At 64.7% G+C, this 55,774-nt stretch carries 55 protein-coding genes (2 of these 55 only partly in view); 20 read left to right on the plus strand and 35 right to left on the minus strand.

Annotated elements, in window-relative coordinates; genetic code table 11:
• The 6 genes from IVB45_RS00570 to sdhC form a co-directional block, all read right to left on the minus strand.
• Window positions 1–1,920, minus strand: the 5' portion of a protein-coding gene (locus IVB45_RS00570) for an ABC transporter ATP-binding protein/permease (RefSeq protein ID WP_247358203.1). 36 nt of this gene lie to the left of the window's left edge; the window shows 1,920 of its 1,956 coding nt (coding positions 1–1,920); its start codon is at window positions 1,918–1,920; its stop codon lies off the left edge, out of view.
• Window positions 1,921–1,973: 53 nt separating this feature from the next.
• Window positions 1,974–4,148 (minus strand): hybrid sensor histidine kinase/response regulator, encoded by a 2,175-nt coding sequence (locus tag IVB45_RS00575; protein WP_247358202.1) that lies wholly within the window; start codon window positions 4,146–4,148, stop codon window positions 1,974–1,976.
• 189 nt (window positions 4,149–4,337) lie between these two features.
• Window positions 4,338–5,120 carry a succinate dehydrogenase iron-sulfur subunit gene (locus IVB45_RS00580; protein ID WP_027566351.1) on the minus strand — a complete coding sequence of 261 codons (783 nt, stop codon included), beginning with the start codon at window positions 5,118–5,120 and terminating at the stop codon, window positions 4,338–4,340.
• A 42-nt stretch (window positions 5,121–5,162) separates the two neighbouring features.
• A complete protein-coding gene (sdhA, locus tag IVB45_RS00585) occupies window positions 5,163–6,998 on the minus strand; it encodes a succinate dehydrogenase flavoprotein subunit (protein ID WP_027566352.1) in 1,836 nt (611 codons plus the stop codon).
• 3 nt (window positions 6,999–7,001) lie between these two features.
• A complete protein-coding gene (sdhD, locus tag IVB45_RS00590; RefSeq protein WP_007598776.1) occupies window positions 7,002–7,418 on the minus strand; it encodes a succinate dehydrogenase, hydrophobic membrane anchor protein in 417 nt (138 codons plus the stop codon).
• Complete coding sequence (sdhC, locus tag IVB45_RS00595) at window positions 7,415–7,813, minus strand: succinate dehydrogenase, cytochrome b556 subunit (RefSeq protein ID WP_027566353.1); 399 nt, start codon at window positions 7,811–7,813, stop codon at window positions 7,415–7,417. The genes sdhD and sdhC overlap by 4 nt, the downstream gene beginning before the upstream one ends.
• 518 nt (window positions 7,814–8,331) lie before the next feature.
• Here sdhC and IVB45_RS00600 point away from each other — a divergent pair.
• Entirely contained in the window at window positions 8,332–9,192 is an 861-nt protein-coding gene (locus tag IVB45_RS00600; protein WP_247358201.1) for a sulfite exporter TauE/SafE family protein, read from the plus strand.
• Between the two features lie 126 nt (window positions 9,193–9,318).
• On the opposite strand, the gene IVB45_RS00605 is transcribed toward IVB45_RS00600, so the two are convergent.
• A complete protein-coding gene (locus IVB45_RS00605; RefSeq protein ID WP_247284954.1) occupies window positions 9,319–10,848 on the minus strand; it encodes a malonyl-CoA synthase in 1,530 nt (509 codons plus the stop codon).
• A 113-nt stretch (window positions 10,849–10,961) separates the two neighbouring features.
• Between IVB45_RS00605 and IVB45_RS00610 the strand changes: the two genes are divergently transcribed.
• The 4 genes from IVB45_RS00610 (at window position 10,962) to IVB45_RS00625 (ending at window position 14,188) form a co-directional block, all read left to right on the plus strand.
• The gene (locus IVB45_RS00610) at window positions 10,962–11,723 is read left to right on the plus strand and encodes an SDR family NAD(P)-dependent oxidoreductase (RefSeq protein ID WP_247358200.1); all 762 of its coding nucleotides are present in this window, start codon (window positions 10,962–10,964) and stop codon (window positions 11,721–11,723) included.
• A gap of 300 nt (window positions 11,724–12,023) precedes the next feature.
• A complete protein-coding gene (locus IVB45_RS00615; RefSeq protein WP_027566357.1) occupies window positions 12,024–12,578 on the plus strand; it encodes a fasciclin domain-containing protein in 555 nt (184 codons plus the stop codon).
• 182 nt (window positions 12,579–12,760) lie between these two features.
• The gene (locus tag IVB45_RS00620) at window positions 12,761–13,390 is read left to right on the plus strand and encodes a cytochrome b/b6 domain-containing protein (RefSeq protein WP_247358199.1); all 630 of its coding nucleotides are present in this window, start codon (window positions 12,761–12,763) and stop codon (window positions 13,388–13,390) included.
• Between the two features lie 15 nt (window positions 13,391–13,405).
• Window positions 13,406–14,188: a molybdopterin-dependent oxidoreductase gene (locus IVB45_RS00625; protein WP_027566359.1), complete on the plus strand. Its 783-nt coding sequence runs from the start codon at window positions 13,406–13,408 to the stop codon at window positions 14,186–14,188.
• Between the two features lie 137 nt (window positions 14,189–14,325).
• Here the strand turns inward: IVB45_RS00625 and IVB45_RS00630 are convergent, their stop codons facing one another.
• Complete coding sequence (locus tag IVB45_RS00630; protein ID WP_247358198.1) at window positions 14,326–15,516, minus strand: YbfB/YjiJ family MFS transporter; 1,191 nt, start codon at window positions 15,514–15,516, stop codon at window positions 14,326–14,328.
• A 131-nt stretch (window positions 15,517–15,647) separates the two neighbouring features.
• On the opposite strand from IVB45_RS00630, the gene leuB reads away from it, so the two are divergent.
• On the plus strand, window positions 15,648–16,760 hold the full coding sequence (gene leuB / locus IVB45_RS00635) for a 3-isopropylmalate dehydrogenase (RefSeq protein ID WP_247358197.1): 1,113 nt from the start codon (window positions 15,648–15,650) through the stop codon (window positions 16,758–16,760).
• 119 nt (window positions 16,761–16,879) lie between these two features.
• Here leuB and IVB45_RS00640 read toward each other — a convergent pair whose 3' ends face one another.
• Together IVB45_RS00640 and IVB45_RS00645 are read right to left on the minus strand one after the other, a co-directional pair.
• The gene (locus IVB45_RS00640) at window positions 16,880–17,266 is read right to left on the minus strand and encodes a hypothetical protein (RefSeq protein WP_027566362.1); all 387 of its coding nucleotides are present in this window, start codon (window positions 17,264–17,266) and stop codon (window positions 16,880–16,882) included.
• A gap of 156 nt (window positions 17,267–17,422) precedes the next feature.
• Window positions 17,423–18,214 carry a hypothetical protein gene (locus IVB45_RS00645; protein WP_247358196.1) on the minus strand — a complete coding sequence of 264 codons (792 nt, stop codon included), beginning with the start codon at window positions 18,212–18,214 and terminating at the stop codon, window positions 17,423–17,425.
• A 116-nt stretch (window positions 18,215–18,330) separates the two neighbouring features.
• Between IVB45_RS00645 and IVB45_RS00650 the strand changes: the two genes are divergently transcribed.
• Window positions 18,331–19,365 (plus strand): aspartate-semialdehyde dehydrogenase, encoded by a 1,035-nt coding sequence (locus IVB45_RS00650; protein ID WP_247284948.1) that lies wholly within the window; start codon window positions 18,331–18,333, stop codon window positions 19,363–19,365.
• Window positions 19,366–19,480: 115 nt separating this feature from the next.
• On the opposite strand, the gene IVB45_RS00655 is transcribed toward IVB45_RS00650, so the two are convergent.
• Entirely contained in the window at window positions 19,481–20,125 is a 645-nt protein-coding gene (locus IVB45_RS00655) for a carbonic anhydrase (protein WP_027566365.1), read from the minus strand.
• Between the two features lie 111 nt (window positions 20,126–20,236).
• Here IVB45_RS00655 and IVB45_RS00660 point away from each other — a divergent pair, with 111 nt between their 5' ends.
• On the plus strand, window positions 20,237–21,118 hold the full coding sequence (locus IVB45_RS00660; RefSeq protein WP_247358195.1) for a CoA ester lyase: 882 nt from the start codon (window positions 20,237–20,239) through the stop codon (window positions 21,116–21,118).
• A gap of 89 nt (window positions 21,119–21,207) precedes the next feature.
• On the opposite strand, the gene IVB45_RS00665 is transcribed toward IVB45_RS00660, so the two are convergent.
• A complete protein-coding gene (locus IVB45_RS00665; protein ID WP_247358194.1) occupies window positions 21,208–22,179 on the minus strand; it encodes an AraC family transcriptional regulator in 972 nt (323 codons plus the stop codon).
• 524 nt (window positions 22,180–22,703) lie between these two features.
• Between IVB45_RS00665 and IVB45_RS00670 the strand changes: the two genes are divergently transcribed.
• Window positions 22,704–24,380 carry a PAS domain-containing methyl-accepting chemotaxis protein gene (locus IVB45_RS00670; protein ID WP_247358193.1) on the plus strand — a complete coding sequence of 559 codons (1,677 nt, stop codon included), beginning with the start codon at window positions 22,704–22,706 and terminating at the stop codon, window positions 24,378–24,380.
• 117 nt (window positions 24,381–24,497) lie between these two features.
• On the opposite strand, the gene IVB45_RS00675 is transcribed toward IVB45_RS00670, so the two are convergent.
• The 4 genes from IVB45_RS00675 to IVB45_RS00690 all read right to left on the minus strand — a co-directional run bounded on the left by IVB45_RS00675 (window position 24,498) and on the right by IVB45_RS00690 (window position 27,074).
• Window positions 24,498–24,917, minus strand: coding sequence for a hypothetical protein (locus tag IVB45_RS00675; RefSeq protein ID WP_247358192.1), 420 nt, complete (start codon window positions 24,915–24,917; stop codon window positions 24,498–24,500).
• A gap of 193 nt (window positions 24,918–25,110) precedes the next feature.
• Window positions 25,111–25,896, minus strand: a complete 786-nt coding sequence (locus tag IVB45_RS00680; RefSeq protein WP_247358191.1) for a hypothetical protein — start codon at window positions 25,894–25,896, stop codon at window positions 25,111–25,113.
• Window positions 25,897–25,977: 81 nt separating this feature from the next.
• Window positions 25,978–26,583 (minus strand): 3-isopropylmalate dehydratase small subunit, encoded by a 606-nt coding sequence (gene leuD, locus IVB45_RS00685; RefSeq protein ID WP_247358190.1) that lies wholly within the window; start codon window positions 26,581–26,583, stop codon window positions 25,978–25,980.
• 89 nt (window positions 26,584–26,672) lie between these two features.
• Window positions 26,673–27,074: a metallopeptidase family protein gene (locus IVB45_RS00690; protein WP_247284941.1), complete on the minus strand. Its 402-nt coding sequence runs from the start codon at window positions 27,072–27,074 to the stop codon at window positions 26,673–26,675.
• A 155-nt stretch (window positions 27,075–27,229) separates the two neighbouring features.
• Between IVB45_RS00690 and IVB45_RS00695 the strand changes: the two genes are divergently transcribed.
• The 3 genes from IVB45_RS00695 (at window position 27,230) to IVB45_RS00705 (ending at window position 28,520) form a co-directional block, all read left to right on the plus strand.
• Entirely contained in the window at window positions 27,230–27,511 is a 282-nt protein-coding gene (locus tag IVB45_RS00695) for a hypothetical protein (protein WP_247358207.1), read from the plus strand.
• Between the two features lie 41 nt (window positions 27,512–27,552).
• A complete protein-coding gene (locus IVB45_RS00700) occupies window positions 27,553–27,810 on the plus strand; it encodes a hypothetical protein (protein ID WP_247358189.1) in 258 nt (85 codons plus the stop codon).
• 155 nt (window positions 27,811–27,965) lie between these two features.
• Window positions 27,966–28,520 (plus strand): hypothetical protein, encoded by a 555-nt coding sequence (locus IVB45_RS00705; protein ID WP_027566373.1) that lies wholly within the window; start codon window positions 27,966–27,968, stop codon window positions 28,518–28,520.
• A 123-nt stretch (window positions 28,521–28,643) separates the two neighbouring features.
• Here the strand turns inward: IVB45_RS00705 and IVB45_RS00710 are convergent, their stop codons facing one another.
• The 7 genes from IVB45_RS00710 to ffh all read right to left on the minus strand — a co-directional run bounded on the left by IVB45_RS00710 (window position 28,644) and on the right by ffh (window position 34,584).
• Entirely contained in the window at window positions 28,644–28,853 is a 210-nt protein-coding gene (locus IVB45_RS00710) for a hypothetical protein (RefSeq protein WP_247358188.1), read from the minus strand.
• Window positions 28,854–28,948: 95 nt separating this feature from the next.
• Window positions 28,949–30,355, minus strand: a complete 1,407-nt coding sequence (gene leuC, locus IVB45_RS00715) for a 3-isopropylmalate dehydratase large subunit (protein WP_027566375.1) — start codon at window positions 30,353–30,355, stop codon at window positions 28,949–28,951.
• A 325-nt stretch (window positions 30,356–30,680) separates the two neighbouring features.
• On the minus strand, window positions 30,681–31,067 hold the full coding sequence (gene rplS / locus IVB45_RS00720) for a 50S ribosomal protein L19 (protein WP_007598824.1): 387 nt from the start codon (window positions 31,065–31,067) through the stop codon (window positions 30,681–30,683).
• Between the two features lie 110 nt (window positions 31,068–31,177).
• Window positions 31,178–31,933 carry a tRNA (guanosine(37)-N1)-methyltransferase TrmD gene (trmD, locus tag IVB45_RS00725; protein WP_247358187.1) on the minus strand — a complete coding sequence of 252 codons (756 nt, stop codon included), beginning with the start codon at window positions 31,931–31,933 and terminating at the stop codon, window positions 31,178–31,180.
• Window positions 31,934–32,050: 117 nt separating this feature from the next.
• Entirely contained in the window at window positions 32,051–32,608 is a 558-nt protein-coding gene (gene rimM, locus IVB45_RS00730; RefSeq protein ID WP_027566377.1) for a ribosome maturation factor RimM, read from the minus strand.
• 9 nt (window positions 32,609–32,617) lie between these two features.
• The gene (rpsP, locus tag IVB45_RS00735; RefSeq protein ID WP_007598827.1) at window positions 32,618–32,950 is read right to left on the minus strand and encodes a 30S ribosomal protein S16; all 333 of its coding nucleotides are present in this window, start codon (window positions 32,948–32,950) and stop codon (window positions 32,618–32,620) included.
• An 86-nt stretch (window positions 32,951–33,036) separates the two neighbouring features.
• Entirely contained in the window at window positions 33,037–34,584 is a 1,548-nt protein-coding gene (gene ffh, locus IVB45_RS00740) for a signal recognition particle protein (protein ID WP_247284936.1), read from the minus strand.
• A gap of 332 nt (window positions 34,585–34,916) precedes the next feature.
• Between ffh and IVB45_RS00745 the strand changes: the two genes are divergently transcribed.
• On the plus strand, window positions 34,917–35,981 hold the full coding sequence (locus tag IVB45_RS00745) for an MBL fold metallo-hydrolase (RefSeq protein ID WP_247358186.1): 1,065 nt from the start codon (window positions 34,917–34,919) through the stop codon (window positions 35,979–35,981).
• A gap of 42 nt (window positions 35,982–36,023) precedes the next feature.
• Here IVB45_RS00745 and IVB45_RS00750 read toward each other — a convergent pair whose 3' ends face one another.
• Window positions 36,024–36,743 carry an SIMPL domain-containing protein gene (locus tag IVB45_RS00750; RefSeq protein ID WP_247358185.1) on the minus strand — a complete coding sequence of 240 codons (720 nt, stop codon included), beginning with the start codon at window positions 36,741–36,743 and terminating at the stop codon, window positions 36,024–36,026.
• A gap of 5 nt (window positions 36,744–36,748) precedes the next feature.
• Window positions 36,749–37,507 carry a GyrI-like domain-containing protein gene (locus IVB45_RS00755; RefSeq protein WP_247358184.1) on the minus strand — a complete coding sequence of 253 codons (759 nt, stop codon included), beginning with the start codon at window positions 37,505–37,507 and terminating at the stop codon, window positions 36,749–36,751.
• 218 nt (window positions 37,508–37,725) lie between these two features.
• Here IVB45_RS00755 and dapF point away from each other — a divergent pair, with 218 nt between their 5' ends.
• Together dapF and mtaB are read left to right on the plus strand one after the other, a co-directional pair.
• Window positions 37,726–38,601: a diaminopimelate epimerase gene (gene dapF / locus IVB45_RS00760; protein ID WP_247358183.1), complete on the plus strand. Its 876-nt coding sequence runs from the start codon at window positions 37,726–37,728 to the stop codon at window positions 38,599–38,601.
• Window positions 38,601–39,854, plus strand: coding sequence for a tRNA (N(6)-L-threonylcarbamoyladenosine(37)-C(2))-methylthiotransferase MtaB (mtaB, locus tag IVB45_RS00765; protein WP_247358182.1), 1,254 nt, complete (start codon window positions 38,601–38,603; stop codon window positions 39,852–39,854). Before dapF ends, mtaB begins: the two co-directional genes overlap by 1 nt.
• A 211-nt stretch (window positions 39,855–40,065) precedes the next feature.
• On the opposite strand, the gene IVB45_RS00770 is transcribed toward mtaB, so the two are convergent.
• Window positions 40,066–41,175, minus strand: coding sequence for a DUF2336 domain-containing protein (locus tag IVB45_RS00770; RefSeq protein WP_247358181.1), 1,110 nt, complete (start codon window positions 41,173–41,175; stop codon window positions 40,066–40,068).
• Window positions 41,176–41,311: 136 nt separating this feature from the next.
• A complete protein-coding gene (locus IVB45_RS00775; protein ID WP_007598835.1) occupies window positions 41,312–42,013 on the minus strand; it encodes an RNA pseudouridine synthase in 702 nt (233 codons plus the stop codon).
• Window positions 42,014–42,073: 60 nt separating this feature from the next.
• Between IVB45_RS00775 and ftsY the strand changes: the two genes are divergently transcribed.
• On the plus strand, window positions 42,074–43,021 hold the full coding sequence (gene ftsY, locus IVB45_RS00780) for a signal recognition particle-docking protein FtsY (RefSeq protein ID WP_247358180.1): 948 nt from the start codon (window positions 42,074–42,076) through the stop codon (window positions 43,019–43,021).
• Between the two features lie 3 nt (window positions 43,022–43,024).
• Window positions 43,025–43,627, plus strand: a complete 603-nt coding sequence (locus tag IVB45_RS00785; RefSeq protein WP_247358179.1) for a septation protein A — start codon at window positions 43,025–43,027, stop codon at window positions 43,625–43,627.
• A gap of 178 nt (window positions 43,628–43,805) precedes the next feature.
• Here IVB45_RS00785 and IVB45_RS00790 read toward each other — a convergent pair whose 3' ends face one another.
• From IVB45_RS00790 to ccmA, 5 genes are all read right to left on the minus strand, one after another.
• Window positions 43,806–44,399, minus strand: a complete 594-nt coding sequence (locus tag IVB45_RS00790) for a DsbE family thiol:disulfide interchange protein (protein WP_247358178.1) — start codon at window positions 44,397–44,399, stop codon at window positions 43,806–43,808.
• Window positions 44,400–44,423: 24 nt separating this feature from the next.
• On the minus strand, window positions 44,424–44,609 hold the full coding sequence (gene ccmD, locus IVB45_RS00795; protein WP_247284927.1) for a heme exporter protein CcmD: 186 nt from the start codon (window positions 44,607–44,609) through the stop codon (window positions 44,424–44,426).
• Window positions 44,606–45,394, minus strand: coding sequence for a heme ABC transporter permease (locus IVB45_RS00800; RefSeq protein ID WP_247358177.1), 789 nt, complete (start codon window positions 45,392–45,394; stop codon window positions 44,606–44,608). Before IVB45_RS00800 ends, ccmD begins: the two co-directional genes overlap by 4 nt.
• An 88-nt stretch (window positions 45,395–45,482) precedes the next feature.
• The gene (ccmB, locus tag IVB45_RS00805; RefSeq protein WP_007598845.1) at window positions 45,483–46,151 is read right to left on the minus strand and encodes a heme exporter protein CcmB; all 669 of its coding nucleotides are present in this window, start codon (window positions 46,149–46,151) and stop codon (window positions 45,483–45,485) included.
• Between the two features lie 232 nt (window positions 46,152–46,383).
• A complete protein-coding gene (gene ccmA, locus IVB45_RS00810; protein ID WP_247358176.1) occupies window positions 46,384–46,986 on the minus strand; it encodes a heme ABC exporter ATP-binding protein CcmA in 603 nt (200 codons plus the stop codon).
• Window positions 46,987–47,228: 242 nt separating this feature from the next.
• Between ccmA and acnA the strand changes: the two genes are divergently transcribed.
• The 3 genes from acnA (at window position 47,229) to IVB45_RS00825 (ending at window position 51,924) form a co-directional block, all read left to right on the plus strand.
• Complete coding sequence (gene acnA / locus IVB45_RS00815; RefSeq protein WP_247358175.1) at window positions 47,229–49,949, plus strand: aconitate hydratase AcnA; 2,721 nt, start codon at window positions 47,229–47,231, stop codon at window positions 49,947–49,949.
• Window positions 49,950–50,182: 233 nt separating this feature from the next.
• Window positions 50,183–50,959 (plus strand): DUF1223 domain-containing protein, encoded by a 777-nt coding sequence (locus IVB45_RS00820; protein ID WP_247284924.1) that lies wholly within the window; start codon window positions 50,183–50,185, stop codon window positions 50,957–50,959.
• A 596-nt stretch (window positions 50,960–51,555) separates the two neighbouring features.
• Window positions 51,556–51,924: a DUF2794 domain-containing protein gene (locus IVB45_RS00825; protein ID WP_027566393.1), complete on the plus strand. Its 369-nt coding sequence runs from the start codon at window positions 51,556–51,558 to the stop codon at window positions 51,922–51,924.
• A gap of 106 nt (window positions 51,925–52,030) precedes the next feature.
• On the opposite strand, the gene IVB45_RS00830 is transcribed toward IVB45_RS00825, so the two are convergent.
• From IVB45_RS00830 to IVB45_RS00840, 3 genes are all read right to left on the minus strand, one after another.
• Entirely contained in the window at window positions 52,031–52,561 is a 531-nt protein-coding gene (locus IVB45_RS00830) for a GNAT family N-acetyltransferase (protein WP_247358174.1), read from the minus strand.
• A 220-nt stretch (window positions 52,562–52,781) separates the two neighbouring features.
• Window positions 52,782–53,573, minus strand: coding sequence for a Bax inhibitor-1/YccA family protein (locus tag IVB45_RS00835; RefSeq protein ID WP_007598855.1), 792 nt, complete (start codon window positions 53,571–53,573; stop codon window positions 52,782–52,784).
• A gap of 270 nt (window positions 53,574–53,843) precedes the next feature.
• Window positions 53,844–55,774, minus strand: the 3' portion of a protein-coding gene (locus IVB45_RS00840; RefSeq protein ID WP_247358173.1) for an FtsX-like permease family protein. 640 nt of this gene lie beyond the right edge of the window; the window shows 1,931 of its 2,571 coding nt (coding positions 641–2,571); its start codon lies off the right edge, out of view; it ends in the stop codon at window positions 53,844–53,846.

Below are 55,774 nucleotides of genomic sequence, written 5' to 3' on the forward strand. Positions count from 1 at the left end.
GAAGCGGCCGAGCAGCTTGCGCTTGCCCTTGCGCGGGATCAGCTCGATGTCGCTGACGAGCTTTGCGCCGCCCTTGCGGCGCTCCAGCACGATCTTGCGGCTGTGGAAGGCTTCCAGCTCGACGCGATGCGCGACGCTGACGATGGTGGCCTTCGGCAGCTCGTCGGTGATCATCTTCATCATCTTGTCCTGGCTCTTCTCGTCGAGCGCCGAGGTCGCCTCGTCGAGCACGACGATGTCAGGGCTGTGCAGCAACAGTCGCGCGAAGGCCAGGCGCTGCTTCTCGCCGCCGGACAGCGTCTGGTCCCACGGTGCGTCTTCCTCGATCTTCTCCTTGAGATGGTCGAGACCGACCTTGTGCAGGGCCTCGCCGATCTCCTCCACGGTCCAGTCGTCTTCCGCGCCGGGATAGGCGACCGCGCGGCGCAAGGAGCCTGACGGCACGTAGGGTCGCTGCGGCAGCATGAACAGCCGCCGGTCGGGATGGAAATTGACGCTGCCGCCGCCCCACGGCCAGAGCCCGGCGATGGCGCGCACCAGCGTGCTCTTGCCGGTGCCGGATTCGCCGGCCACCAGCAGCCGCTCGCCAGCCTCGACCACCACCTCGGTCTCGCCGACCACGGCGGTGCCGTCGTCGAGCGTGACGGAGAGATCGTTCAGCTCCAGCATGGCATCGTTGCTGGTCTCGCCGCGCTTGATGCGGCCGATTCCGTCGCCCTGCTCGGCGCGCTCGAGACCGTCGAGCGACATCATCAGCGATGCGATGCGGCGAGCGCAGGCATTCCAGTCGGCGAGCCGCGGATAATTGTCGACCAGCCAACCGAACGCGCTCTGCACGATGGTAAAGGCGGAAGCCGCCTGCATCACCTGACCCAGCGTCATGCTGCCGTCGAGGAATTTTGGCGCGCAGAGCAGAAGAGGGACCACGGGAGCAACGAGGCTCGATCCCTGCGACACCAGCGTGGTGCGCATGTGCTGACCCGCCAGCCGCGCCCATTGCCGAAGCACGTTGGTGAAATTGCGGTCGATGCCGTCGCGCTCTTCCTCCTCGCCACCGAGCAGCGCGATGCTCTCGCCGTTCTCGCGCACGCGCGTCAGCGTGTAGCGAAAATCGGCCTCGGCCTGGTTCTTGTCCTCGGAGACCTGCACGAATTGGCGGCCGATCACCAGGATCGAGCCCGAGGCGATTCCCGCATAAAGCATCGCGGCGATCACCAGGAAGCCGGGAATGGTGACCGACGATCCCGCAAGCGTGACGGTGAGCGCACCGCCGATGGTCCAGAGCACGACGATGAAGGTCACGGCCGACAGCAGCGCAGACGTCACGCCGGCGAGAAAATCCACCGGCGAATCGGTCGCGACGCGCAGATCCTCCGCGATCCGGTATTCCGGATTCTTATGGTCGCCGCTGACGAGATTGAGCTGGTAATAGCGGCCATTGCCGAGCCAGCGCGTCAGCACGCTTGCCGTCAGCCAGGCTCGCCAGCGCCGCTGGATGCCCATGCGCGCGAACACTTGTGCCACGCCGAGCACGATGCTGCCGATCGCGAGCGGGAAGAACACCGCGGTGAGATGGAAGACGGTGGACGCCTCGCGCTTCTCGATCGCGTCGAAGATCGCCCGATTCCAGACGTTGATGCCGTATTGGAAACCGACGGTCAGGACGATCAGCACGCCGAGGCCGATGGAGTAGAGCCATGCCAGCCGGTCGCCGTTGCGGCCCCAGAAGCCGCGCGCGCTGATCCAGAAGCGGGTGAGGAGATAGTCCTTGCGGGCCTGCTCGGCCTCTTCGGGCGACAGCGCCGGGTCGGGCTCGACCAGCTCGGGCGGCGGCGGAGCCACTTCCTCGCCGGTCTCGCCGACGATTTCGACAATGGGCGGCTTCTTGCCCGATTCGCGCTTTCCGGCCGGCTTTTGCATGGCCGGATAACGCCAGCTAAATCAAAAGGTTCCCGCGAGTTCCAGGTGTCGGTTCATTCGGCGGCGCCGTTGCGGACCCGGCGGCGACGTGCGAGCCGGTGCAGCGCGCGCGATAGCTGATCGATCGCGTAGGGCTTTTGCACGAGTTCGAAATCGACATTGCCATCCTGGGACATCGCCTCGCTGTAGCCGGTGGTCAGCACCACCGGCACGCCGATGCCGCGGTCGCGGACCGCCTGCGCGAGATCGAGCCCGGTCATACCGGGCATCACGATGTCCGAGAAGACGACATCGAAGCGATCGGAATCCATGACCAGCTCGGCGAGTGCGTCGGTTGCATTGTCGACCAGCGTGATGCTGTAGCCGAGCTCGGTGAGGCCGTCGGCCGCGAAATTGGCGAGCTCGATATTGTCCTCGACCAGCAGCACCGATATGCCGCTGCCGGCCACGGCCGGAGCCGTGTTCGGTGCCTGCCGCTGCGGCAGCAAATGCGGCGCCACGCGCGGCAGGTAGAGCGCGAAGGTGCTGCCGTGGCCTACCTCGCTGGTGACTGTCACCTCGCCGCCGGACTGGCGGGCGAAGCCGAACACCTGCGACAGGCCGAGACCGGTGCCGTGGCCGACCTGCTTGGTGGTGAAGAACGGCTCGAAGATGCGCCCGAGCCGCGCAGCCGGAATGCCGATGCCGGTGTCACTGACGGCAATACCGACGAAGCCATGTTTGCCAGGAAGCTCATGGTGACCTGAAAGATCAGGGTTGCCCGAGACGGGAGCCCGCGTGTCCGCAATTGTCGCCGCGGCCTCGACCTCGAAAACGATCCTGCCCTTGCCGTGCATGGCATCGCGCGCATTGGTCGCCATGTTGATCAACGCCGTCTCGAACTGGCTTGCATCGGCATTGACGAGACAGGGCTCGGCCGGCAGCCGCATCGCGATTTCGATCGCGGGCCCGAGCAGCGTCGCGAGCATGTCGTGCAGTGACTGCAGCCGCGCGCCGACGTCGAACACTTCCGGCTTCAAGGTCTGGCGCCGCGCGAAGGCGAGCAGCTGCGAGGTCAGCTTTGCTGCGCGCCCGACCGCGTCCGCGATGGCAGTGATGTAGCGCTGGCGCCGCTCCTCGCTCAGTTGCGGCCGGTTCAGCAGATCGACCGAGGCGCGAATCACGGTCAGGAGGTTGTTGAAGTCGTGCGCGACGCCGCCGGTGAGCTGGCCGAGCGCCTCCAGGCGCTGGCTGTGCTTGAGCGCATCCTCGGCTTCGCGCCGCGCGGCGGCCTCGGCCTGGAGATGCTGGGTGCGCCGGAACGCGAACGCCAGCAGCAGAAACAGCAGCGCGGTGGCGGGAATGCCGAATACCAGATGCTGGCCCATGGTGGCGAACCAGCGTGCGCGGATTGCCGAGGTCTCCAACCCCGCGCTGACATAGATCGGATATTCGGCGATGCGTCGGTAGCCGATGCGCCGCTCGACCTCGTCCGATGGCCAGGCGATGGTGATGAGGCCATGCTCGGGATGAGCTGCGATGCTCCGGCCGACCGGCCCGTTAGGATCGAGCCTGAGGTCGCGGTCCAGCCGTGGAAGATGCGCCAGCACCACGCCGTCGGTGCGTCCCATGGCGACGAAGCTGCCGGCATCGGAGCCGATCCTGGCGTAAAAGCTCTCGAAATATTCCGGCAGGACGGAGGCCTGGATCACGCCGATGAAGCTGCCGTCGTCGGAGCCGCGGCGGCGGCTGACCCCGAAGAAGCGCGCGCCCTGATAGGGCTGACGCGGCGTCAGGGGAACACCGATGTAGCTGCCGATGCTCTGATCGACATGGGCCGCAAAATAGTCACGGTCCGCAAAGCTCTGTGCCGGCGGCGGCGAGGCCAGGCTGTTGACCAGCGACTTTCCGTCCGCATCGAAGATCCATGCCGATTTCAGCTGCGGCAGCGAATCGGTCAGCTGCTTCAGGCGGCGGTGCAGGGCCGGCTCGCGCGCGCGGATGATGTCGTCGGGCATGCCGCGCACCACCTCGTTGATCTCGGCGAGGCTGCGGTCGATGGTCTCGAACACCTTGAGCGCGTGCTCGTGCGCGACATCGAGGGTGCGCTCGATCTCGCGGTCGGCGATGGCTTTGGTCGAGGTGTAGGAGATCGAGGCGGCGATCGCGAACAGTGCAATGGGCAGCGCCAGGGACGCAGCCATCATCCACTGCAGCAATCTCAGCGAGTTGCGTTGTGCGCCCTGCACGGTCGCTCCGGTCCCACACCGGAGAGCTTACTTGAATTTCGCGCCGGGAAGGAAGCGGCTTGTAGCGGGAACCAGAGGTTGCAACCTGCCGGCCTGCTCGTGCAGGGGCGGAGGCAAAATCTGCTCGAATACGCGCCCGCCGTAGAATGCCCCGGCCATTCCGGCCGGGGATCGCAGCATAAGTGACGCCTAGATCTGGCGCTCGACCATCTTGAGCTTGAGCTCTGCGATGGCTTCCGCCGGGTTGAGGCCCTTCGGGCAGGCTTTGGCGCAGTTCATGATGGTGTGGCAGCGATAGAGGCGGAACGGATCCTCGAGATTGTCGAGCCGCTCGCCGGTGGCTTCATCCCGCGAATCCGACACCCAGCGGTTGGCCTGGAGCAGCGCGGCGGGACCGAGATAGCGCTCGCTGTTCCACCAATAGCTCGGGCACGAGGTCGAGCAGCAGGCGCAGAGGATGCACTCGTAGAGCCCGTCGAGCTTCTCGCGGTCCTCGTGGCTCTGCTTCCATTCCTTCTGCGGCGTCGGCGAGGTCGTCTTCAGCCACGGCTCGACCGAAGCGTACTGCGCATAGAAATTGGTGAGGTCGGGGATGAGGTCCTTCACGACAGGCTGGTGCGGCAGCGGATTGATCTTCACCGCGCCGTCCTTCACGTCGTGCATCGAGCGGGTGCAGGCCAGTGTGTTCTGGCCGTCGATGTTCATCGCGCAGGAGCCGCAGACGCCTTCGCGGCAGGAGCGGCGGAAGGTCAGCGACGGGTCGATGTTGTTCTTGATCCAGATCAGGCCGTCCAGCACCATCGGCCCGCAATCATGGGTGTCGACGTAATAGGTGTCGACGCTCGGATTCTTGCCGTCGTCCGGGTTCCAGCGATAGACGCGGAATTCGCGAGTTTCAGTCGCGCCCGCGGGCTTCGGCCAGGTCTTGCCGCCTGAAATCTTGGAGTTCTTCGGAAGTGCGAATTCAACCATTTCGATAAAGCTTTCGCTGTTCGTTCAGTACACGCGCGACGTTTAGTAAACGCGAGCTTTCGGCGGGATGTACTGGACGTCGTTGGTCATGGTGTAGTCGTGAACCGGGCGGTACTCGATCTTGACCTTGCCGGAATCTTCCAGCCAGGCGAGCGTGTGCTTCATCCAGTTCTTGTCGTCGCGCTCGGAGAAGTCCTCGCGGGCATGTGCGCCGCGGCTCTCGGTGCGGTTGGCGGCCGAGTTCATCGTCACCACCGCCTGCGCGATCAGATTGTCGAATTCGAGCGTCTCGATCAGGTCGGAATTCCACACCAGCGAGCGGTCGGACACGGCGATGTCGGTGATGCCGCTGTGGACCTTCTCGATCAAATTCTGGCCTTCGCTCAGGATGTCGCCGGTGCGGAACACCGCGCAATTGTTCTGCATCACGTGCTGCATGCCTTCACGCAGCTTCGCGGTCGGCGTGCCGCCGGAGGCGTAGCGGTAGTGGTCGAGCCGGCCGAGCGCCAGGTCGGACGAGTTCGCCGGCAATTCCGGCTGGCTGGCGTTCGGCGTGAGCTTCTCTGCGAGGCGCAGCGCAGCGGCGCGGCCGAACACGACGAGGTCGATCAGCGAGTTGGAGCCGAGGCGGTTGGCGCCGTGCACGGAGACGCAAGCGGCCTCGCCGATCGCCATCAGGCCCGGGATGATGGCGTTGTCGTCGCCGTCCTTCTTGGTCAGCACCTCGCCGTGATAGTTCGTCGGGATACCGCCCATGTTGTAGTGCACGGTCGGCACGATCGGGATCGGCTCGCGCGTCACGTCGACATTGGCGAAGATCTTTGCGGATTCCGAGATGCCCGGCAGGCGTTCGGCCAGCACCGCGGGATCGAGATGGTCGAGATGAAGGAAGATATGGTCCTTCTTCTTGCCGACGCCGCGCCCCTCCCGGATCTCGATAGTCATTGCGCGCGAGACGACGTCACGCGAAGCCAGATCCTTGGCGGAGGGCGCATAGCGCTCCATGAAGCGCTCGCCCTCGGAGTTGACGAGATAGCCGCCTTCGCCGCGCGCGCCTTCGGTGACGAGACAGCCCGAGCCGTAGATGCCGGTCGGGTGGAATTGCACGAACTCCATGTCCTGCATCGGCAGGCCGGCGCGCAGCACCATGCCGCCGCCATCGCCGGTGCAGGTGTGCGCCGAGGTGCAGGACGCATAGGCGCGGCCATAGCCGCCGGTCGCCAGAATTACGGACTGGGCGCGGAAGCGGTGCAGCGTGCCGTCGTCGAGCTTGAGCGCGATGACGCCGCGGCAGGTGCCCTGGTCGTCCATGATCAGGTCGATGGCAAAGAACTCGATGAAGAACTCGGCCGCGTGGCGCAGCGACTGGCCGTACATCGTGTGCAGCATGGCGTGGCCGGTGCGGTCGGCGGCGGCGCAGGTGCGCTGCGCCTGGCCCTTGCCGTAGTCCATCGTCATGCCGCCGAACGGACGCTGATAGATCTTGCCGTCTTCGGTGCGCGAGAACGGCACGCCCCAGTGCTCGAGCTCGTAGACCGCCTCGGGCGCGTTGCGCACCATGTATTCGATCGCATCCTGGTCGCCCAGCCAATCCGACCCCTTCACGGTGTCGTACATGTGCCAGCGCCAGTCGTCCTTGTGCATGTTGCCGAGCGACGCCGAGATGCCGCCCTGCGCCGCGACGGTGTGCGAGCGGGTCGGAAACACTTTGGTGATGCAGGCGGTCCGAAGACCGGCTTCGCTGCAGCCGACCACGGCGCGCAGGCCCGCGCCGCCGGCGCCGACCACGACGACATCATAGGTGTGGTCTTCGATCGGATAGGCTTTGCCGTTGGTGGCGGGAGCGCCGTTGCCCTTGCCATTGGTCTCTGTGGCCATGGGTTAGACTCCGGAGGAAAGTTTCAGGATCGCGTAGGTCGAGGCGAGCGCCACGGCGAACGAGAAGAAGTTGTTGAGCATGATCGAGATGAGCTTGAGCTTCTCGTTATGGATGTAGTCCTCGATCACGACCTGCATGCCGATCTTCATGTGCCAGGCACTGGCGAAGATGAAGAGCAGCAGGATCACCGCGATCGGCAGCGAGCCGAGGATCTGCGCGGCGCCGGCCTGGTTGCGGCCGAGCAGCATCATCACGATCACGATCACGGGGATCATCAGCAGAGTCATGGCGACGCCGGTGATGCGCTGGCGCCAGAAATCGGACGTGCCCGAATGCGCAGCGCCAAGATTGCGCACGCGGCCGAGCGGGGTGCGCATGGAGGAGCCCTTCGGAGCGCCGTGGGATTCGTCGAAACTCATCGGCCGCCTCCGATCGCGTAGGCGATGATCCAGACGAGGACCGTGAGCACGATGCCGCCGATCAACGCGCCCCAGGTCAACGCTTCGCGCTCATTGGCCTTGAAGCCGTAGCCGAGGTCCCAGACGAAATGCCGGATGCCGCTGAGCATGTGGTGCATCAGCGCCCAAGTGTAGCCGAACACGATCAGCCGGCCGATGATGCTGCCGGTGAAGGCCTGGACGTGGCCATAGGCGGCAGGGCCGGAGGCCGCCGCAATCAGCCACCAGGCCAGCAGCAGCGTTCCGGCGTAGAGGGCAATTCCGGTGGCGCGATGGACGATGGAAAGCGCCATCGTCAGCGTCCAGCGGTAGACTTGCATGTGCGGCGAAAGCGGTCGTTCGATCCGTGCGGTCATGGGCTTCGATTGCTTTATTGCGGCCCAGCATGGGCGCGCGGGGATCGCGAAAGGTCGGCTCTATTTACGGAGTCGATTTCACCTGCGCAATCACCAAATCGCCATAGATCGAACTAGGGTTCAGCTCTAGGCCCTTGATGTAACAAGGCCAATCGGCGGCTTGGTATACCAGGGCCATGGCGCACCGGCTAAAGAACGAACAGAAATTCATGCCTTGCCGCAGAGCTGCGGCGCATTGAAATTACTATTGGAACGGCTCTAAGCCGCCGCAGGCCAACCAGGGTTCGAACCAGTCATCCAAGACGTTCGAACCGGCAGGGATGATCGGCGAGCAATCTTCAATTTCCGCGAAGCGCACCGATTTTTCGCGAGACGGGCGGATATGCGCAGCCTGCATCCCACCCCAGACCGCCGATGCGGCGGTCGACCCGGCAAATCAGATCGCCTAGAGCATTGCGGGCAACTGTCCGAGCGATGCATCGGAGAAGTTGCGACCCACCGCCGGGGGCAGGTCAGGGGTGATTGCAGGACTCGATATCAAGGAGGTCGTCGAGCTCGCGCTGTTGCTGATCGCAACCGGCGCGCTCTCCGGATTTCTGGCCGGCGTGTTCGGCATCGGCGGCGGCGCAATTCTGGTGCCGGTGTTCTACGAGTGCTTCCGCATCGCCGGTGTGCCGCTCGAGGTGCGCATGCCGCTCTGCATCGGCACTTCGCTCGCCGTGATCATCCCGACCTCGATCCGTTCGTTCCAGGCGCACTACAGACGCGGCGCCGTCGATCTTGCGATCCTTCGGGTCTGGTGGCTGCCGATCCTGGTCGGCGTCGTCGCCGGCAGCGTGGTCGCGCGCTACGCACCGGAGCGGCTGTTCAAGATCGTGTTCGTCGCCGTCGCCTGGTCGGCCGCGGTACGGCTGATCTTCGCGCGCGAGAGCTGGAAGCTCGGCGATGATTTGCCGAAGGGGCCGCTGATGCGATTCTACGGCTTCTGCGTCGGCATCTTGTCGACGCTGATGGGCATCGGCGGTGGATTGTTTTCGAATCTGCTGATGACGTTCTACGGCCGCCCGATCCATCAGGCCGTGGCGACATCGTCGGCGCTCGCGGTGCTGATCTCGATCCCCGGCGCGCTCGGCTACATCTATGCCGGCTGGCCTGCGGCCGCGCACTATCCCGGCGTTGCAGCCCTGCAAGTCCCATTCGCGCTTGGCTACGTCTCCCTGATCGGCGCCGTGCTGGTGATGCCGATGAGCCTTGTGACAGCACCGCTCGGTGTGAAGGCTGCGCATGCAATGTCGAAGCGGACGCTGGAGGTCGCGTTCGGGTGCTATCTGTTCATCGTCGGCAGCAGGTTTGTGATGAGTTTGTTAGGCGGACAGTGACCGCCCCAAACTCCGTCATTGCGAGCGAAGCGAAGCAACCCAGGGGTCTTTCCGCGGCGGCACTCTGGATTGCTTCGTCGCAAGAGCTCCTCGCAATGACGACGAGAGTGCTGCGAACCACAGCCCCTATTTCTTCGCGTAAAGATCCTTGTACGTATCGCGCAGCACGTTCTTCTGCACCTTGCCCATGGTGTTGCGCGGCAGCTCGTCGACGACGAAGACGCGCTTGGGCATCTTGAACTTCGCCAGCCGGCCGTCGAGCGCCTTCAGCACCGCGGCCTCGGTCACATCCGCGCCCTTGTTGCAGACCAGCACGGCCGTGACGCCCTCGCCGAAATCGGCGTGGGGCACGCCGATCACGGCGGATTCGATCACGCCGGGCATGGCGTCGATCTCGCTCTCGATTTCCTTCGGGTAGACGTTGAAGCCGCCGGAGATCACGAGATCCTTGCCGCGGCCGAGAATGTGGACGTAACCCTTGGCGTCGATCTTGCCGAGGTCGCCGGTGATGAAGAAGCCGTCGTCGCGGAATTCCGCCTTGGTCTTCTCCGGCATGCGCCAATAGCCCTTGAACACGTTCGGGCCCTTGACCTCGATCATGCCGATTTCATCACGGGGCAGTTCCTTGGCCGTCTCGGGGTCGGTGACGCGCACGGAGACGCCGGGGAGCGGAAAGCCGACTGCGCCGGGCACGCGCTCGCCGTCATAGGGATTCGACGTGTTCATGTTGGTCTCGGTCATGCCGTAGCGCTCGAGCACGGCATGCCCCGTGCGCGCCGACCATTCGCGATGGGTTTCGGCGAGCAGCGGCGCCGAGCCCGAGATGAACAGCCGCATGTGTTGTGTGGTTTCGCGCGACAGCGCGGCGTTCTGGAGCAGGCGGGTGTAGAACGTCGGCACGCCCATCAGCACCGTGGCGCGCGCCATCAGCTTGATGATGAGATCCGGGTCGAGCTTCGGCAGGAAGATCATCGACGCGCGCGCAAACAGCGTCACGTTGGTCGCCACGAACAGGCCGTGGGTGTGGTAGATCGGCAGCGCGTGGATCAGCACGTCCTTGTCGGTGAAGCGCCAGAAGCCGACGAGCGAGAGCGAGTTCGACGCCAGATTGTCGTGGGTCAGCATCGCGCCCTTGGAGCGGCCGGTGGTGCCCGACGTGTAGAGGATCGCGGCGAGATCGTCGTTTGCGCGCGACACCGTGGTGAATTCGCTGCTCGCCTTGTCGGCGGCGTCCGTCAGCGAGCCCTTGCCGTCAGGCCCGAGCGTCTCGATTTTCGCCTTCACCTTGGCGGCGATCGGGGCAAGCCCGTCCGCCTTGGAGGGATCGCAGACCACCAGCGAGGGTTCGGCATCGCCGATGAAATAGTCGAGCTCGTTCAGCGTATAGGCGGTGTTGAGCGGCAGGTAGACCGCGCCGGCCCGCACGGTGGCCAAATACAGCACGATGTTGGCCACGGATTTCTCGACCTGAACCGCAACGCGGTCGCCGGGCTTCACGCCGCGCGCGACCAGCACATTGGCCATTTGCCCGGCCCGGGCGATCAGATCGCCATAGCTGATGCGTCCTCCGTCATGCGTCTCGATGGCGAGGCGCTTCGGATCATCCAGGCCGTCGAACAGGCGGGAAAACAAATTGGCGTTGGCAGCTTGGTTCATGCAAGATTTCCTCGACCGCAAGGCTTGACCACAAGGCTCGTCAGACAAGGCCGGTCAAAACCGAGGGCTGGATTAGCAAAAACCGCCCCGATGAAGCAACGGAGACAGTTTGCATGACCAAAAACGGGAAACGCGTGGCCTGGGTGACAGGCGGGGGCAGCGGGATCGGAGAGGCCGGCGCCGAGGCGCTGGCGGCCGACGGCTGGACGGTGGTGGTCTCGGGCCGGCGCAAGGACGCCCTGGATACCGTGGTCGCGAAAATCACTGGGGCGGGCGGAGCCGCTGAAGCCATCGCGCTGGACGTGTCGGTCGCCGCCGAAGTCCAGAAGGTGGCCGATCAAATCGTCGCGAAGCACGGCCGGATCGACCTGCTGGTGAACAATGCCGGCATCAATGTCCCCAAGCGCAGCTGGAAGGACATGGAGCTGGAGGGCTGGGACCAGCTGGTCCAGGTCAATCTCAACGGCGTGCTCTATTGCATGCGCGCGGTGCTGCCGACGATGCGCAAGCAGCAGGACGGCTCCATCATCAACGTCTCGTCCTGGGCCGGCCGCCACGTCTCGAAAATGCCGGGCCCTGCCTACACCACGACCAAGCATGCGGTGCTGGCGCTGACCCATTCCTTCAACATGGACGAATGCGTCAACGGCCTGCGCGCCTGCTGCCTGATGCCGGGCGAGGTGGCGACCCCGATCCTGAAGCTGCGCCCGGTGGTGCCAAGCGAGGAGGAGCAGGCCAGGATGCTGCAATCCGAAGATCTCGGCCGCACCATCGCGTTCATCGCGAGTATGCCGGCGCGAGTGTGCATCAACGAACTGCTGATCAGCCCGACGCATAACCGCGGGTTCATTCAGACGCCGCACAACAGGGATTGAGCGGCAGGTAGATCGTCGAGGCTCGTCATTGCGAGCGAAGCGATGCAATCCAGCGGTGCATCCGCGGTGGCAGCCTGGATTGCTTCGTCGCTTCGCTCCTCGCAATGACGCCCCTCACGAACACACCCGCACTTAGTTTCACCCATCACAAAGAAGTTTTGTTCGAAACCGCTTCGCAAACCCTCCCGTAATTCGAGCCAACGACGTCGCTGCTGCTTCACGCTCACAGGTCGCAGCCACCGTTGTTGCCCAACTCGAACGCCGGCAATCGCCGGTCACAATCCAATCGGGAGACCCTCCATGTCGAAGCGTATTGCCTATCTCACCGCTGCAGCTTTCAGCGCGCTGGCCATCACCGCGACCGTCGTCGCGCCCGCCCGCGCCGAGGAAAAGACCGTCATGGTCGGCGGCGCCGCGATGTTCCCGTCCAAGAACATCGTCCAGAACGCCGTCAACTCGAAGGACCACACCACGCTGGTGGCGGCGGTGAAGGCAGCCGGCCTGGTGCCGACGCTGGAAGGCAAGGGCCCGTTCACCGTGTTCGCGCCGACCAACGCCGCCTTCGGCAAGCTGCCGGCCGGCACCGTCGACACCCTGGTCAAGCCCGAGAACAAGGCGACGCTGACCAAGATCCTCACCTATCATGTGGTGCCCGGCAAGCTCGAGGCGTCCGACCTCACCGACGGCAAGAAGATGAAGACCGCCGAAGGCGAGGAGCTGACGGTCAAGAAGCAGGACGGCAAGGTCTGGATCGTCGATGCCAAGGGCGGCACCTCGATGGTGACGATCTCCAACGTCAACCAGTCGAACGGGGTGATCCATGTGGTCGACACCGTGCTGATGCCGGCGACCTAACACCGCGCTGCCCGGCTTCATCCCCGAACCGGATGCGACGAAATGGCGAGCCGGGGGTCCCCGGCTCGCTTTATTGTGACCATGATAGCCCGCCGGTATCGATTCGATGCCGGGCAGGGCGTAACGAAAGCGGAAGCATCGGCGTATAATTGCTGTCAGACGATGTTCAGGACGGAACCGCCATGTCGAGCCTCACAGTCACCGACGAGCAGGTCAGCACCACCCCGGCCAAAGTGATCCAACCGGCCTGGGTCCGGGTCATGCACTGGGTCAACGCCCTCGCCATGATCCTGATGATCCTGTCGGGCTGGCAGATCTACAACGCCTCGCCGCTGTTCGGTTTCAGCTTTCCGCGCGACTACACGCTCGGCGGCTGGCTCGGTGGCGGCCTGCTCTGGCACTTTGCGGCGATGTGGCTGTTGATGATCAACGGCCTTGCCTATCTCGTCACCGGTTTTGCCACCGGCCGCTTCCGGAAAAAACTGCTGCCGATCACCCCGTCCGGCGTGCTCCACGATGTCAGGGCTGCGCTGACCTTCAAGCTCGGCCATGCCGATCTCACCGTCTACAATTACGTCCAGCGCGTGCTCTATGCCGGCATCATCCTGGTCGGCGTGATCATCGTGCTGTCGGGGCTTGGGATGTGGAAGCCGGTGCAATTGCACTGGCTCGTGAGCCTGTTCGGCGACTATCCGACTGCGCGCTATATCCATTTCTTCTGCATGGCCGCGATCTGCGCGTTCCTCGTCATTCACGTTTTACTCGCGCTGCTGGTGCCGAAGAGCCTGCGCGCGATGATCATCGGCCGCTAGAGCGGAGTAAGAACCATGGCCAAGCGCTCATTCCTGATTCCCGGCGTCGACAAGCGGCTGCTGATCAAGGATTCCATCAAGACGATGCCCGAGGTCAGCCGCCGCCGCTTCATCGCGGGCGGCGCCAGCCTCGGCGCACTGACGCTGCTCACCGGCTGCGACGTGATCGACTCGTCCTCCGCCGAGGAGATGCTGAAGTCGGTTTCGAAATTCAACGATGCCGTGCAAGCCTTTATCTTCAATCCCGACGCACTGGCGCCGACGTTTCCCGAGAGTGCGATCACAAAACCGTTTCCGTTCAACGCCTATTACGATCTCGACGACGCGCCTGACGTCGATGGTGCCGACTGGAAGCTCGAAGTCCGCGGCCTCGTCGACAACAAGAAGTCGTGGACGCTTCCGGAATTGTACAAGCTGCCGCAGGTCACGCAGATCACCCGTCACATCTGCGTCGAGGGCTGGAGCGCGATCGGCAGCTGGACCGGCACGCCGATGCGCGACTTCCTCAAGCTGATCGGCGCCGACACCCGTGCAAAGTACGTCTGGTTCCAGTGCGCCGACAAGGACGGCTACAATTCACCGCTCGACATGCGCACCGCGCTGCATCCGCAGACCCAGATGACGTTCAAATACGCCGGCGAAATCCTGCCGCGCGCGTATGGGTTTCCAATGAAGATCCGCGTGCCGACAAAACTCGGCTTCAAGAACCCGAAATACGTGGTGTCGATGGAAGTCACCAACGACTACAAGGGCGGCTATTGGGAAGACCAGGGGTATAATTCGTTCAGCGGGAGCTAGCTGTTGTCGTCCCGGCGAAGGCCGGGACCATACCGCGAGCTCTATCGATTTTCGCTAGATGCCAATTCCGAACGACCAGTCTTCGCCAAAATGCTCCCTGTGGTTATGGGTCCCGGCCTGCGCCGGGACGACACTTGTTATGAGGGCGGCCCCACCTTCCGCTGACACAACGCCGCAACCGCGCCCAGCGCCAGCAGCGCGGCCGAGACGTTCAGCGCGTAACTCAAGCTCCCCAGCGCGTCCGTGATGGCGCCGACCACGATCGGGCCGAGCGTCTGGCCGACGCCGAACGAGATCGTCATCGCCGCGATCGCGGTCGGCCACACCTCGGGCGGATAGTTGAAGCGGACGAAGGCGGTGGTCGAGCCGACCACGGCGAAGAAGGCGACGCCGAACACGACGGCCGACACCGCGAGCCATGCCGGCGAATGTCCAAGCATCGGCAGGGCGGCGCCGAGCGCGTTGGTGCCGAGGATGATGGCGGTGGCCAATCCGCCGCGATCGAGCGCGAGCACGCGGCGCCAGGCCCACGGCGTGACGAAGGCGCTCAAGCCGATCAGGCTCCAGAACGCGGCCTGCGCAGCGGCCCCGCCGCCGCCGTCGCGCACATAGGCGATCATGAAAGTCATGTAGGCGATGTAGCCCGCGCCGAATAGGAAGTAGCCTGCGAGATAGACCAGCACCGGAAGAATCGCGAAGGCGCCGTGGCTGCCTTGCGAGAAACGCACGCCGCTCTCGATGCGGACCAGGAACAGCGGCACGGTCATGACGACGGACAGCAGTGTCATCGCCCACCACACGATCCACCACGAGCCCGGCCCGAAATATTGCAGCGTGAACGGGGCGATCAGGCCCGATGCGAGAATGCCGATGCCGGGTCCGGCATAGAACAGGCTGAGCAGGAAATTGGCCCGCTCCGGGCGCGACTGCGCAATGGAAGCAGCCAGCGCGCCGCCGGCGACGAAACCGGCCGCGGCGCCAACGCCGAGCACGAGACGCGCCAGGCTCAGCGCGACGAAATTCCCGGTCAGCGCGCAAGTCGCGAGCGCGGCGACGCAGGCCAGGGTTCCGCCGCGGATCGCGGCCGACCAGCCGACGCGCTGGATCAGCCGGGACGCCACAAGGGCGCCCGCGAGGTAGCCGACGGCGTTGATGGTGTTCATGAAACCGGCCGCCGAGTAGGACCAGCCGAGGTCCTCCCGCATGTCGGGCAGCACCAGCGAATAGGCGAAGCGGCCGATACCCAGCCCAACTGTCGCAGCCAGCGACAGGGTCAGGATCAACCGTGCGGGGTGGGCATCGGGTGGAGGGCGGTCAGGTGCGTGCAAGGGGTACTCCGGCATGCGCAGTGTGGCAGGCCCTGCCCGCCTTGCACAGAACCGAAGCGGCAATGGTGTCTTGCCAAGCACGCATCGCCGCTCTAGCACTCCGGCCGAAATCGACCTCAGAGGAAACGACCATGGCGACCCACAAACTGCTGCTGCTTCCCGGCGACGGTATCGGCCCCGAGGTGATGGGCGAGGTGAAGCGGCTGATCGACTGGCTCAGTTCGGCCGGGATCGCCAAGTTCGAGACCGACACCGGCCTCGTCGGCGGTTCGGCCTATGACGCGCACAAGGTGTCGATCTCGGAAGGCGACATGGCCAAGGCCAAGGACGCCGACGCGATCATCTTCGGTGCGGTCGGCGGTCCCAAGTGGGACGCGGTGCCCTACGAGGTGCGCCCCGAAGCCGGTCTGCTGCGCCTGCGCAAGGATCTCGGTCTGTTCGCAAACCTCCGTCCCGCCGTCTGCTACCCGGCGCTCGCGGAGGCCTCCAGCCTCAAGCGCGAGGCGGTCGAGGGCCTCGACATCATGATCGTGCGCGAGCTCACCGGCGGCGTCTATTTCGGCGAGCCCAAGACCATCACCGATCTCGGCAACGGCCAGAAGCGCGCCATCGATACCCAGGTCTACGACACCTACGAGATCGAGCGCATCGGCCGCGTCGCCTTCGAGCTTGCGAAGAAGCGCAAGAACAAGGTGACGTCGATGGAGAAGCGCAACGTCATGAAGTCGGGCGTGCTCTGGAACGAGGTCATGACCCAGGTCCACAAGCGCGAATACCCCGACGTCACGCTCGAGCACCAGCTCGCCGATTCCGGCGGCATGATGCTGGTGAAATGGCCGAAGCAGTTCGACGTCATCGTCACCGACAATCTGTTCGGCGACATGCTGTCCGACATCGCTGCGATGCTGACGGGATCGCTCGGCATGCTGCCCTCGGCCTCGCTCGGCGAGGTCGACGTCAAGAGCAAGAAGCGCAAGGCGCTGTACGAGCCCGTGCACGGCTCGGCGCCTGATATCGCAGGCCAGGGCCTCGCCAATCCGATCGCGATGATCTCGTCGTTCGGCATGGCGCTGCGCTATTCCTTCGACATGGGCGCGCTCGCCGACAAGGTTGACGCCGCGATCGCCGCGGTGCTGGCCAGCGGCCTGCGCACCGCCGACATCAAGTCGGAAGGCACCATTGCCGCCTCGACCACGCAGATGGGCGAAGCGATCCTGAAGGAATTGCAGAAGCTGCACGCCTGACGGCGAGCGCAGTGTTTGTAGGGTGGGCAAAGCGAAGCGTGCCCACCCGACAAGGTCTCTTCAAAACAAAAATGGCCGGGCGCGAGCCCGGCCATTTTGATTCGGTCGATAATTCCGCCTCAGTACAGCGGGAAATTCTGCGGATAGCCGCCGACATCCTGCGGCGTGCTCAGCGGCTGGCGATCGATCGGGCGGTTGAGATTTTCGCGCGCGAAGGTCGGATAGCCCACTGCCGGCGGGAAGGCATAGTCGGAGAACTTGCGGTCGCCCGGATTGACCTCGGTGCCGCCGTCGAGCCAGGAGCGCTTGCTCACATAGATGCGGGTGCGGCCCTGCTGGTAGCTCGCGTTGGGGCCGCTCGGGCCGTAATAGTGACGACCGCTGTCATAGCGCTGCTTCTTGGTGTCGGCCGAGGCGGGTGTCGCGAAGGCTGAGGACATGGCAATCACGGCGCCGGCCGCAAGCCACATCGCCAGTTTGTTCGCGGCAGAGAAATTCGAGCTCATCACGTCCCCTTCAGGCGGCAAGCCGCCAATCAATTTCGCCCTCATACTAACCCGGCCGGGGCGGCTGCAACTAGGTCTATTGGGTCACACCAGCGCTGAATAATCGTGCGCGCCGGCAAAAGTTGCATGGATACAGCCACTTGAGCTTGATGCCGGTCAGAGCGCGCCGCGCAATTGCGCATTGGCGGCGCCGAGCAGCCAGTCCGACGTGCCCGGGAGCGTGCAGGGGCGGCGCTTCAGCTCCGCATGTGCGAACAATTCGGCCAGCCTCGGCTCGTTGCCCGAGGTCAGCAGCGTCAGCCGGTTCAGCGTGCAGGCGATCGCGGCGCGCCGGGCGGGCAGGCTGTCGCCCTGGCAGGAGAATCCGGAGATCTGGAGCGCCGGCTCCTCGCTGCGCTTGAGGTAGCCGAGGCAGGCCCGCGCGCCCTCCGCCGTGCCGGTCGGCTGGAATAGGGCGACGGGGCCGAATTTCGTGTCGATCAGGCCGGCTTGCTCCAGCGGGCTCGCGGTGCCCAGTCCCATCCGGACGGCCAGATCGGCGGCGGCCGGACGGGTGACGTCGAATTCGCCGCCCTCGCGATAGATTTCGAGCTCGGCCATGGCCTTGTCCGCCTCGCCCGCCCAGCGCATCACGTCCCTGCGGCCGCCTTCGGGGTGCCTCAAGATAGTGTAAGAGGCTGTTTTTTCTGACGAATCGAGCCGGCTGAGGGCGAAGGCCGGAGGCGAGCGGTCGGCCACGGCCCAACCCGGCTTCAGCGCTGGCTCATCGTCGTCGCGCAAGGTTGGCAGCTGGCCGAGTGCCGCAAGGCCGAGGATGGCAAACAGCACCAAAGCCCCCACATAGGCGAACAGGCGCGCCAGCGTGCCGACGACCTCGTCGGCGAAGGCTGCAAGCGCCAGATGGATCTGGGTGGGGGTTGTGGCCGTGCTGGCCTCGGGCGACTGCATCCACGTCCCTAAGGCATGGTCCAACGTTGTCTTGAGGCCGGTTCTCGCATAGAAGCGCTGCTCTTCCTGTTTAAGCCTCAGCTTCAGGAAAGAGCTTTTTCGTCGGAGAGTGAACGATGGGTTACAAAGTCGCAGTCGTCGGCGCGACCGGCAATGTCGGACGGGAAATGCTCAACATTTTGGATGAGCGCAAATTCCCCGCGGACGAGGTGGTGGCCCTGGCCTCACGCCGCAGCATGGGCGTCGAGGTCTCCTACGGCGACCGCACGCTGAAGGTCAAAGCGCTCGAGCATTACGACTTCTCCGACGTCGACATCTGCCTGATGTCGGCAGGCGGCGAGGTGTCGAAGGAATGGTCGCCGAAGATCGGCGCCGCCGGCACGGTCGTGATCGACAATTCCTCGGCCTGGCGGATGGACCCGGACGTGCCGTTGATCGTGCCGGAAGTGAATGCGGACGCCACCGCGGGCTTCAAGAAGAAGAACATCATCGCCAATCCGAACTGCTCGACCGCGCAGCTCGTGGTCGCGCTCAAGCCACTGCACGACAAGGCGACGATCAAGCGCGTCGTGGTCTCGACCTATCAATCGGTGTCGGGCGCCGGCAAGGATGCGATGGACGAATTGTTCTCGCAGACCAAGGCCGTCTACACCAACCAGGAGCTGGTCAATAAGAAGTTTCCCGCGCGCATCGCCTTCAACGTCATTCCTCAGATCGACGTCTTCATGGAGGACGGCTACACCAAGGAAGAGTGGAAGATGATGGCGGAGACCAAGAAGATTCTTGATCCCAAGATCAAGCTCTCCGCGACCTGCGTGCGCGTGCCTGTCTTCGTCGGCCATTCCGAGGCCGTCAACATCGAGTTCGAGAACCCGATCAGCGTGGACGAAGCGCGCGACATCCTGCGCAAGGCGCCGGGCTGCCTCGTCATCGACAAGCATGAGCCCGGCGGCTACGCCACGCCGTATGAAGCCGCCGGCGAGGACGCCACCTATATCAGCCGTATCCGCGAGGACGCGACGGTGGAGAATGGTCTCGTGCTGTGGTGCGTATCGGATAATCTACGCAAGGGCGCCGCGCTCAATGCCATCCAGATCGCGGAAGTCCTCATCAACCGCAAGCTGATCAGCGCGAAGAAGAAGGCGGCGTAAGCCGTGCTGCCGTAGGGTGGGCAAAGGCGCGAAGCGCCGTGCCCACCATCTCTCCACGATCGCGATAGAAGTGGTGGGCACGTTACGCTTTGCCCACCCTACAAGAGCTGCGGACCTACGCCACGCTTCGCGCGTTCCTGAATTCCTTCGCCGCCTTGTCCAGCACGAACAGCGATCCCTCCGCGACGCCGAAATAGGCGCCGTGGGTCTGCATCTGACCGCTCTCGACCGCCTTCTGCACGAACGGGAAGGTCATCAGGTTTTCCAGGCTGCGGAACACCGCGGCCTTCTCGATGCGCTCGACGAATTGCGCCATGGTCTCGTGGTCGCGCTGCTCCACCACTTCGCCCGGCTTGATGAACATCTGCATCCATTTGCCGATGAAGTCGCCCGGCGTGAGCGGCTCGATCTTGTCGACGAAAGCACGGATGCCGCCGCACTGGGCGTGCCCGAGCACCACGATGTGCTTCACCTTCAGCACCGTCACGGCATATTCCAGCGCCGCCGAGACGCCATGCGCGTTGCCGTCGGGCTGATACACCGGCACCAGATTGGCGATGTTGCGGACCACGAAGAGCTCGCCCGGCCCGACGTCGAAGATCACTTCGGGCGAGACGCGGCTGTCGCAGCAGCCGATCACCATCACTTCCGGGAACTGCCCCTTCACCGACAGCTCGCGGTAGCGGGTCTGCTCGGTCGGCAGCCGCTGGGTGGCGAAGGCCTTGTAGCCTTCCAGCAAATGCTCTGGGAATGTGGTCATGGCCTATGCCTAATCATATACCGCTGGGACGAACAAGCCTTTCGAATAGGCAGGCCAGGTGCTATCGGCTTCGGTCGGAAGTGAGACGAGGAAAACGGAAGGAATGCTTGCATGACCCGCCCGCGCCGCAGCCATCTGTTCATGCCCGGCTCCAACCCCCGCGCGCTGGAAAAGGCGCGTAATCTCGCCGCCGACGGCCTGATCCTTGATCTCGAAGATTCCGTCGCCCCCGATGCCAAGGCGGTGGCGCGCGACGGCATCGCGGCCGCAATCGCAGCCAAAGGTTTCGGCAAGCGCGAGATTTTGATCCGCACCAACGGCCTCGACACGCCCTGGTGGGCCGACGACGTCGCGATGGCGGCGAAGGTCTCGCCGGACGGCATCCTGGTTCCAAAAGTCTCCACTGTGGAGGACCTCGACACGATCGGCCGTCGTCTCGCCGAGCTCGGCGCGGCGCCGACCGTAAAAGTCTGGGCCATGATCGAGACCGCACGCGCGGTGCTGCATGCGGAGGAACTGGCCGCGGCCGGGCGCGATCCAGCGCGGCGGCTGTCAGGCTTCGTGTTCGGCCCGAACGACATTTCGCGCGAGACGCGGATCAAGATGCTGCCGGGCCGCGCCGCGATGATCCCGATGATCACCCATTGCATCCTGGCAACGCGCGCCCACGGCCTCGAAATCCTCGACGGGCCCTACAGCGACATCGCCAATTCCGACGGGTTCGCCACCGAATGCGCGCAGGGCCGCGATCTCGGTTTTGACGGCAAGACGCTGATTCACCCCTCGCAGATCGAAGCCTGCAACGCGATCTTCACCCCGCCCGAAGAGGAAGTCGCGCGCGCGCGAAAGATCATCGCCGCGTTCGAGCTGCCGGAGAACGTCTCGCGCGGCGCGATCCGTCTCGATGGCGCCATGGTGGAGCGCCTGCACGCCGACATGGCGCGGCGCACGATCGAGATCGCGGATGCGATTGCGGCGATGGGCAAGGGCTGAGGGACGTCACCTGCGCGCTGCTGACTTCGACATGATGCTCGCGGCTTGCGGCCGCGCTTTGCTGTGAATCCAGGAACTGCGTCGTCGCGTCACTGTCTCCGTCTCGCATTCTTCAGCGTTTCGGATGGCAGCTCACCGACCGCTCGCCGATATTCCGATGCAAAGCGGCCAAGATTTTGAAAGCCACATTTGAACGCGACGGCAACGACGCTGGTCTGCTCATCCGGATGTCGCAAGAGCTCCGTCGCCCGCTGAAGCCGGAAGCGTCGCGCGCACTGGCCCGGTGATCCCCGCCCCGCCTCGGAGAATTCCCGATAAATCGTCCGCACGCTGACGTTGGCGATTGCGGCAATCTTCTCCAGATCGATTGGTTCGTCCCAATGAGCCTCGATGTAGGATTCGACGATGTCGATGACGGGCCGGTTGGCGCCCGGCGCCGGGCCCTGAAGCCGATCGGTGAAATTGTGCCGGTGCGCCAGAAGGATTCGAACCATCAACGCCCGCTCAAGTTCGCCGATGGCTATGGGTGAGTAGTCCTGGCCGAACCTGTCCAACTCCTCCGCAAATCTGAAGACGTCCTGACGAACATAAGTCATCACCGCCGGATCGGATTCGCCCGGGGCGAAACGCAGCTCCATGTCGCTATCATCGCCCAGGATTGTCTTTAGCAACCGCTCGAGTGCGCCGGCATCGATCCTCAGCACCAATTGGCGATAGCCCGGCGCAAACTTGAGGTCCAGCCTGGCGTCTCCGGAGATGATCGGACTGAAGGCCCCAATTGGCCCGCTGCTCCCTTTGATGCTGAAGCTCGCAGCCCCTTGGACGGAGAAGAGCTGGCGGAGAACTTGCGATTCAGGAAAGGAGAGCGACGCCGCACCTTCGTAGCCGCAGAAGGCGAGGCCGATTGATTGCAAGCGAGCAAAATTGGCCTGGATACCGAACTCGCGGCCATGCTTGTCGAAACGGTCTGCGCCATATTCGGCGAATAGGCGGTCGCGCGCGAACTCGCTGTCGCGGGACTTAAGCAACGGATACCGGTCGAGATAGGAGACGGCGCCCAAATCAGAATCCTCTAAGGCTCAAATTACTGTATCGCCATTCGGGCGCTACCAATTGGGATTCCGTGGCATGACCCGCGGACGTCGTTGACGCTTGCCGGAGCGTGAACCTGCACGCGAAGTTCGAGCCGCTGCGACAAATTGTCTGGAGAGCCGACGCAATGCCTAAACGTTTTTCTTGCGCCAACGGATCACCCCGAGCCGAGGTGAGGGCGATCGATGCCGGCCCGTTGCCGAATACCGATAACGATCTTGGGCCGGCGTCCGCAATTCAGGCGCGATGGCCTCCTCGGCGTCTGAGCGAGGCTCGGGATGTCTCCGTCCGGCTATCGCTTTGGCAGAATCCGGCCATTGTGTCTTCGGTCGGACAAATGCCCTGATAATTCGATTCGTATACCTCCTTCATGTGCTGGGTCGCACAGCGGACACACAGTTGGTCCTCTCGAGATCCCGAGCGAAACCATGAATGCTACAATCGTTTGGAAGCGCATGCGCTGCAGGCGAAGCATCAATTTCGGAGCGATGAAATGTTCGGTCGTAAATCCCGCGTCGATGCACAAGCTCAGATTGAGGCAATCGGCCGCTCGCAAGCCATGATCGAATTCAATATTGATGGGACGATCATCACGGCCAATAAGAACTTTCTCGATGCGCTCGGCTATCGGCTCGACGAGATCCAGGGCAAGCATCACTCCATGTTCGTGCCGGCCGACCAGCGCGACAGCACCGAGTACAAGGCGTTCTGGGCTGCATTAAACAGTGGCAAGTATCAGGCGCGCGAGTTCAAGCGGATCGCGAAGGACGGCCGCGAGGTCTGGATCGAAGCATCCTACAATCCCGTGCTCGACGGCAACGGCAAGACGGTGATGGTCGCCAAGATTGCGATCGACATCACCGAGAAGAAGATCCGCAGCATGGCCGACGCTTCGAAGATCGCCGCCGTTGGCCGGGCCCAGGCCGTAGTCGAGTTCAAGCTCGACGGCACCATCGTCACTGCCAACGAGAATTTCTGCAAGGCGCTTGGCTATTCGTTGCCCGAAATCGAGGGCAAGCATCACAGCATGTTCATCGCCGAGGCCGAGCGCAACGGCACGGCCTATCGCGAGCTCTGGGCCAAGCTCAACCGCGGCGAATACCAGGCCGGCGAATTCAAGCGGATCGGCAAGGGCGGCCGCGAGGTCTGGATCCTCGCCTCCTACAATCCGCTACTCGACGAGAATGGCAAGCCGTTCGGTGTCGCCAAGTTCGCGACCGACGTCACGGCGGAGAAGCTGAAGAATGCCGACCTTGCGGGCCAGATCGCGGCCATCGAGAAGGCCCAAGCCGTGATCGAGTTCAACATGGACGGCACGATCGTCACCGCGAACGAGAACTTCCTCGGCGCGCTCGGCTATTCGTTGGCGGAGATCAAGGGCAAGCACCACAGCACGTTCGTCGAGCCGTCGGAGCGCGATGGCAATGGCTATCGCGAGTTCTGGGCGGCGCTCAACCGCGGCCAGTACCAGGCGGCTGAATACAAGCGCATCGGCAAGGGCGGCAGGGAGGTCTACATCCAGGCGTCCTACAATCCGATCATGGATCTCAACGGCAAGCCGTTCAAGGTCGTGAAATATGCGACCGACGTCACGAAGCAGGTGCTGGTCCGCATGGGCAACGAGCGCGTCCGCGGCATGATGGAATCGGTCGCCGCGGGTTCGGAGGAATTGAATGCCTCGGTGCGGGAGATCTCCGAGGCCATGACCAAGTCGCGCCAGACTGCCAGCAGTGCGGTCGATCAGGTCGCCGCCGCCGACGCCCAGGCGCAGCGCCTTACTGAAGCCGCGCTGGCGATGAGCGGGATCGTCGAACTCATCAACAACATCACCGGGCAGATCAACCTCCTGGCCCTTAACGCCACCATCGAATCCGCCCGCGCCGGCGAAGCCGGTCGGGGCTTTGCGGTGGTCGCCTCGGAGGTTAAGAGTCTCGCCAACCAGGCCAAGCAGGCCACTGACAAGATCGGCGCCGAGATCGGTAGCCTCAACGGCATCTCCGGAGACGTCGTCACCGCCCTGGCCTCGATCAAGTCGGCCATCAACAATGTCAGCGAATATGTGACGTCGACGGCCGCGGCAATCGAAGAGCAAAGCACGGTGACCAACGAGATGTCGACCAGCATGCAGCGCGCCGCAGCGGAAGCCGCGGCGATGGCTGCCAGTGCTTGATCTTCGCGCGGACCGCGTTGACGGTCTGCTACGGGATTTGCAAGGCCGGTAGTCGAACGCCAGTCGGAACGGCTGGCGGCCGAGGAGAGCGGCGCTAAGGCAGGAGATCCGCGTGCCTCAGCGCAACGCGTGATCGGCGCGATCGAGCGACTCCAGCGTTGACGCATTGGCGCAGAAGCCGTGGTAGTTCTCCGCGGCGGTGCCGTCGGCCAGCTCGCGATCGCACTGGCCCTTGTGGCTGCAAAGCGCGCAGACCCGCTCCATGTCGCGCAGCAGCAGCGGATGCGCGCGGCCGAGCCCTTCGGCGCTGATGCCGAGCTGCTCCAGCATCTTCGGCAATTCGTCGGCGGCGTGCTTGCCGTGGCGAACCAGCTCTTCGAGATCGTCAGGCGCGATCCGCAGGTCTTGCGCGATGCGATCGAAATCGGCGCGGTCGAGCTGCCGGATCTCGTTCAGCTCGCGGCGATGCTTCAGCCAGCTTGCAAAGGACTCGATGAGGTCCTGGACAATGGGATAAGGCCTGGTTGCGGTGCTCATGCGAAGCTCCATTCGAACGGCGGAATTGGAGCGAGATTAGGCACAATGGTGCAGGTGCGCGTTGCGCTGGATCAAATAGCGATGAGGGAGCCCGGCTCCGCTGCACCTCTCCCGCTTGCGGGAGAGGTCGGCGCGCCCCTCTCTCCAACCCTCTCCCGCAAGCGGGAGAGGGAGCGCACCTCTTGCGCGGCAGTCAGCCGAACCGCTCCGCCGCCCACGCATACAGGCTGCCCGGGATCGGTTTCTCGCCGCCGCGGCCCTTTGGCGAGATGTGCAGGCCGATGATGTCGCGGTCGGTGACCAGGCCGAGATAGCTCGAGGGATCGAAGAACAGCTTTGGTTCGGCATGCACGGCGTAGAACGACTGCTTCGGCAAGGCGCAGTGCAGCTCGCCGGTGCGGCGCGCGAGCGCGGTGAGTGCCGCCGGCCCGAAGATCGCAACGCGGATGTCGGAGAGGCGGTTCGAGCCGCCGCGCAGGCGGCGCATCGCAAACGTGACGCGATGGCGCAGCGACAGCCAGTTCGGCGTCAGCTCCTCCTGCTCCATCAGCTCTTCGAAAGCGGCAACGATGCCGTGTTCGGGTGGAAGGTAGATCACGGAATTGCCGAGCTGGCGTGGCCGCTCCCACGCGAAATAGGGCTTTGCCGGATTGATCTCGACGGATTTGAGCAGCAGCACATCGGCGTCGAGCCAGAGGCCGAGGCCTTTTGCCATCAGCTTCATGCGGAAGAAGTCGCTGAACTGGAGCGTGGTCCAGTCGCGCCAGCTGCCGTCCGGCTGCGGCGGCCGCAATCGTTCGGAGAACGCATGCGGCAGGATCGCCTCGGCATCCGCGTTGCCGACGCCGGCGGGCAGGCCGGGAATGGTGTCAAAACTGTAGACCGTGACCTTGTGGCCGGCCGCCAGCTGCGAGCGCAGGCAGGTCTGGCGCAGGGCGTCCATCGGGCCGTGCCAGAAGGTGACGATGTCAGGCAGCATGGGCGCAAGCTATAGAGGACAACGCTGGCAAAGAAAAAGCCCCGGCGCTGTCAGCACCGGGGCTCAAATAAAAACTTGAGATCAGGCCCAGGCGCGTTCGCGCTTGAGCTTGTCCTCATAGGTGTCGATCGAGGCCTTCTTCTCCATCGTCAGGCCGATGTCGTCGAGGCCGTTCATCAGGCAATGCTTGCGGAACGGGTCGATCTCGAACTTGACCTTGCCGCCGTCGGGACCGCGGATCTCCTGGTTCGGCAGGTCGATCGTCAGCGTCGCGTTGGCGCCACGCTCGGCGTCGTCGAACAGCTTGTCGAGGTCTTCCTGGGCCACCCGGATCGGCAGAATGCCGTTCTTGAAGCAGTTGTTGTAGAAGATGTCGCCGAACGAGGTCGAGATCACGCAGCGGATGCCGAAGTCGAGCAGCGCCCAGGGCGCGTGCTCGCGGCTCGAGCCGCAGCCGAAATTGTCGCCGGCGACCAGCACCTTCGCATTGCGATAGGCGGGCTGGTTGAGGACGAAATCCGGATTCTCGCTGCCGTCGTCCTTGTAGCGCTGCTCGGAGAAGAGCCCCTTGCCAAGGCCGGTGCGCTTGATGGTCTTGAGGTACTGCTTCGGAATGATCATGTCGGTGTCGACATTGATGATCTTCAGCGGCGCCGCGACGCCTTCCAGCGTGGTGAACTTGTCCATGGTTGCGCTTTCCCGGGGTGGTCTAGGGAACCGGTATTTATCGCGATCGGGGCGGAAATCCTAGGCCGAATTCGGCAGATCTCGTCTGCCTAACCGGGCTCTTGAGCCTCGATCGCAGTCATATCGTCGTCCGACAGGCCGAAATGATGGCCGATCTCGTGGATCAGGACGTGGCGGACGATATGGCCGAGGCTTTCGTCGTGCTCGGCCCAATAGTCCAGGATCGGCCGGCGGTAGAGCCAGACCATGTTGGGCAGCCGCGCCACGTCGCCAAAACTCTGCTGCGGCAGGCCGACGCCCTGGAACAGGCCGAGCAGGTCGAACTCGCTCTCGCATGCCATCTCGTCCAGGACTTCCTCGGTCGGGAAGTCGTCGACGCGGATGATCACGCCCTCGCACAGCCTTCGAAACTCCGCCGGCAGGCGTTCGAACACTTCGTGCGCCATCGCTTCCATCTCGGCCAGCGAGGGCGCTTTCAATTCCGTCCACATGGGCTTGTCATAGCGTGGGTTTCGCGGCGATGCATCCGGCTTTATAAGCGCGACGAGGTTGACGGGCGCCGTCAAAACGGGGAGCGTAGGGCCTCGAAGTGGACGTTCAAATGGGCGGAAAAATGCGAGCGAAAACAGCGCTGACGCTACTGTGCATGGGGTTGTTTTCGCAGTTTTGCGTTGGCGCGGAGGCCCAGACCGCGGCTACCGGGATCAGGCTCGCCCAGGCGGCCTCACGAAACGATCTCCCGCCGCCGCGCAAGCGGGCCCCGGCGCGCCTGCGCGTCACGCCCTATTACAGTCCGGATGGCGTCTATCCCCGTTACAATCCCGGTCCCGATGCGGTCCGCGAGTGCAACGCCACCTATGTGCAGGAATATCGCCCGAGCGGCACGGTGATCGTGCCGCATATGAGCTGCTACTGGCGCCGGGGCTGATACGAGCGCGATGCCGTCGCGCGCCTGAGGCGGAGGTCTTCATGACGAGATGGTTCGCATTGGCGGTTGCCGTCGGGCTTGCCGCAGGCCTGCCTCACGCGTCCGCTGCGCACAGGGTGACGAAGCTGCCCGACGCGTCGGCCGGGCGCGCGGTGTTCGACGGGCGCCGACATGTGCGGTCCGACGTCGTGCGATTCGCCCCGCGTCCCGATCCGCATTACTACGCGCGGCCTGTCTACTACCGTCCTTATCCTTACGGCGTGCCGGCACCGTTCGTGCTCGGCTTCGGGCCATGGTGACGACGTCGCGGCGCGACGCCGGGCCCGTCGTTCATTCATGAGGCATTCACGTCGCTGTCCCTAATTTAATCTTGGGAGCGACTGCCAATGAACAGGGATGACGCGCGCCGGGAGCGAGCGTCGCAACTCCGCTGTCCAGATTCAGGGAGAAGTCGATGCTGAGAATATTGGGTCTCAGGGCAAGCCCGATGCGCTTGCTCGGGATTGCGGCTGCTGCGACGCTGATGCTGTCGGCCGGGACCACGCGTCCTGCCGAGGCGATGACCCCGATCAATCCGACGGCGTTGCCTGCGGCGAAGGCCGCAAGTGGCGATGTGATCCCGGTTCGCCACGGCGGCGGCGGCGGTGGACATGGTGGTGGCGGTCATGGCGGCGGCTTCCACGGTGGAGGCGGCTTCCACGGTGGCGGAGGGCATATCGGTGGCTTCCGCGGCGGTGGTTTCCACGCGGGTGGCTTCCGCGCCGCGCCCGCCTTTCATGGCGGCGGCTATCGCTACGGCGGAGTTCGCCACTATGGCGGAGGCGGATTCCATCGCTACGGCATCTATCGCCCCGCCTATTACGGCCATCGCCATTTCCACCGGCGCTACTATGGCGGCTACTATCCCTATTACAGCCATCCGCGCCGCTGCCGGGTCATCTGGACCTATTACGGCCCGCGCCGCGTCTGCCGCTGGCATCGCTGGCACCATCCGTACCGCTATTGGTGATGTGAGTTGCTGCTAGCTCCGCACGCGTCATGGCCGGGCTTGTCCCGGCCATCCACGTTATTGGGCTTGTGCAGAAAGTTCGTGGATGCCCGGGACAAGCACGGGCATGACGGAGGATGTGGCCTAAATCCAATCCTTCAGTTTCCAGGTCGCCGACGTCCAGCGCGTGAGGTTCTCCAGCTTCCATTGCTTGAACATCGCCGGCGGCCAGCGGCTGAGCTTTGAGGCCTCCTCGACCTCGGGCTTGGCGACCATGCGCAGCGGTGCCGCGCGCCGCCGGTGCTGGGGCGTCGCCGCGCTGATCAGATCGACATATTCAGGCTTGCCGGGCATGAGCTCCTGTCCTCGCAAAACCCTCGCGAGGACGCAGTGTCGGCGCTGCCGATTAACGGCGGTTTGCCGCGATCGCTCAAATTGCAGGGAGCGGCTTACCGCCACTCCCTGATGTCGACGAAGTGACCCGCGATCGCCGCGGCTGCGGCCATCGCCGGCGACACCAGATGGGTGCGGCCCTTGAAGCCCTGGCGGCCCTCGAAATTGCGGTTCGAGGTCGAGGCGCAGCGCTCTTCCGGAGCCAGCTTGTCGGGGTTCATCGCGAGGCACATCGAGCAACCGGGCTCGCGCCATTCGAAGCCGGCCTTGATGAAGATCTTGTCCAGACCTTCAGCCTCGGCCTGCTCCTTCACGAGGCCGGAGCCCGGCACGACCATGGCGTTGACGCCGCCTGCGACCTGCTTGCCTTCCGCGATCTTGGCGGCGGCGCGCAGATCCTCGATCCGGCCGTTGGTGCAGGAGCCGATGAAGATGCGGTCGAGCTTGATGTCGGTGATCTTCGTCCCCGCGGTCAAGCCCATGTACTTCAAGGCACGGTGCTTGGAGAGACGCTTGGCCTCGTCCGCGATCTTGTCGGGATCGGGCACGCTGCCGGTGACCGAGATGACATCCTCAGGCGAAGTGCCCCAGGTCACGATCGGCGGCAGCTTCGCTGCATCGAGCCGCAGCTCGTGGTCGAAATGCGCGCCCTCGTCCGAGCGCAACTTCTCCCAGTAACGCATCGCGGCGTCCCAATCCGCGCCCTTCGGTGCCTTCGGGCGGCCGCGCAAGAAGTCGAACGCCTTCTGGTCCGGCGCGACCAGGCCGGCGCGCGCACCGCCTTCGATCGACATGTTGCAGACCGTCATGCGGCCTTCCATGCTGAGCGCACGGATCGCGTCGCCGGCGTATTCGAGCACGTAGCCGGTGCCGCCCGCGGTGCCGATCTCGCCGATGATCGCGAGGATGATGTCCTTGCCCGTCACGCCGTCAGGCAATTTGCCATCGACGGTGACGCGCATGTTCTTCGCCTTCTTCTGGATCAGCGTCTGCGTCGCCAGCACATGCTCGACTTCCGACGTGCCGATGCCGTGCGCGAGCGCGCCGAACGCACCATGCGTCGAGGTGTGGCTGTCACCGCAGACGATGGTGGTGCCGGGCAGCGTGAAGCCCTGCTCGGGACCGATGACGTGGACGACGCCCTGACGCTTGTCGAACTCGTCGTAATATTCGATGCCGAATTCCTTGGCGTTGTCGGCCAGTGCCTTGATCTGCTCGATGCTTTCAGGGTCGGGGTTCGGCTTGGTGCGGTCGGTGGTCGGCACGTTGTGATCGACGACGGCCAGCGTCTTCTCGGGTGCGTGGACCTTGCGGCCGGTGGCGCGCAGGCCTTCGAACGCCTGCGGTGAAGTGACCTCGTGCACCAGATGGCGATCGATATAGAGCAGGCAGGTGCCGTCCTCGGCTTCGTGCACCAGATGGTCGTTCCAGATCTTGTCGTACAATGTGGTCGGCTTGGACATGAGCGTCAGCTCCAGGAATGTTGTGTAGAGCGGGTTGCGCGGCTGGCGCGCGGGGCAACAAAATCGTCAGCGCAGCTTTTAGGCTGCGCGCGTAAGCTCTGACGTTGCCGAGGTCGCGAAGCGTCCGAAGAACCGGCCGGGCAGCCGCGAGCGATCGTCGATGACGACGCGCTTGACGGGCGAGAGGCTGGTCAAATCTGGAAACATTCCAAGAATATATAGCAGGCCGAATTGAAATCGCGAGGGCTTTGACGCGCACGGCTGACGCAACAAAAAAGCGCGGGGTTGGGCCCCGCGCTCTCGGTAACTCGCCTGTAAGCGGAGCTTACTCGTTGACGGCAGCAGCCGGGCGGTCCTGCTTCTTCTCGACGATGCGGGCCGACTTGCCGCGAAGGTTGCGGAGATAATAGAGCTTGGCGCGACGGACCTTGCCGCGGCGCACCACCTTGATCGAGTCGATCATCGGCGACATCACCGGGAACACGCGCTCCACGCCTTCGCCGTACGAAATCTTGCGCACCGTGAAGCTCTCGTTGAGACCGCCGCCGGAACGGCCGATGCAAACGCCTTCATAGGCCTGCACGCGGGTGCGGTCGCCTTCGACGACCTTCACGTTGACGATCACGGTGTCGCCGGGGCCGAATTCCGGAATCTCCTTGTTGGCGGAGAGCTTGTCGAATTGCTCTTTTTCGAGCTGTTGGATCAGGTTCATGGGTAAATCTCCATCGGCGCGCCCAGCCTTGGAAAACGGGGGCTGCGCGAAATTCGTTTATCCAGCCATTGCGGATGTGGCCGCTGCTATAAGGCAAGCCGGAGCGTTTGTCACCCGTCTGTCTTGTTTTTTGGCGTTTTTTGGCGTCCGGCCCGATTCGGGACTTTGCTCGGGATCTGGGCCCACAAATCCGGTCGCCGGGCCGCCGTCAGCGCCTCGGATTCCGCCCGCCGCCAGCTGGCGACCTTGGCGTGGTCGCCGGAGGTCAGGATCTCCGGGATCGGGGTTCCCTCGAACAGCTGCGGCCGGGTGTATTGGGGGTATTCGAGGAGACCGTCCGAGAAGCTTTCCTCGGTTCCCGAGGCCTCCTTGCCCATCACGCCGGGCAGCAGCCGAACACAGGCGTCGATCAGGGCCAGGGCCGCGATTTCACCGCCGGAGAGCACGTAATCCCCGATCGAGACCTCCTCCAAACCCCGCCCGTCGATCACGCGCTGGTCCACCCCCTCGAACCGCCCGCAGACGATCAGGGGACCCGGGCCCTTGGCGAGCTCCAGGACGCGGGCCTGGGTCAATGGCCGACCCCTCGGGCTCATCAGCAGTTTCGGCCGGTCCGGGCCAATCCCGGCGGCATCGATGGCCGCCGCCAGAACATCGGCCCGAAGCACCATGCCCGGCCCGCCGCCGGCCGGGGTGTCATCGACGCTGCGGTGGCGGTCGGTGGCCGAGGCCCGGATGTCCCGCGCCTCCAGCTCCCAGAGCCCGCCAGCCAGCGCCCGGCCGGCCAGGCTCACGCCCAGCGGCCCCGGAAACATTTCCGGAAACAGCGTCAGCACCGTCGCGCGCCAGGGTGAGGAGGTGGTCATTGGATCTCAATTATTGTCGTCCCGGACAAGCAGAGCGCAGATCCGGGACCCATAACCACCGCACTTCGTTTTGCGACGGCTGGAGCGATCAGCTTAGCCAAAAATTCTGGCCTGTGGTTATGGGTCCCGGCCTTCGCCCGGACGACTCGGGGAGGAATCCTCCTCCGTGTCCTCTGCCTCGATTTCCTGCGGCAGCGCGATCACGACGCGGCCGCCTGCGATGTCGACCTCCGGCACCACCGCGTCCGTGAACGGCAGCAGCAGCGTGGTGCCTGTGGGCGGCGCGATCTCGATGATGTCGCCGGCGCCGAAATTGTGGATCGCGAGCACGCGGCCGAGCGCATCGCCGGCCGTGGTGACGGCGGCGAGCCCGATCAGATCGGTGTGGTAATATTCGCCCTCGTCCGTCGCGGGCAGTTTTTCGCGCGCGACGTAGAGCTCGATGCCGTTGAGGCGCTCGGCCTCATCGCGGGTCGTGACGCCCTTGAACGTCGCAACCAGATGATCCTTGGCCGCGCGCGCCGTTGCAACCTCGAACTGGCGCTTGCCGTCCTTGGACGAGAGCAGACCGTAGCTCCGCACGGCAAAGGGATCTTCGGTGAAGGTCCACAGTTTGACCGCGCCGCGCACGCCATGCGCGGCGCCGATCCGCGCGACGCAGACCAGCGCCGGCATGATCTCGCCTTAACCCTTCGCGGCGGCTTCGGCCTGCGCCTTGCGCTCCTTGCGCGGCACGGCCTTCTCCGGATTGTTGCGCACTTCGCGCTTCTTGACGCCGGCGGCGTCGAGGAAGCGCGACACACGGTCCGACGGCTGCGCGCCCTTGGCGAGCCACGCCTTCACCTTGTCCATGTCGAGCTTCAGCCGGGTCTCGTTGTCCTTCGGCAGCAGCGGGTTGAAATAGCCGAGACGCTCGATGAAGCGGCCATCGCGGGGGAAGCGCGAATCGGCGACGACGACGTGATAGACGGGGCGCTTCTTGGTGCCGGCGCGGGCGAGACGGATAACGACGGACATCTAAGTTCTCCTTCAAAGTACGTTTTGTTCGGTTGATTGGTATTCCGCGTTGCGCGAGACCGTTGCGATCTCCCGCGACGAATTCCTCATTTCTTCTTGCCGGAGAAACCGCCGAGGCCCGGCAGCATCGGCTTGCCGCTCAGCCCGGTCAGACCCGGAACGTTCGGCAGACCCTGGCGCAGTCCGGCAGGTAAATCCTTCGGCAGGCTGGGCAGACCTTGTCCGCCGCCACCCTGCATCTTCTCCTGCAGCGCCTTCATCTCTTCCGGCGAAGGCGGCTTCATGCCGCCGCCAAAGCCCATCGCCTGCGCGATGCCGGCGAGCGGACCGCGCTTGCCGGAGCCCATGGCCTTCATCATGTCGGCCATGTTCCGGTGCATCTTGAGCAGCTTGTTGACCTGCTCGACGCTCTGGCCGGAACCTGCGGCGATGCGCTTCTTGCGGCTGGCCTTGAGCAGATCGGGATGACGGCGCTCGTCGCGCGTCATGGAATCGATCACCGCGACCTGGCGCTTCAAGATCTTGTCGTCGATGCCGGCGGCCGCGATCTGGTTCTTCATCTTGGCGATGCCGGGCATCATGCCCATCAGCCCGCTGATGCCGCCCATATTGGCCATCTGCGACAGCTGCTCGCGCATGTCGTTGAGGTCGAACTGACCCTTGCGCATCCGCTCGGCGGTGCGCGCGGCCTTTTCGGCATCGATGTTGGCGGCGGCGCGTTCGACCAGCGACACGACGTCGCCCATGCCGAGGATGCGGCCGGCGATACGGTCGGGATGGAAATCCTCCAGCGCGTCCGTCTTTTCACCGGTGCCGAGCAGCTTGATCGGCTTGCCGGTCACCGCGCGCATCGACAGCGCGGCGCCGCCCCGGCCGTCGCCGTCGACTCGTGTCAGCACGATGCCGGTGAGGCCGACGCGCTCGTCGAAGGCGCGCGCGAGGTTGACGGCGTCCTGGCCGGTGAGGCTGTCCGCCACCAGCAGCACTTCATGCGGATTTGCGGCGGCTTTGATCGCGGCTGCTTCCGCCATCATCTCTTCGTCGAGCGTGGTGCGGCCGGCCGTGTCGAGCAGCACGACGTCGTAGCCGCCGAGCTTGCCGGCCTCGAGCGCGCGCTTTGCGATCTGCGCCGGCTGCTGGCCGGCGATGATCGGCAGCGTCGGAATGTCGAGGTCGCGGCCCAGGACGGCCAGCTGCTCCATCGCCGCGGGACGGTAGATGTCGAGCGATGCCATCAGCACCTTGCGCTTGTCGCGCTGGACCATGCGACGGGCGAGCTTTGCGGTGGTGGTGGTCTTGCCGGAGCCTTGCAGGCCGACCATCATGATCGGCACCGGCGGCACGGAATTGATGTCGATGGTCTGGCTTTCGGCGCCGAGCGTGTTGATCAGCTCGTCGTGGACGATCTTGACCACCATCTGGCCTGGGGTCACCGACTTGACGACGGTGGCGCCGATCGCCTGCTCGCGGACCCGCTCGGTGAAGCTGCGCACCACTTCGAGAGCCACGTCGGCTTCCAGCAGCGCGCGGCGCACCTCGCGCATGGCCGCGTCGACGTCCTTTTCGGTCAGCGCACCGCGCCCCGTCAGACGATCGAGAATGCCGCCAAGCCGTTCCGACAGATTGTCGAACAATGCCGTTGTCCTTTTTCACCTCTGCCCGCATGCGCGGAGGAGGGAGCAGAAAATCCAAACACCTTTACGCCCGAGGGCGCATAGCGCTGTCGGGCGTTGGCCTCTGGCCTCTGGGGCCAGTGGGCGGGTCGAAAAGAAAGCCTTTCCGAGAAAGTGGCCGGGTTAAACGCCGGTGCCGCCCGAAAGTCAAGGAAAGTTAGGGGCGCGGAGCGCCATTGCCAGAGCAAGCTACTGAAAACAAAGTTCTTTCGGCCGTGGGTTCCTTTTCATCGGGGCCGGCCCATATGACAGCTTGATGTCCCGCCCCTCCGACCGTCCCTGAAGCCAGATCCGTGCCGATCACCCGCCGCCGCCTTTTCGGACTGCTCGCCGGTGCCGGCGCATTGGTCGGCGTGCCCTCCCTTTGGATGTCCCGCATGAAAACCTATGACGGCCCGGTCTCCGACCATTTCGACGGTCTGAACTTCTTCGATCCGGACGGCGTGCCGCCGAAATCGCTTCGAGAGGTCCTGCGCTGGCAATTCGGCGGCAAGCGGCAGCGCGCGAGCTGGCCGGATTGGGCGCCGAGCCCCCATGCCGACACCCCGCCGGACCGCGTCGACGGCGACAAGGTGCGGCTCTCTTTCGTCGGCCACGCCAGCTGGCTGATCCAGACCGGCGGCCTCAATATTCTCGTCGATCCCGTCTGGTCGATGCGGGTCTCGCCCGTCAGCTTCGCCGGGCCCAAGCGGCACAACGATCCCGGCATTGCGTTCGACAAGCTGCCGAAGATCGATGTCGTGCTGGTCTCGCACGGCCATTACGATCATCTCGACATGGCGACGCTGTCGCGGCTCGCCAAGAATTTTGCCCCGCGTGTGGTGACCCCGCTCGGCAATGACGTCACGATGCGCAGCACCGATGCGACGATCAAGGTGGAAGCGTTCGACTGGCACGATCGCGTCGAGCTCGGCGGCGGCATCGCCGTGACGCTGGTGCCGACCCGGCACTGGTCGGCGCGCGGCATGTTCGATCGCAACAAGGCGCTATGGGCGAGTTTCGTGCTGGAGACGCCGGCGGGGAAAATCTACGTCGTCTGCGATTCCGGCTATGGCGATGGCGGGCATTTCCGCCGAGTCGCCGAGAAGCACGGCCCGCTACGCCTGGCGATCCTCCCGATCGGCGCCTACGAGCCGCGCTGGTTCATGCGCGACCAGCACATGAACCCGGAAGATGCGGTGAAGGCGCTCGCGGATTGCGGCGCGCAAGCCGCACTCGGGCATCATCACGGCACGTTTCAGCTGACCGATGAAGCCATCGATGCGCCGGCGAAGGCCTTGGTCGAGGCGCTCGACGCCGCAAAGGTGCCGCAGGAGCGGTTTGTCGCGATGAAGCCGGGGCAGGTGGTGGAGATTTAGCTTCACCGGGACAGACAATGGAGTCTGTCGCGGCAGCTGCGCCTACTGCTCTTTCGCCTTGATCGCCCAACTCACATTCACCGTCACCGCCAGCGTTTCCTCGCCGGGCGCAACGGCCGCGCCGCCTGCGGCCATCGGCGCTGCGGCCATGCGTCCCTTGAACAGCGGCATCGGGGCGCCGCCTTCGGACACGCTGAGCGGCGCGCCGAGCGTGACGCCGGTGGCCTTGGCGTAGATCTCCGCTTTGCGGCGGGCGTCTGCGACAGCCTTCTCGCGGGCATCGTCGAGTAGTTTCGAGGCCTGCGTCACCTCGAAGGAGATGTTGCCGATATCGTTGGCGCCGGCGCCGACCAGCGTGTCGATGATGGCGGCGACCTTGGTCACGTCGCGGATCTTCACGGTGACGCGGTTTGACGCGCGGAAGCCGACCACGGGCGAGGCGCCGGTGGATTTGTTCTGGCCGTATTGCGGCTGCAGCGACAGCCGCGAGGTCTGGTAATCCTTCTCGTCAATGCCTGCGCCCTTCAGCGCCAGCAGCACCTTGCCCATCGCGGCGTTGTTGGCGTCGGACGCTTCCTTCGCAGACTTGGCGTCGTTGGCGACGCCGGCGTCGATCTGCGCGAGATCAGGCGCGGCGGAGACCGTGGCTTCGCCGCTCACCGAAATCGCGGACGGAAAATCGTCGGCAAGCGCAGGCGTTGCCAGCATCGCGGCGGCAAAGGACGTAACAAGGGAGGTCAAAAGGATGGCAGGCTTTTTCATCGGTCTCACTTCAGCGGCACGAATACATTGATCACGAGCTTGTCCTCGGCCGTCTTCAGGGGATCGGTGAGGTATTCCTCGATGAAGGTGTCCTTGGCTTCCAGCTTCTTGTCGTCGAGGTGATTGGTGATCGCCTCATAGGTGTTGTCCATGTTGTCGTAGGAGCCGCGATGGACGAATTTCAGCGCCTTGCCCTCCGGCGATTTGCCGACACTCATGTCCTTGGGCAGGTTCTTCGGGTCCTGCTCGACCGGGATCTCGGCCAGGAAGGTGAAGCCGGTATCGTCGGTCGAGGTGTAGACGATCATCGAATTGCCGGCGTGCTTGATGCCCTGCTTGTCCAGCAGCGTGTTCAGCGCCTTGAAGGCGTCGATCAGCGTGTCGAAGGCCGAGTCCCAATTGGCAGTGCCCTTGACCATCACGACCTTCTTAGGCTCGAGCGTGGTCTCCTGTCCGAACGGATCGGCCGTCTGCACCGGAGCCGGCGTCGCGGCCGCAGCGGGCGGCGGGGCGGGGCTCGGTGAGGCACTGGCTGCGGGCGAGGGCGAGGTTGCAGGGGACGCCGCAGGCGACGTTGAAGGGCTTGGCGAGGCGCTGGCCGCCGGCGAGGGCGTGGCCACGGGTGCAGCGCTCGCGGCCGGGGAGGGCGAAGCCGATGCGGCCGGCGCCGGGCTCGGCGTTTGGGCCAGCGTGGCCGACAGACCAAACGACAAGGCCGCTGCCGGAATCAGCGCGGCCAAAGCGAGACGACGAAACCTGAACATTTTTATTCTCCCCAATAGCTTATCCGCCATGGCTTACGTCCCCGAGGCCTTAACCCGGCCGCATGTCCCGGTTGCGCGAATTTCGCCGTTCTAACACGCGAGCGCCGAATTCGTCCCATGACAGATGCGTCATGGCAGCGTCCTGGCTCTTGTCGGCAAATCTCTGGCCAAGAGGGCCAAGGATCGCCATATAAGGCAGGCGAAATTCGGGAATTTTCATGAGCGCGCTGGCCAACCACGCATTTGCCAAGATGAACGGCATCGGCAACGAGATCGTCGTTGTCGACATGCGCGATTCCGCCACGACGGTCACCCCGGACGACGCCCGTGCGGTGGCATCGGCGCGAGGCGGTGTGCCCTACGACCAGCTCATGGTGCTGCAGAAGCCGCGCTTCGACGGCACCGAAGCTTTCATCAGCATCTACAACTGTGACGGCTCCGAGGCCGGCGCCTGCGGCAACGGCATGCGCTGCGTGGTGCGGCGCGTCTTCGAGAAGACCGGCCAGACCAATGCGACGTTCGAGACGGCCGCGGGCCTGCTCAATGCCTGGCAGGGTCCGGCGCCGGATCTTTATACGGTGGACATGGGCGCGCCGAAATTCGGCTGGCAAGACATTCCGCTCGACCAGGAATTCCGCGACACCCGCTACATCGAATTGCAGATCGGCCCGATCGACAATCCGATCCTGCATTCGCCCTCAGTCGTCAGCATGGGCAATCCGCATGCGATCTTCTGGGTCGATGACGTCAACGCCTACGATCTCGAGCGTTTCGGTCCGCTGCTGGAGAACCATCCGATCTTCCCGGAGCGCGCCAACATCACGCTCGCCCATATCGTCGATCCCCAGCACATCACGATCCGCACCTGGGAGCGCGGCGCCGGCCTGACTAGGGCCTGCGGCTCGGCCGCATGTGCCACGGCGGTTGCGGCGGCGCGGCTGAAGCGCGCCGAGCGCAATGTCGAGATCGCGCTGCCCGGCGGCAAGCTCGGGATCGAATGGCGCGAGCGCGACGATCACGTGCTGATGACGGGCACGGCGACTTTCGAATATGAAGGCCGTTTCGATCCGGCGCTGTTCGCGCCGGTCGGGTGATGAGCGTCGACATCGTCACCTTCGGCTGCCGCCTCAACGCCTTTGAAGCCGAGGTGATCCGCCGCGAGGCCGAGGGCGCAGGCCTTTCAGATACCATCGTCATCAACAGCTGCGCCGTCACCAACGAAGCGGTGGCGCAGGCGCGCCAGTCGATCCGCAAGCTGAAACGCGAGCGGCCGGCAGCGCGCATCGTCGTCACCGGTTGCGCGGCGCAGACGCAAAGCGGCATGTTCGCCGAGATGGCCGAGGTCGATCGCGTCGTCGGCAATGACGACAAGATGCGGTCGTCCGCATGGCGCGAGGCGCGTGCGGCGTTCGATCTCGGTGCGAGCGAAAAAATCGCCGTCAGCGACATCATGGCGGTGAAGGAGATGGCGCCGCATCTCATCGACGGCTTTGCGAGCGGCCTGCCGCGCGTGTTCGTGCAGGTGCAGAACGGCTGCGACCATCGCTGCACCTTCTGTATCATTCCGTTCGGGCGCGGCAATTCGCGCTCGGTGCCGATGGGCGCGGTGGTCGATCAGGTCCGGGCGTTGGTCGCGCGCGGCCATGCCGAGATCGTGCTGACCGGCGTCGATCTCACCAGCTACGGCGCCGACCTGCCGGGTACGCCGAAGCTCGGCCTGCTGACGAAGCAGATTTTGCGGCACGTGCCGGAGCTGAGGCGCCTGCGCATCTCCTCGATCGATTCGATCGAGGCTGACAGCGATCTGTTGGATGCCATCGCTGAGGATTCGCGGCTGATGCCGCATCTGCACCTGTCGCTGCAGTCCGGCGACGACATGATCTTGAAGCGCATGAAGCGGCGGCATACGCGCGGCGACGCCATCGCGTTCTGCGACCAGGTCCGTCGCCTGCGCCCGGACATCGCGCTGGGCGCCGACATCATTGCGGGCTTTCCGACCGAGACCGAGGAGATGTTCTCGCGCTCGCTCGATCTGGTCAGGGAATGCGGCCTGACATTCCTCCACGTCTTCCCCTATTCGCCGCGTCCCGGCACGCCGGCCGCGCGGATGCCGCAGGTTGCGGGCGGCGCAATCAGGGAGCGGTCGAAACGGCTACGCTCAGCCGGTGAGGCTGCGCTTCTGCAGCGGCTGCAAGCCGAGATCGGCGCCACGCGCGAGGTGCTGATCGAGAGCGAGGAGCAGGGACGGACGGAGCATTATCTGCCGGTGGCGATCGCGGGCGAGCGTGTGGGCCGCATCGTGCCGCTGCGGATCGCCGGTCGTGATGGCGCGCGGCTGACTGCTTAGCCTCGTTGCGGCGAGTGACGACGCGCTGTACCTCCAGCGTCGTCCCGGCGAAGGCCGGGACCCATACCGCGTGATCTATCGGTGATCCGCGGTGCTTGTCCCAACCAAGCAGAGTAGCGGACCGTCGTCGCCAAACTTCTCCCTGTGGTTATGGGTCCCGGCCTTCGCCGGGACGACACCGAGGGTGGAGAAGCGGCGCGCCCCAAACAGCCTACAACGCCCGCACCTGCCAGAACCGCAGCGTCCGCCGCGCATTCTCCGGGGTCATGCGCGCGTAATGGCTTTGAGCGCTTGCGATATCGGCCGGTTTCATCGCGCCGGTCGCAAAGCGGCTTTGGAGCACGGCGGCGGTGGTTTCCCAGCTGAGCTGCGCCGCCTTGCACGGCACCAGCAGGCCGTCCTCGCGCAGGCTTTGCATCAGCGGGCGAATCACTTCGACGGTCGATCCCGACAATGCGGCCAATGCGGCCACCGCTTCCTCATAACGCCGCTGCGTTGCGAAGCCGAGCAGCGTCGCTTCGCCGAGCTGGCCGGTCGCCTTCAGGCCTGCGACGGCGCGCTTGGCACCTTCGAAATCGCGGACCCCCGACATCTCGCGCTCGACACCGACGGTGACGGCTGCGATCGCGGTCTGGATCTCCTCGAACAGATGCGGCGGAGCGCGCGACAACAGCCGGGTCCGCACGGCATCCGTTGCCGAGCGCAGCAATTGACGACGCAGGTCTGAGGGCAGATCGACGCGGACGCCAACGCTGACCGCGAGCTCGGGGTCGGCCTCGGCCTGTCCGACAATGACGGCAAATCCGTTGCCGGACACGCGCGCGCCGGGATTGGCGGCGAGCCGCCGGCTGACGCTGGGATAGCGCCGCGCCAGCAATGCATCGGTGACGATCTCCTTCAGCCACCAGCGTCCGGCGACGGCGAGCAGATGCGGCTCGCCCTTGCTCGAGGCGATCTGCACCAGCGCGCCGTCGTCGAGGCGCGCGGATTCCTGCAGCACGGGACCGGCGATGCGGATTTCGTCATTGTTGGCGAGCCGGCGAATGACCGATGGCGGCGCCTGCGCGATCGGCGCGAGCTGCGCGCTGATCTCGGCGAGAGCAACGCGCGCGCCCATGTCGGCGATGGCGCGGAGCTCGATGGTGCCGATCAGGCGATCGAGCACGTCGTCAAACAGTGCGATCTGCTCGTGGTCGAAACTGCCGGCGGAGGACAGGAACAGGTCGGTGACGCGGCGGGCTGTTGCCAGGCCCTTTTCCGCCGAGCCAGTCCGAAGCGCGGACTCGACCTCGTCGATGATCGATAACTCGGCCGTGGACATGACGCGCAGCTCGTCCTGAGCAGATTGACGGAAGCTTGTTCTAAGCAACCGCTATCGTTAGCGACGAGCACTGAACGTTTCGTAAACTATAGGCAGCGCTGCGCGGCCTCCTCACCATGAGGGGCGAGCAGTTGGGCTACTCCCCGTTCCACCCGCAGGCGCGGAGCCGCTCGTGCATGTGGGGTGGGGCCGGCGCCACCACGCGGACCGGCTCCTTGTTGCGGGAGATCGGTACCACGATCTCGCGGGAATGCAGGTGCAGCTTCGGCTCGCCGAAGCGCGGGCCGTTGCCGTAAATGTTATCGCCGAAGATCGGCCAGCCGGTCGCCGACGAATGCACCCGCAATTGATGGGTCCGCCCGGTGACCGGTTCCATGGCGAGCCAGGTCAGGCCGTCGCCCCGGCCCATCACCTTCCAGTTGGTGATGGCCTTCTGGCCCTCGGGATCGGGCTTCTGCCACCAGCCGCGTTCGGCGTTCAGTCGCCCGAGGGGCATGTCGATGGTGCCTTCGTCCTCGGTGGGGCCGCCCTCGACGATGGTCCAGTAGGTCTTGCCGATCTTGCCATGCTTGAACAGCAGGCCGAGCGAGGCCGTCGCCTTGCGATGGCGGCCGAGCACGAGGCAACCGGAGGTGTCCTTGTCCAGCCGGTGGGCCAGCACCGGCGGCCGCGGCAGGCCGAAACGAAGCGCGTCGAACGATGTTTCGAGGTTCGCACCGCCCTTGGGACCGCGATGCACCGGCAGGCCGGCCGGCTTGTCGATGACCAGCATCAATCCGTCGCGATGGAGCACGCGGCCCAGGATTTCCTCGGCGGTCAGTTCGGGAACATCGAGCAATTGCAGGACTTTCGGTCAAGACTTTCGTTTGCGAGCCGGAACGGCTAACACACCGCCACCATGAACGATACCACCCCCGAGACCCCCAAGCTGAGCTGGTGGCGCCGCCTGTCCGACGGGCTGAAGCGCACCTCGTCCTCGCTCGGGACCGCGGTCGCCGACCTCGTCACCAAGCGCAAGCTCGACCGCGCCATGCTCGACGACATCGAGGACGTGCTGCTGCGCGCCGACCTCGGCACCTCGGTCGCGGTGCGGATCGCGGATGCGGTTGGCACGGGACGCTACGACAAGGCGATCTCGGCGGACGAGGTCAAGGACGTCGTCGCGACCGAGGTCGAGAAGGTGCTGGCGGCGGTGGCGAAGCCGCTCGAGATCGACGCCGGCAGGAAGCCGTTCGTCATCCTCGTGGTCGGCGTCAACGGCTCCGGCAAGACCACCACCATCGGAAAACTCTCGCAAAAATTCGCGTCCGAAGGCCGCAAGGTGATGCTGGCCGCCGGCGACACGTTTCGCGCAGCGGCGATCGAACAGCTCAAGGTCTGGGGCGAACGCACGAGGACGCCCGTCATATCAGGTGCGCAGGGCTCGGATTCGGCGAGCCTCGCCTTCAATGCGCTGACGGCGGCGAAGGAGCAGGCCATCGACGTGCTCCTGATCGACACGGCCGGGCGGCTTCAGAACAAGGCCGAGCTGATGAACGAGCTCGAAAAGGTCGTGCGCGTCATCCGCAAGGTGGACGCGACGGCGCCGCATGCCGTGCTGCTCGTGCTGGACGCCACCGTCGGTCAGAACGCGCTGTCGCAGGTCGAGGCCTTCCATCGCACCGCCGGGGTCACCGGCCTCGTGATGACCAAGCTCGACGGCACCGCCCGCGGCGGCATCCTGGTGGCGCTCGCGGAGAAATTCAAACTGCCGGTGCATTTCATCGGCGTCGGCGAAGGCGTCGACGATCTCGCGCCGTTCACCGCGCGTGATTTCGCCCGCGCGATAGCCGGAATCGAAAGCTGAAGAATGGACAAGACCCAGCCGCACCCGCTGTTCAAGCTTGCGACCGAGCTCGGCCCGCTGCTCGTGTTCTTCTTCGTCAATGCGAAGTTCAATCTGTTCGCCGCGACCGGCGCCTTCATGGTCGCGATAGTCGCGGCGATGATCGCCTCCTATGTGGTGACGCGGCACATCCCGATCATGGCGATCGTGACAGGCGTCATCGTGCTGGTGTTCGGCACGCTGACCCTGGTGCTGCATGACGAGACCTTCATCAAGCTCAAGCCGACCATCATCTACGCTTTGTTCGCCGCGATCCTCGGCGGCGGCCTGTTGTTCGGCCGCTCCTTCATCGCCGTCATGTTCGACCAGATGTTCAATTTGACGCCGCAGGGCTGGCGCATCCTCACCTTGCGCTGGGCGCTGTTCTTCGCCGGCATGGCGGTTATGAACGAGATCGTCTGGCGCACCCAGAGCACGGACTTCTGGGTGAACTTCAAGGTGTTCGGCGTCACGCCGATCACCATGATCTTCGCCATCGCCCAGATGCCGCTGACCAAGCGCTACCACCTCGAGCCGGCGTCGCTGGAGGCCAGCGAGGCCGAGGCGGGCGATGTGAGGAAGGGGTAAGGTCTTTCGGCTCTTCACACACTCAACTGTCATCGCCCGCGAAGGCGGGCGATCCAGTATTCCAGAGACAGCAGTGAGATGCGGAGAGGCTGCGGCGTACTGGATGCCCCGCCTTCGCGGGGCATGACAGCGGTGCGCGAGGCCGACTCCGTCGCTACGCTCGCAATGACGGTCTTGGCTACGACCCCGCCTTCAACGCCTTCTCCATCTGCGGCAACAGCACCGTCCGCAGATTCTCCGGCGTGATCGGTCCCACCAGCTTGTAGACGATGGTGCCTTCGCGACCGACGACGAAAGTCTCGGGCACGCCATAGACGCCCCATTCGATCGAGGCGCGGCCGTTGGCATCGACGCCGACGTGGCCGAACGGGTTGCCGTAGCGCCCCAGGAAGCGCCGGGCATTGTCGGCGGCATCCTTGTAGTTGATGCCGACAAGCTGGAAGCGTTTGTCTTTTGCCAACTCGGTCAGCAGCGGCGCCTCGTCGTGGCACGGCACGCACCAGGACGCCCAGACATTGACGAGACTGACCTTGCCCTTGAACGCGGCGGGATCGAGGCCGGGGATCTGCGTGTTGTCAGCCCGCAATCCCTCGAGCGGCGGCAGCGTGGTTTGCGGCACCGGCCGTCCGATCAGGGCGGAAGGGATCCGCGAGGGATCGCCGCTGCCGAGCCGGAACCAGAACAGCAGCGCCAGGCCGATGAACGCAATCAGCGGCAGCACCATCAGGAAGGTGCGGCGCTGCGGCGGAGCGGAGGTCGATTGCTCGCTCATGATTGATCTCTCATGCTCGATCTCTCATGGCCGATCCGTCGCGCTACGGCCGGAGCGGCGGGTCACGCCGCTGCGCTCGAGCTCGCGCAGGCGCTGTGTCTGGCTACGATAATCGAGCACGATCCAGCCGATCAGGATCACGACCACGAGGCCGGCCGCGGCATAGGACGTCACGATGAAAGACGCGTAGGGACCGAGCGACATGATCATGCAGCCCCAGCTTCTTTTGACGTGCTGCCTTCACGCGAGCCGGTGCCGACTTCTGAAAACGCCACACGGCTCGCCTGCATCATCTGCAGGGACCGCACGCGCCGACGCAAGATCTCGTTGCTCATCGCCGCCAGATGCAGCGTGACGAACAGCAGGGTGAACGCGACCGCCATCACCAGCAGCGGAATCAAAAAGGATTTGTCGAGCGACGAGCCGCCCATCCGCATCACTGACGCCGGCTGGTGCAGCGTGTTCCACCAATCGACCGAGAACTTGATGATCGGCAGGTTGATGGCGCCGACCAGCGTCAGCACGGCGGCGGCGCGCGCCGCGCGGGAGGGATCGTCGACGGCGCGCCACAGCGCCATCAGGCCGAGATACATCAGGAACAGGATCAGCACCGAGGTCAGCCGCGCGTCCCATTCCCAATAGGTGCCCCACATTGGCCGGCCCCACAGCGAGCCCGTCAGCAGCGCAAGGAAGGTGAAGCTGGCACCGATCGGAGCAGCCGCTTTGGCGGCGACGTCGGCGAGCGGATGCCGCCACACCAGCGTGCCCAGCGAGGCGATGCTCATCACGCCCCACACGAACATCGACAGCCAGGCATTGGGCACGTGGATGAACATGATCTTCACGGTCGCGCCCTGCTGATAGTCGTCGGGCGCGGTGGCGGACTGATAGAGCCCGATCGCGAGCAGGATGATTGTCGCAGCCGCAAGCCACGGCAGCAGCCGCGCCGTCAGCGCGAGGAACCGTGTGGGGTTGGCGAGGTCGATCAGCGTCATGGTATCCTGATAATCACAGGTAAGCGCTCACGCAATCAGCACGAAAGTCCGCAGCGAAAGTTGATCGGGGTCAAGGTCAGCCAGTCCCTCAATCCAGTCCATGCTTCAGGCTCGCCGCGGCCGCGAAGGGGCCGATTACGAGGCTGACCAGCGACAGCGCGCACAGGATCGAGAACGGCGCGCCGAACGTCATGGGGCCGACGATCACCGCCTGCGAGGCCGCGACGCCGAAAATCAGGACGGGTATCGACAGCGGCAGCACCAGGACCGCCATCAGCAAGCCGCCACGATGCAGCGTCACCGCCAGCGCTGCGCCGATCATGCCGGTAAACGTCAGCGCCGGGGTGCCGGCGAGCAGCGTCAGCGCCACCGCGCCGGTTGCGACCATGTCGAGGTTGAGCAGCAGACCGAGCACGGGGGTTGCGACGATCAGCGGCAGGCCGGCGGCCAGCCAATGCGCCAGCGCTTTCGCCGCGCAGGCGAGTTCCAGCGGGGTCCGGCTCATCGTGATCAGGTCGAGCGAGCCGTCCTCGTGGTCGGCCATGAACAGCCGGTCCAGGGTCAGCAGGCTCGCCAGCAGCGCCCCCAGCCACAGGATCGCCGGCCCGAGCCGCGACAGCAGTGCCAGATCCGGCCCCACCGCAAACGGCATCAGCACCACCACGGTCAGGAAGAACAGCACGCCAATCAACGCTCCGCCGCCGACGCGGAGCGCGATCCGGATGTCCCGGCGAATGAGGGCAGACAGGGCGGTCATGGGGGGCTCCCATCGTGCCTGAGGCACGGTGCGATCCCTCCCCCGCTTGCGGGGGAGGGTTGGGGAGAGGGTGTCTCGACAACGAAGATTCCCCCAGCGGAGAGAACCCTCACCCGGCGCTGCGCGCCGACCTCTCCCGCAAGCGGGAGAGGCGAGGGAGCCCGCGGCGACGGCTGCGTCCCGGGTGCGAGAGCGGCGACCGGCCCTTCGAAAAGCTGAGGGTCCACGGGAATCATGCCGTCCCCCCGATCCGCAGCTCCCGCGAATCGATCCCGAGCGGGGCGTGGGTGGCGGCGACGATCAGGCCGCCGCGGCCGAGGTGCTCGCGCATCAATCCGGAAAACATGTCCTGTCCCGCGACATCCAGCGCCGTGGTCGGCTCGTCCAATAGCCAGACCGGTCGGCGGACGGCCAGCAGGCGGGCCAGCGAGAGCCGGCGGCGCTGGCCGGCGGACAGGAAGGCGGCGGGCAGATCGGCGGCGTGGTCGAGCCCGACGGTGGCGAGGCTCTCGCCGGCATCGAAACGCTCCCCGCCGAGAAAATCGGCCCAGAATGTCAGATTCTCCGCCACGCTCAGCGCCGGCTTCAGGGCGTCGCGATGGCCGAGATAGTGGCATTGCTCCGGCAATGTCAGCTCGGAATCGCCTCCGTCCAGCGCGATCGTGCCGCCCGCCGGAATGAGCAGGCCCGCGATCAGCCGCAGCAGCGAGGTCTTGCCCGATCCGTTGCGGCCGACGACCGCCACGGCTTCGCCGGAGCCGGCCCCGAAATCAAGCCCGGAAAACACCTCGCGGCCGCCCCGCACGCATGTGACCCCATGTCCGGAAAGCTGCATCTCGCCTCGTACCAACCCGCTCAACGTCAGGCCTCAGGAAAACTTGGGGTAGCGTATGGGAATTTTTGGCTCGCGGATTGCCGCGGCACGTTTGTGGCTGTGGCGGCGCGGTTAGAAAGCTTCTATAAGCCCGGAACTACTTGATGCAGCAACTCAACCTGCCCCTGCAAGCGACTCAGCCTGCCTACGCTGACGGTGTTAAAATACCCTGCCGGGTATAACTAACAATTGGGATTTCCTACATGACCTCGCTCGACAGCTTCAAATGCAAAAAGACCCTCAAGGTCGGCGCCAAGACCTATGTCTATTACAGCCTGCCCACGGCCGAGAAGAATGGTCTGAAGGGAATTTCAAAACTCCCCTATTCGATGAAGGTCCTGCTCGAGAACCTGCTCCGCAACGAGGACGGCCGCTCGGTCAAGAAGGAAGACATCGTCGCGGTGTCGAAATGGCTGCGCAAGAAGTCGCTGGAGCATGAGATCGCCTTCCGCCCGGCGCGCGTGCTGATGCAGGACTTCACCGGCGTGCCCGCCGTGGTCGATCTCGCCGCGATGCGCAATGCGATGCAGAAGCTCGGCGGCGATGCCGAGAAGATCAATCCGCTGGTGCCGGTCGACCTCGTCATCGACCACTCCGTGATCGTGAACTTCTTCGGTGACAACAAGGCCTTCGGCAAGAACGTCACCGAGGAATACAAGCAGAACCAGGAGCGCTACGAGTTCCTGAAATGGGGCCAGAAGGCGTTCTCGAACTTCTCCGTCGTGCCGCCCGGCACCGGCATCTGCCACCAGGTCAATCTCGAATATCTCTCCCAGACGGTCTGGACCAAGAAGGAGAAGATGACGGTCGGCAAGAAGACCGGCACCTTCGAGGTCGCCTATCCCGACTCGCTGGTCGGCACCGATTCCCACACCACCATGGTCAACGGTCTCGCCGTGCTCGGCTGGGGCGTCGGCGGCATCGAGGCCGAAGCCTGCATGCTCGGCCAGCCGCTGTCGATGCTGTTGCCCAACGTCGTCGGCTTCAAGCTGAAGGGTGCGATGAAGGAAGGCGTCACCGCGACCGATCTCGTGCTGACCGTGACGCAGATGCTGCGCAAACTCGGCGTCGTCGGCAAGTTCGTCGAGTTCTTCGGCCCCGGCCTCGACCATCTCTCGGTCGCCGACAAGGCGACGATCGCCAACATGGCGCCCGAATATGGCGCGACCTGCGGCTTCTTCCCGGTCGACGCCGCCGCGCTCGATTATCTCAAGACCTCCGGCCGCGCCTCGGCGCGCGTCGCGCTGGTGCAGGCCTATGCGAAGGCGCAAGGACTGTTCCGCACCGCCAAGTCGCCCGATCCGGTGTTCACGGAGACGCTGACGCTCGACCTCGGCGATGTCGTGCCATCGATGGCCGGCCCGAAGCGCCCCGAAGGCCGCATTGCGCTGCCGTCCGTGGCCGAGGGCTTCTCGCTCGCCCTCGCCAGCGAATACAAGAAGGCCGAGGAGCCGGGGAAGCGCTTCGCCGTTGATGGCAAGAAGTTCGACATCGGCCATGGCGACGTCGTGATCGCCGCAATCACCTCCTGCACCAACACCTCGAACCCGAGCGTGCTGATCGGCGCCGGTCTGCTGGCGCGCAACGCCGCCGCGAAGGGCCTCAAGGCAAAGCCGTGGGTGAAGACCTCGCTGGCACCCGGCAGCCAGGTGGTGGCGGCCTATCTCGCCGATTCCGGTCTCCAGGCCGATCTCGACAAGGTCGGCTTCAACCTGGTCGGCTTCGGCTGCACCACCTGCATCGGCAATTCCGGTCCGCTGCCCGAGGAGATCTCGAAGTCGATCAACGACAACGGCATCGTCGCGGCTGCGGTGCTCTCCGGCAATCGCAACTTCGAAGGCCGTGTCTCGCCGGACGTGCAGGCGAACTACCTCGCCTCGCCGCCGCTCGTGGTCGCTCATGCGCTCGCGGGTACCGTCACCAAGAACCTCGCTGTCGAGCCGCTCGGTGAAGGCAAGGACGGCAAGCCGGTGTACCTCAAGGACATCTGGCCGACGACAAAGGAGATCAACGCCTTCATGAAGAAGTTCGTGACCGCGGCGATCTTCAAGAAGAAGTATGCCGACGTGTTCAAGGGCGACACCAATTGGCGCAAGATCAAGACGGTCGAGAGCGAGACCTATCGCTGGAACATGAGCTCGACCTATGTGCAGAACCCGCCCTATTTCGAAGGCATGAAGAAGGAGCCGGAGCCGGTCACCGACATCGTCGAGGCCCGCATCCTCGCCATGTTCGGCGACAAGATCACCACCGACCACATCTCGCCGGCCGGTTCGATCAAGCTTACCTCGCCCGCCGGCAAATATCTCAGCGAGCACCAGGTGCGTCCGGCCGACTTCAACCAGTACGGCACGCGCCGCGGCAACCATGAAGTCATGATGCGCGGCACCTTCGCCAATATCCGCATCAAGAACTTCATGCTCAAGGGCGCGGATGGAAATATCCCCGAGGGCGGTCTGACAAAACACTGGCCCGACGGCGAGCAGATGTCGATCTACGACGCCGCGATGAAGTACCAGCAGGAGCAGGTGCCGCTGGTGGTGTTCGCTGGCGCCGAATACGGCAACGGCTCCTCGCGCGACTGGGCCGCGAAGGGCACGCGTCTGCTCGGCGTGCGTGCCGTGATCTGCCAGAGCTTCGAGCGCATCCACCGCTCCAACCTGGTCGGCATGGGCGTGCTGCCGCTGACCTTCGAGGACGGCACCTCCTGGTCGTCGCTCGGTCTGAAGGGCGACGAGAAGGTCACGCTGCGCGGCCTCATCGGCGACCTCAAGCCGCGCCAGAAGCTGACCGCGGAGATCGTCTCCGGCGACGGTTCGCTGCAGCGCGTTTCGCTGCTCTGCCGCATCGATACGCTGGACGAGCTCGAATACTACCGCAACGGCGGCATCCTGCACTACGTGCTGCGCAAGCTCGCGGCGTAAGCGCGGATTTGTGAACGGTGGCTCACTGCGAAGTGAGTAGTAGGTTACACGAAGGCGGCCTATCACAAGGCCGCCTTCACGCGTTTGCGGCAGGTTTCGGATGGCCCGCCCGGCGGAGAACCTCACGCCCTGGACGGCTGCTGTGGCCGACGAATGTGTGAGGCCCGTAAGAATACGGTGACCATCCGGCGGTAAGCTTTCCCTCTCTCGAGCAATGGTGTGCGGCGTTCGACATGACAACAATGACGGCTTCTCATCTGGTTTCACGTTGGTCCGGCGCCCTCTGGTCGGGTGCACTTGGTCTCTGTGCGATCGTCGCCGTCATTCGTCCTGCCGAGGCTGATCCCCGCGCCGTTGTCGAATTGTTTACCTCGCAGGGCTGCTCGTCCTGCCCGCCGGCCGACAAGATCATCGGCGACCTCGCCCGCGATCCCTCGATCATCGCGCTGAGCATGCCGATCGACTATTGGGACTATCTCGGCTGGAAGGACACATTGGCCGATTCGCGCTTCTCTGCACGGCAGCGTGCCTATTCGCGCATGCGCGGCGACCGCGAAGTCTACACGCCGCAGGTCGTGGTCAACGGCTCCACGCATGTCGTCGGCAGCGATCGCACTGGCATCGAAAGCGCGATCGGCAAAACCGACGCGGGCACTGGTGTGATGAGCGTACCGGTGACGATGTCGCTCGCGGGCAAGCAGATCAACGTCTCGGTGGCCGCGAGCAAGGAGCCGACGGCGTCCCACGGCGAGGTCTGGATCTGCTCGATTGCGAAGTCGGTGCCGATCGCGATCAGCCGCGGTGAAAATCGCGGACAGCAGGTGATCTATCACAACGTGGTGCGCAACCTGCTCAAGGTCGGCGACTGGACCGGCCGTCCGGAAAGCTGGACGGTGCCGATCGAGAACCTCACGCGCGACGGCGTCGACGGTGCTGTGGTCTACGTCCAGGACGGCAGCCGGGAAAAGCCGGGCCCGATGCTGGGCGCGGCGTACACATCGCTGCACTAACGCGCACACTTCGAATATTCCGATTCAAACGCACTCTCAATCCTCATGGTGAGGAGGCGCGTCAGCGCCGTCTCAAACCATGCAGGCCCTGCTGAGGCAGCTCGGCCTCGATCCTTCGAGACGCCGCTTCGCGGCTCCTCAGGATGAGGGGAGGGAGTGTTCTCGCTGATGAGGAAGAAGTCCGTCGAGGCGGAAACATCCCGACACAAACAAAACCGACCCCAAACAAAAAAGGACCAACTCGCGTTGGCCCTCCTTGTCGTGCGAACAGACCCGATCCTGACGGCCCCGGGGGGCTGGGGGCTGAGGAATCCGGAACCGAAAGGACCGGGTCAACGCACACAGGTCTTTTCGCAATGCAGGGCGGCAGTCGCTTGGCGGAAAAGCGGCGACACTATGATTCCTGCTAACGATCCCGTGACGGTTTGCCGCGACAGAGTTCCACCGCTGCGTGTGGGCGGTTTGCTCCGGTCCAACGTCCTTACAGGGCCCCTTGCAGTGGGGAACAGTTGGCGCGATCATGCAACTGTCATGATCCGCGGTTCCGGGGACGGTCTTCGCGGACGCGATCATGCTGATACGACAGGAGGCAGCCTATGAGTCTGTCGGAGGATGCCGATCCGAGCGAACAGCGCGCGGCGGCGCGCCCCGCCGCTTCGAATGCGCAACCGAGCCGCGTAACGTTCAATCGGCTCGAGCTGCACCGTATTCTCAATCTCTACGGCCGGATGGTCGCCGACGGCGAGTGGCGGGACTATGCCATCGACTTCCTCAAGGATCGCGCCGTGTTCTCGGTCTTTCGCCGAGCTTCGGAAGTGCCGATCTATCGCATCGAGAAGGATCCGCGCCTCGCGCGCAAGCAGGGCATGTACAGCGTGATCTCGGCGACGGGCCTGATCCTGCGCCGCGGCCACGAGCTGGAGCGCGTGCTCCTGGTGATCGATCGCAAGCTGGCGGTGGTGTAGCGTTTCGTAGCCCGGATGGAGCGCAGCGCAATCCGGGGCAGTCGTATCCGCGGATGAACCTTTCCCGGATTTCGCTTCGCTCCATCCGGGCTACAAGAGCTGAACCCTACTTCTCCGGCACCGTAGTCGCGCCCTCGCCAAGATCTCGCTGCATCATCACCGTGTCCAGCCAGCGGCCGAATTTCAGCCCGACGCTGGGATGCGTGCCGATCATCCTGAAGCCGCCCTTGGTGTGCACGCCGATCGAGCCGGCATTGGCGGAATCGCCGATCACCGCGATCATCTGGCGGAAGCCGCGCGCCTCGCATTCGACGATCAGCCGCTCCAGCAGGAGCGCTCCGATGCCGCGGCGGTGAAAGGACGGATCGAGATAGATCGAGTTCTCGACCGTGAAGCGGTAGGCCGGCCGTGGCCGGTAGGCGCCGGCATAGGCGTAGCCGGCGACGCGCCCCTCGAGGATGGCGACGAAATAGGGATAGCCGCCGTCGATCAGCGTGCGGTAGCGGCGCGTCATCTCGGCGAGGTCGGGCGGCTCCAGCTCGAATGTCGCCGTGCCCTCGCGGACAGCCTGCTGGTAGATGGCGGTGATGGCGGGCAGGTCGGCCTCAGTGGTGGGCCTGATATCGGGTGCGGACATGCCGCAAGATTAGAGCCTTCCCGGGACCACTGGAAGAGGCAACGGCCTCCCCACGCCGCCATTGCGAGCGGAACGAATCAATCCAGGAATGCGTCCGTGGAGGGACTCTGGATTGCTTCGTCGCAAGAGCTCCTCGCAATGGCGGTGGTTGAGGGAACACGCCCAAACAAAAACCCCGGCCTTTCGGCCGGGGCTGGTGTCCTTCGCTCTGGTCTGACGCTTAGTCGCGCTGGCCGAGGAGCTGCAGGAGCAGCGTGAACAGGTTGATGAAGTTCAGGTACAGCGACAGCGCGCCGGTGATGGCCGCACGCTCTGCGATGTCACCGCCGGCCGAGGCGTAGCCGTAGATGTAGTCGTTCTTGAGCCGCTGGGTATCCCAGGCGGTGAGGCCCGCGAACACCAGCACGCCGACCACCGACACGACGAACTGCAGCACCGAGCTCGCCAGGAACAGATTCACCAGGCTCGCGATGACGATGCCGATCAGGCCCATGAACAGGAACGAACCCATTCCGCTCATGTCACGTTTGGTGGTGTAGCCGTAGAGGCTGAGCGCGCCGAAGGTCGCCGCGGTGATGAAGAACACCCGCACGATCGAGGTGTGGGTGAACACCAGGAAGATCGAGGACAGCGAGACGCCCATCAGCGCCGCGAACACCCAGAACAGGATCTGGGCGGTCGAGGGAGCGAGACGGTTGATGCCCGCCGAGATCACGAACACCATGGCGAGCGGCGCGAGCATGAACAGCCACTTCAGGGGGCTGACGAACATCGCGTAGCCGAACGGCGTCAGGAACAGCTTGCCGACGCGGACGGCTTCCGGGGTCGGAACATCCGTCACGGCGGCCATGTAGACGCCGAGCGCGGCCAAGCCGGTGATGGCCAGGCCGATGCTCATGTAGTTGTAGATGCGCAGCATGTAGGCGCGCAGGCCGGCATCGACCGTCGCGGCGTCAACACGCCCGGCGGCCCTGCCGAAAGGAGAAGCGTAATTGCGGTCTAGGTCCGACATGGTCGAATTCCCGTTGGTTGGTCCGGTCCGGCATGAGGGTCGCCACGCCGCCGGTTCGTCAAATTCTATCTCGGATACCGATGTCTGCCGACTAAATTTTGGCTAACAATCGGGGCTCCGAACCCATTCGATATGTGGGAAACTAACACATCCGCTGCAACCGTCCACGCGCGGCTGAATGTCGCCCTTCCCTGCAATCCAGACGAGCGGACGTGGTTAATCGCCGGAATCGTGCGATTTCGCTCCCGTGCCGCCGCCCGCTACCATTTGTCACAAATTCCGCAACACCGTGGCGGGCTTTTTGTTCAACGCCAGCAGCGTGCCGGCGAGACCCAGGCCGACCGTGACGACCAAGGCAGCCGCGACCACGCCGGCGGCGCTGCCGCCCTGCCAGACGAAGGTAAGGGTCATCAGTCGGGTCACGATCATCCAGGCCGCGACGCTGCCGGCGAAAACGCCGAACATTGCGGTTGCAAGCCCGATCAAGAGGTATTCGAGCGCATAGGCGCCGAGCAGCCGCAGCCGGGTCGCACCCAGCGTTTTGAGGATCACCGCATCGTAGACCCGGTGGCGGTGGCCGGCGGCGAGCGCGCCGCCCAACACCAGGATCGCCGAGATCAGGGTCACAGCGCTGGCGCCGCGGATTGCCAGCGCCAGATTGGTCACGACCGAGCCGACCGTCTCCATCACCTCGCGCACGCGCACGCTCGTCACCATCGGATAGGCGTCAGCGACCTCCTTGATGATCTTGCCGTCGCCGGCCGCATTGCCGCCGGCTTCCGTCAGCGTCGCGATATGGGTGTGCGGCGCGCCCTTGAATGCGTTCGGGGAGAACACGAGGACGAAATTGATGCCGAGGCCCTGCCAGTCGATGCTGCGAAGATTGCTGATCTTCGCGGGGATGTCGCGGCCGAGGATATTGACCACGACCTCGTCGCCGAGCTTGAGGCCAAGTCCGTCCGCGATCTTCTTCTCCATCGAAACCAACGGCGGGCCGGAATAATCGGCGCTCCACCACTCGCCCTCGACCACCTTGGAGCCTTTCGGCAGCTCGGCGGTATAGGTCAGGCCACGGTCGCTCTGCAGCACCCACTCGGAATCGGTGCTGGGCTTGAGCTCTTCGGCGCGGACGCCACGGGCTCCCACGATGCGCCCGCGCAGCATCGGGACGTCATCGATCGTCGCGCCAGGGGCGATCTGGCGCAGATATGAGTCGAACTGCTCGGCCTGCGTGCTCGGAATATCGATGAAGAAGAACGATGGCGCGTGCTCGGGCAGTGCCGCCAGGAACTGCCGGCGCAGATTGCCGTCGATCTGGGTGATGGTGACGAGCACGGCGAGCCCGAGGCCAAGCGACAGCACGACCGAGGGCGTCAACGCGCCCGGCCGGTGGATGTTGGCGATCGCAAGTCGCAGCATTGGCCAGCGCGTGCGCGGCAGCCGCCGCGCGATCGTCATCAACAGCGCGGCAATGCCGCGCAGCAGCGCGAACACGACCACGGAGGAGGCCACGAACACGGCGGCGATGCGCTTGTCGAAGGACAGCCCGATCACGACCGCGATGAGCAGCGCGATCACGACAGCCATGAAGACGAGATAACTCCAGCGTGGCCGATGCCATTCCGAGCTGATGGTGTCGCGGAACAGGGCGGCCACCGGCACGTCGTGCACCCGCCCGAGCGGCCACAGGCCGAAGGCAAGCGCCGTGAGCAGCCCGTAGACGAACGACAGCGCGAGCTCGTCGGCATGCACCGCCGGCACCACCGGCAGCGGCAGTAGCTTGCCGAACAGGCCGACGATCGCGAAGGGCATGGCGGCGCCGAGCGCGAGGCCGATCGCCGAGCCGATCGCGGCGAGCAGGAGCACCTGGGCGAGATAGATGCCGAACACGTCGCGCCCGGTGGCGCCGACGGCCTTGAAGGCCGCGATCACCTCGAGCTTGTGGTCGATATGGGCCTTGACGGCATTGGCGACGCCGACGCCACCGACCAGCAGCGCGGCGAGGCCGACTAGGGTCAGGAACTGCGTGAAGCGGTTGATGTTGCGCTCGAGCTGTGGCGAGGCATTGGAGCGGCTGCGGACCTCCCAGCCGGCCTGCGGCGCGGCGTTGCGCGCGTCCGCGATGAAGGCGTCGGTGGCGCGCTCGCTATTGGCGATCTCCGGCAGTTTCACACGATAGACCCAGCGCACCAGGCTGCCGG

This window comes from Bradyrhizobium sp. 4, assembly GCF_023100905.1.
GTDB lineage: Bacteria > Pseudomonadota > Alphaproteobacteria > Rhizobiales > Xanthobacteraceae > Bradyrhizobium.

Coding starts and splice junctions, on each gene's coding strand:
- IVB45_RS00580 (WP_027566351.1), bottom strand. CDS start 5,120: ATGGTTGAATTCGCACTTCCGAAGAACTCCAAGATTTCAGGCGGCAAG.
- sdhA (WP_027566352.1), bottom strand. CDS start 6,998: ATGGCCACAGAGACCAATGGCAAGGGCAACGGCGCTCCCGCCACCAAC.
- sdhD (WP_007598776.1), bottom strand. CDS start 7,418: ATGAGTTTCGACGAATCCCACGGCGCTCCGAAGGGCTCCTCCATGCGC.
- sdhC (WP_027566353.1), bottom strand. CDS start 7,813: ATGACCGCACGGATCGAACGACCGCTTTCGCCGCACATGCAAGTCTAC.
- IVB45_RS00605 (WP_247284954.1), bottom strand. CDS start 10,848: ATGAACCAAGCTGCCAACGCCAATTTGTTTTCCCGCCTGTTCGACGGC.
- IVB45_RS00610 (WP_247358200.1), top strand. CDS start 10,962: ATGACCAAAAACGGGAAACGCGTGGCCTGGGTGACAGGCGGGGGCAGC.
- IVB45_RS00615 (WP_027566357.1), top strand. CDS start 12,024: ATGTCGAAGCGTATTGCCTATCTCACCGCTGCAGCTTTCAGCGCGCTG.
- IVB45_RS00620 (WP_247358199.1), top strand. CDS start 12,761: ATGTCGAGCCTCACAGTCACCGACGAGCAGGTCAGCACCACCCCGGCC.
- IVB45_RS00625 (WP_027566359.1), top strand. CDS start 13,406: ATGGCCAAGCGCTCATTCCTGATTCCCGGCGTCGACAAGCGGCTGCTG.
- leuB (WP_247358197.1), top strand. CDS start 15,648: ATGGCGACCCACAAACTGCTGCTGCTTCCCGGCGACGGTATCGGCCCC.
- IVB45_RS00640 (WP_027566362.1), bottom strand. CDS start 17,266: ATGAGCTCGAATTTCTCTGCCGCGAACAAACTGGCGATGTGGCTTGCG.
- IVB45_RS00645 (WP_247358196.1), bottom strand. CDS start 18,214: ATGCAGTCGCCCGAGGCCAGCACGGCCACAACCCCCACCCAGATCCAT.
- IVB45_RS00650 (WP_247284948.1), top strand. CDS start 18,331: ATGGGTTACAAAGTCGCAGTCGTCGGCGCGACCGGCAATGTCGGACGG.
- IVB45_RS00655 (WP_027566365.1), bottom strand. CDS start 20,125: ATGACCACATTCCCAGAGCATTTGCTGGAAGGCTACAAGGCCTTCGCC.
- IVB45_RS00660 (WP_247358195.1), top strand. CDS start 20,237: ATGACCCGCCCGCGCCGCAGCCATCTGTTCATGCCCGGCTCCAACCCC.
- IVB45_RS00670 (WP_247358193.1), top strand. CDS start 22,704: ATGTTCGGTCGTAAATCCCGCGTCGATGCACAAGCTCAGATTGAGGCA.
- IVB45_RS00675 (WP_247358192.1), bottom strand. CDS start 24,917: ATGAGCACCGCAACCAGGCCTTATCCCATTGTCCAGGACCTCATCGAG.
- IVB45_RS00680 (WP_247358191.1), bottom strand. CDS start 25,896: ATGCTGCCTGACATCGTCACCTTCTGGCACGGCCCGATGGACGCCCTG.
- leuD (WP_247358190.1), bottom strand. CDS start 26,583: ATGGACAAGTTCACCACGCTGGAAGGCGTCGCGGCGCCGCTGAAGATC.
- IVB45_RS00690 (WP_247284941.1), bottom strand. CDS start 27,074: ATGTGGACGGAATTGAAAGCGCCCTCGCTGGCCGAGATGGAAGCGATG.
- IVB45_RS00695 (WP_247358207.1), top strand. CDS start 27,230: ATGGGGTTGTTTTCGCAGTTTTGCGTTGGCGCGGAGGCCCAGACCGCG.
- IVB45_RS00700 (WP_247358189.1), top strand. CDS start 27,553: ATGACGAGATGGTTCGCATTGGCGGTTGCCGTCGGGCTTGCCGCAGGC.
- IVB45_RS00705 (WP_027566373.1), top strand. CDS start 27,966: ATGCTGAGAATATTGGGTCTCAGGGCAAGCCCGATGCGCTTGCTCGGG.
- IVB45_RS00710 (WP_247358188.1), bottom strand. CDS start 28,853: ATGCCCGGCAAGCCTGAATATGTCGATCTGATCAGCGCGGCGACGCCC.
- leuC (WP_027566375.1), bottom strand. CDS start 30,355: ATGTCCAAGCCGACCACATTGTACGACAAGATCTGGAACGACCATCTG.
- rplS (WP_007598824.1), bottom strand. CDS start 31,067: ATGAACCTGATCCAACAGCTCGAAAAAGAGCAATTCGACAAGCTCTCC.
- trmD (WP_247358187.1), bottom strand. CDS start 31,933: ATGACCACCTCCTCACCCTGGCGCGCGACGGTGCTGACGCTGTTTCCG.
- rimM (WP_027566377.1), bottom strand. CDS start 32,608: ATGCCGGCGCTGGTCTGCGTCGCGCGGATCGGCGCCGCGCATGGCGTG.
- rpsP (WP_007598827.1), bottom strand. CDS start 32,950: ATGTCCGTCGTTATCCGTCTCGCCCGCGCCGGCACCAAGAAGCGCCCC.
- IVB45_RS00750 (WP_247358185.1), bottom strand. CDS start 36,743: ATGAAAAAGCCTGCCATCCTTTTGACCTCCCTTGTTACGTCCTTTGCC.
- IVB45_RS00755 (WP_247358184.1), bottom strand. CDS start 37,507: ATGTTCAGGTTTCGTCGTCTCGCTTTGGCCGCGCTGATTCCGGCAGCG.
- dapF (WP_247358183.1), top strand. CDS start 37,726: ATGAGCGCGCTGGCCAACCACGCATTTGCCAAGATGAACGGCATCGGC.
- mtaB (WP_247358182.1), top strand. CDS start 38,601: ATGAGCGTCGACATCGTCACCTTCGGCTGCCGCCTCAACGCCTTTGAA.
- IVB45_RS00770 (WP_247358181.1), bottom strand. CDS start 41,175: ATGTCCACGGCCGAGTTATCGATCATCGACGAGGTCGAGTCCGCGCTT.
- ftsY (WP_247358180.1), top strand. CDS start 42,074: ATGAACGATACCACCCCCGAGACCCCCAAGCTGAGCTGGTGGCGCCGC.
- IVB45_RS00785 (WP_247358179.1), top strand. CDS start 43,025: ATGGACAAGACCCAGCCGCACCCGCTGTTCAAGCTTGCGACCGAGCTC.
- IVB45_RS00790 (WP_247358178.1), bottom strand. CDS start 44,399: ATGAGCGAGCAATCGACCTCCGCTCCGCCGCAGCGCCGCACCTTCCTG.
- ccmD (WP_247284927.1), bottom strand. CDS start 44,609: ATGATCATGTCGCTCGGTCCCTACGCGTCTTTCATCGTGACGTCCTAT.
- IVB45_RS00800 (WP_247358177.1), bottom strand. CDS start 45,394: ATGACGCTGATCGACCTCGCCAACCCCACACGGTTCCTCGCGCTGACG.
- ccmB (WP_007598845.1), bottom strand. CDS start 46,151: ATGACCGCCCTGTCTGCCCTCATTCGCCGGGACATCCGGATCGCGCTC.
- ccmA (WP_247358176.1), bottom strand. CDS start 46,986: ATGCAGCTTTCCGGACATGGGGTCACATGCGTGCGGGGCGGCCGCGAG.
- acnA (WP_247358175.1), top strand. CDS start 47,229: ATGACCTCGCTCGACAGCTTCAAATGCAAAAAGACCCTCAAGGTCGGC.
- IVB45_RS00820 (WP_247284924.1), top strand. CDS start 50,183: ATGACAACAATGACGGCTTCTCATCTGGTTTCACGTTGGTCCGGCGCC.
- IVB45_RS00825 (WP_027566393.1), top strand. CDS start 51,556: ATGAGTCTGTCGGAGGATGCCGATCCGAGCGAACAGCGCGCGGCGGCG.
- IVB45_RS00830 (WP_247358174.1), bottom strand. CDS start 52,561: ATGTCCGCACCCGATATCAGGCCCACCACTGAGGCCGACCTGCCCGCC.
- IVB45_RS00835 (WP_007598855.1), bottom strand. CDS start 53,573: ATGTCGGACCTAGACCGCAATTACGCTTCTCCTTTCGGCAGGGCCGCC.